Genomic DNA, 42,081 nt, shown 5'->3' with positions numbered 1-42,081 from the left:
GCAAGGCGGACCCAGACCTCATCTGTCAACACAAACCGCTCTTCGTTCATTCAAACCTCCATTTTGGAAGCTTGAATCAGATTTCAGCCAGCTTGGGAATCCTGAATGTCCACAGACCCTAGCCCGGCATGCAGGATCAGCGCGCTATAGAGAATGACACCGCCCAGCACACTGCGGGTGATGATCTGGCGGGCGCTCTGCATGGCCTCCACCGCCGCAGGAGAGAACAGCGCCAGGCCCAGGTTGATGAAATGGAAGAACACATAGGTGAACAGGATCAGCCCGGTCACCATCCGGGTGCGGATTATCCAGTTGCCCTGCCACAGCACATGCGTCACCGGCTGCTCTCCTCCGTGTTGCCTGCGGTGACTGTGACGGGATGCCGCGATCCGGGTCAAGGCTCTGCAAAAGGAAAGCCGCGCGCCCTTTGGGGGCGTGCGGCTGTTTTCGGCATTGGGCCCGGCCTGCGGCGGTATGACCGCAGGACCTCGGCGTTGGTTATTCCTGTTCGGCCAGGAACCGTTCGGCATCCAGGGCTGCCATGCACCCCATCCCGGCAGAGGTCACGGCCTGACGGTATTTATGGTCGGTCAGATCGCCGGCTGCGAAAACACCGGGGACCGAGGTTTCGGTGGAGCCGGGCTTGACCTTCACATAGCCGCCATTGTGCAGTTCCAGCACATCCTTGACCAGTTCGGTTGCCGGGGCGTGGCCGATGGCGACAAAGACGCCCTTACAGGGGATTTCCGAGATTTCGCCGGTCTGCACGTTCTTGACCTTGACGCCTTCAACGCCGAGCGGCGCATCGGTGCCGACGACCTCTTCCAGCTGATGAAACCACAGCGGTTCGATCTTGGGGTTCTTCAAGAGCCGGTCCTGCAGGATCTTTTCGGCGCGCAGCTCATCACGGCGGTGGATCAGGGTAACTTTGGAGGCAAAGTTGGTCAGGAACAGCGCCTCTTCAACGGCGGTGTTCCCGCCGCCGATCACCACGATTTCCTGACCGCGGTAGAAGAAGCCGTCGCAAGTGGCGCAGGCAGAGACGCCAAAGCCCTTGAATTTGTCCTCGGTCGGCAGGCCCAGCCATTTCGCGCGGGCGCCGGTCGCCAGGATCACGGCGTCTGCGGTGTAGGTGGTGCCGCTATCGCCCTTGGCGGTAAAGGGGCGCTGGCTGAGATCCAGATCGGTGATGATGTCGCCGATGATCTCGCAGCCCATCGCCTTGGCGTGGTCCTGCATGCGCACCATCAGATCAGGGCCCTGAACCTCTGTGTCGCCGGGCCAGTTTTCCACTTCGGTGGTGGTGGTCAGCTGGCCGCCCGGTTCGATGCCCTGTACCAGAATGGGTTCCAGCATGGCGCGGGAGGCATAGACCCCCGCAGTATATCCGGCCGGACCCGACCCGATGATCAGTACCTTGGTGTGACGCGTATCGCTCATCTCATATCCCCAAATCCGCAGGTTGGCGGGCAATCCGCCGTCAGCCACAGGATATAGCGACAGACCAGAGGCGCTTAAACCCCCGGCATCACCTTCGTGACGCAGCTGTTATCCGAGGCAGCTTGATCTTGCGGAGGGCAAAGATTATTGCGGCGCAGTGAAATAATATTGCGCGCTTTCGCGGCGCTGATATAAGAAACGCAAACTGACGGGAGCTTCCACAATGGTCACTACACGCCTTGATCCGATCGATCGCAAGATTTTGTCGGAACTGCAGGCCGATGGGCGCATGACCAACGTAGAACTGGCCAAACGCGTCGGAATTTCCGCGCCGCCCTGCCTGCGCCGGGTGCGTGCATTGGAGGAAGCAGGCCTGATCCGGGGCTATCATGCCGAGGTCAACAGCCGGGAGCTTGGCTTTGAGGTTCAGGTCTTTGCCATGGTGGGGCTGGAAAGCCAGGCCGAGGCAGAGCTGAGCGCATTCGAGGAGAAATGCCGCGGCTGGCCGCTGGTGCGCGAGTGTCACATGCTGAATGGCGAGGTGGATTTCATCCTCAAATGCGTCTCACCCGATCTCAGCACCTTTCAGAGTTTCCTGACCGGAGAGTTGCTGACCACGCCGAACGTGGCAAGCGTCAAGACATCGTTGGTGATCCGCGGTGCCAAGGACGAGCCGGGCGTGCCGTTCGACGTTCTCGAAGATCGTCTGGCGCTGGAACCCTGACCGGACCTGTGCCAGGTCGCCGACAGGGGATGCTGACAGGTTGTTCAGATAGCGGCGTCTGCGCGCTCAAAGGCCAGCGGGCCGAAATCCGCAATCGCATCTGCGTGGCTGAAGAGATTTAGGAACAGCGTCTTGATCGGATAGCTGACCAGTTTCAACGCATTCGGCCCGGGATGATAGGTTTCAAATTCCAGCCCCCCCACCTGAATGACCGCGTGCTGCGGCAGGCAGAGATGGAACATATCAACCACGGTCGGCGGTGAGGTTTCAAAGATATTCATGCCGTCCTGGAAATCCTGAACCGGAGTCAGCAACTTCTTGTCACTTGCATCCCGGCGCATATGCGGCGGCGTGCACAGCAGCCGCGCGGCGGGACCGGCCACGACGCAGGACATGGGTTTTTGCATTCCAAAACTGTCAGCCATGAAGCTGGTCAGCGGATGGGTCTGTCCCTTGGAATCAGCGCGCGCTGGAACCAGGCTGGTGGAACCTTTCCAGATCAACGGCTGATATTCCCCGGTTTGCGTTGCGATCATGTCACCGGGCCAGAGGTCCTCAATGGCGACGGGGCCCATATCGGTCTGCACCAGCGTTCCGCGGGTAAAGGCACAAAAGGCGTTTTCGAACAGTGGCAGGGCCGGCGCGATGTGACGGGTTTCCGCGACGGTTCCGTTGGACAAAAGGGCGCTGACCTCGAACCGGCGCAACTGCGGTTTGGTGACCATGCGCAGCGCGGCGGGATCCTGAAGCAGGGCAGTGGCTTCGGCTGCGGACGCAGCGGCCTGGTGCAGCGAGTGAGGCGTGTTCATAGCGTCAGGGCCTTTCTCAATTCGACTTCGGAACCACAGCCCCGCGGCTGCGGGGCATTCGGACTGTTTGATCAGGCACCGTCGTTTTTTGCACCTGCGCCGGACCGGAGTGCCGGACTGGGCGGGAAGGTGACCGCAAGAGTTTAAGCAAACCTCTACACGGAAGAACCCCGCTCCGCGCATCCTGCCCAGGCCGGTCTTTCTGTGCATTTTCTGAACACAGGGAAGACGTCCAGAGGCTGCAATCCGCCGGGAAGTAAAGGCAAGTTTTCCGCGGTAACTCAGGCGCTTTTCAGTGCCTTCGGGTCACTGCGGGTGCTGCGGCGGCGCTCTATTGACGCACGTCGCGCCACGCCGCGGTGCCAGGGCAATTTGCTTTTCTCGCTTTTAGCAGTTGCAACAATGGAAGCGATAAAACGGGTTCGTGCTGTCATTATTGCTCCTGCAGGGTCCATTCTGAACGATGTCTGTCTGAGCGCAGGTATCGGTAATCAATGCGACGTTATTGTGGCGCGGGCATGGAAAAGCCCCGGCAAAGCGGGGCCGGGGCGGTCACAATCGGGCTGCCGGGGATCTCCAGGAATTTTCAAAAGGGATCGGGGGCGCGTGTGTTTTCTTTTTCCTACAGGCGGATACAGGCAATCAGCCTGCCATAATCAGCCTGTTTTTCGTGGGTGGCACGCCGATAGGAATAAAATCGCTTTGGATCGCTATAGGTGCAGTGGCCGGTCCATTCCGCCTCCGCAACCCCGGCGCTGCGCAGTTTATGCAGGCCAAGACCGGGCAGGTCGAACAGCAAGCGGTCGCCTTCGCCATTGGCAAAGAAGCGCGCGTTCTCCGGGTCCTCGGCCATGAAGTCGTCGAAGAACTCGGGGCCAACCTCATAGGCGCGCTGCGAAATGGTCGGGCCGATGACGGCAAGGATATTGCTGCGGGTTGCGCCCAGATCCACCATCGCCTCGACCGTCGCAGAGAGCACCCCGTCCAGCGCCCCGCGCCAGCCGGCATGGGCGGCGCCGATCACTCCGGCCTCGGGGTCAGCAAACAACACCGGCTGGCAGTCTGCCGTTAGGATCGACAGGGCGACACCCGGTGTGCGGGTGACCATGGCATCGGCTCTGTCCGGGCTGTTGCCAACCTCTTCGATTACCGCGACGTCGGGGGAATGCACCTGATTGACCCGGGCGAGCTTCTCCGGGGCGACCTCCATTGCGGCGGCGACGCGGGCGCGGTTCAGTTCGACCGCTTCACGCTGGTCTGAAGATCCAAGCCCGCAGTTCAGTCCCTCGAAAATGCCGGAGGATGCTCCGCCCCGGCGGGTAAAGAACCCGTGCCGCACGGGGCCAAGAAGATCCGATGTCAGTATTTCCAGCGTCATGACTGAAGCCCCGGTGGTGGTGTCGCGTTGCCGGGGTAGAGACCCAGCACCTTGAACAGGTTTCCCATTTCCTCGGGGTGCGTCAACCGCCGATGTGCGGCGATCAAATTGTCGAGTGCATCGCCCTCTAGCGGTGCGGCAAGGGCGCGGGCGCGGTCGGTGATGCCCAGCCGCTCCAGAAACACGCCCTGCGGGGTCAGCCGCGTGGCCGTGCAGCCGTGCGCCTGTGCCGCCTGTGTCAGAACCTCAAAATCCACATGGGTGGTCAGGTCTGCGCTGCCGGGTGCCTCCAGCGGATCACAGGGCGCATGATCGCGCAGCGCTTGCAGCGTGTCGCCAAGCGAGCGCCAATCGCCATAGTCCACGATCAGCGCCGCGCCGCCATACGCTGCGATACGTGCCGCGATTGCAGCGGTGATAGAGGCCGCGCCTTCGCAGAGTTCGACAAGGTCGCCCTCGCGGGTGTCCTCAAGCCGGTGGCTGAGCGCGGGCTGTTCGGTCACCGGGCCAAGGCCAAAGGCCAGCGTGCCGTTCTGCATGCCGATGCGTTTTTCGCGCCAGCCGGTACCATCGCGCAGGAACTGGCGCACGGGCAGGGCGTCAAAGAACTCATTGGCAACCAGAAATAGCGGCTGCTGTGGCAGGCTGTCGATGGTGTCGTGCCAGATCGGTTCAAACCCTGTCAGCGCCTTGGCCTGCGCCTCGCGCAGGGTGGGGGAGGCCTCCACCAGATGCAGCTCCAGCGCGGCGTGGAAACCGGGCACCGCGCGGGTGGCGCGCAACAGATCCGCCATCAGGGTGCCGCGGCCAGGGCCAAGCTCGGCCAGGGTGAACGGCGCAGGCGCGCCCTGATCCAGCCAGCTTTGCGCCAGACACAGGCCCAGCAGCTCACCGAACATCTGGCTGATTTCCGGCGCCGTGGTGAAATCCCCGGCAGCGCCCAGCGGATCGCGGGTGGTATAATAGCCAAAGCGGGGGTTCAGCAGGCATTCGGCCATGTAATCGGCCAGGCTCATCGGCCCGTCGACATCGATGCGGGCAATCAGATGATCCAGCAGGCTCATGCCGTGATCCTCTGGCGGCGCAGGGCGGCGATGGCAAAGACCAGCCCCAGCGCGATCATCGGCAGCGACAGAAGCTGCCCCATGGTCAGCCCGTAGCCGCCGACATGCCAGGCAAGGCCGAGCGGATTGCCAGGGGTCACGAACTGCGCGTCGGGCTGACGGGCGAATTCCACCAGGAACCGCGCCATGCCATAGCCCGCCAGAAACAGCCCCAGCACCAATCCGGGCCGGTGAAAGGCCCTACGCCGCCAGACCATCCAGAGCAGCAATGTCGCCAGCAGCGCGCCTTCCAGTAGCGCCTCATAAAGCTGCGACGGGTGCCGCGCGCAAATCTCGCCCAGGGCCTGCCCACAGTCCTGCGCGGCCTGTCCTGGAAAGGCGACGCCCCAGGGCAGATCCGTTGGCCGCCCCCAGAGTTCCGCATTGATGAAATTGGCCAGCCGTCCCAGCATCAGCCCGGGCGGCACGCTGACGGCCACCAGATCGGCCATCTGCAGACGGGGTACGCCGTGGCGCAGCGCAAAGATCCAGGCCGCCAGCACCACGCCGATCAGCCCGCCGTGAAAGGCCATGCCGCCTTCCCAGATCCTCAGGATCGCGGCCGGGTTGGAGAGGTAGTATCCCGGCTGGTAGAACAAAACGAACCCCAGCCGCCCGCCAAGGATCACGCCAATGATGATCCAAGTCAGCAGATCCTCGACCTGCTGCGGACGCATCGGTGGCTGGCTCGCGGGCCAGAGTGCGGGCTGTCGCAGAGCCGCCACTGCCAACCGCCAGGCGATCAGGATCCCGACGATATAGGCCAGCGCGTACCAGCGCAGCGCGAACTCAAAAGATCCGATGGTGATCGAGAAGATTTCGGGCGACAGGTCGGGGAATTGGATCATTGCGTGCATGTGCGACTGAATGCCTTTGCTCTGGAAGGGAAGTCAACGGCTTGCCCGCGGCCCTTTGGTTGCCCATATAGGGCATAAGCCTGATACGGAGAAGACGATGCAGAGCCGCAACAAGATCCTCGACGATATTTCCCAGCTGATGACCAATGCCATGGGTGTGGCCCACGGCGCCCGCGAAGAAGCTGAAACCGCGATGAAGAGCATGATCGACCGCTGGCTGGCCGACCGTGATTTCGTGACACGCGAAGAATTTGACGCGGTGCGCGCCATGGCGCAGAAGGCCCGCGAAGAAAACGAAGCGCTGAAAGCCCGCCTCGATGCGCTTGAGGCCTCTGCCAAAAACTGATGACTGAAGATTAAAGACCGGACCCATCCAGAATACGCATGCGCCTGCGCGGGCGAAAAACCCGCTTGGGTCCGGTGCAGGCGGCACGTCCCGGCAGTGACGGCCGCATAGCGCGGCGCCTTGATTGGGCCGCCTGATTTGCGCCCGGGACCTTATCCACAGCTTTGCCGATATTTTGGGTGGCTTTCCGCTTCATCCACAACTTATTGCAGATATCCCCAAATAAAGGGTTGCCAGCGCCTATCCGGGTGTCCACCATATCTAGTATGGGAGCGGGGATGCCTCCCCGGTCCTTTGAGCGCAAAGCTAGCTCTAGCGGACCCGAAGAGGTGCGTATGCTAGATACCAGAGAGGTGGCATCATGGCCCTATCCGAGCATCATCTGGAAGACGACATCCACCCCATAGACATCGTTGAGAACGTTGCCTCCCATCATGACTGGGATTTTGACCGGATTGGCGATGATCAGATCGCCATGGCCGTCGAGGGGCAATGGCGCACCTATTCGGTAACCCTGGCCTGGTCGGGATACGAGGAAACCCTGCGGCTGGTGTGTAGTTTCGAAATGGATCCGCCTGAGGACAAGCTGCCGCTGCTCTATGACCTTCTCAACCGGATGAACGATCAGTGCTGGGCAGGGGCCTTTACCTATTGGGCCGAGCACAAGCTGATGCTTTATCGCTATGGCCTGATCCTGTCGGGCGGCCAATCGGCCAGCGCCGAGCAGATCGATGCGATGATCCAGGCGGCTGTGTCGAATTGCGAGCGTTACTACCCGGCCATTCAGCTGACCACCTGGGCCGGGCGAACGCCTCAGGAATCTCTTCAGGTCGCCATTGCAGAGGCTTATGGCCGCGCGTAAACCTGTGCCCTGAAACTGATGTAACAGCACTGGGGCAGGGACAATGGACATGACGGATATCGCGGATCGCGGGCTGGTCCTTTTGGGATGCGGCAAGATGGGCTCGGCGATGTTGGCCGGATGGTTGGACGGCGGGTTGCCCGCGTCGTCGGTCTGGGTTCTGGATCCCTATCCTTCGGACTGGCTGAAACAGACCGGCGTGACCATCAACGGCGGCCTGCCGCAGAACCCAGCCATCGTATTGATCGCGGTAAAGCCGCAGATGATGGGCGATGCACTGCCGGGGCTTCAGGCGCTGGGCAATGGCGATACCCTGTTCATCTCGGTTGCCGCCGGCATCTCATGTGCCAGCTACGAGGCGATGCTGGGGGAGAAAACCCCCATCGTGCGCGCCATGCCCAACACACCCGCCGCCATCGGGCGCGGCATCACTGCCCTGATCGGCAACGGGCGCAGCAGCGGCGCCGATATGGATCTGGCCGAAACCCTCTTGTCCGCGATCGGCCAGACGGTGCGGCTGCAGTCCGAGGATCAGATGGATGCGGTCACCGGCGTCAGCGGCTCCGGGCCTGCCTATGTGTTCCACCTGATCGAAACACTGGCCGCCGCAGGTGAGGCGCAGGGGCTGCCCGCCGATCTGGCGACGAAATTGGCCAAGGCCACCGTGGCGGGCGCAGGGGCGCTGGCCGAGGCGGCCGCGGAAGATCCCGCCCAGTTGCGGGTGAACGTGACCAGCCCCAATGGCACCACCCAGGCCGCGCTTGAGGTGCTGATGGACAAGGACAGCGGTTTCCCGCCCCTGCTGAGCCGGGCGGTTGCCGCTGCTGCAAACCGATCCAAGGAGCTGTCCGGTGGCTGAGATTTCTTTTGATGATTTCCTGAAGGTCGATATCCGCGTCGGCACCGTGGTGCGGGCAGAACCCTATCCCGAAGCCCGCAAACCGGCGATCAAGATGTGGATCGATTTCGGCGATGAGATCGGTGAGAAGAAAACCTCGGCCCAGGTGACCGCGCATTACACGCCGGAAACGCTGGTGGGAAAACAGGTTGTGGCGGTGGTCAATTTCCCGCCGCGCCAGATCGGCAAGTTCATGTCAGAGGTTCTGGTGCTTGGCCTGCCGGATGAGGCCGGGGAGATCCGGCTGATCGGGCCGGATGGTCCGGTGCCGCTGGGCGGAAGGATGCACTGAGCGATGAAACTTTGGATTACCCGGCCGATGACAGCGGCTGTCGAGGCCCGTGCGCGGGAAGAGTTCGATGTGGATATCCGCCCCGATACGGGCGTGCTGAGCCGCGCGGAAATGCAGCGTGCCTTGCGGGATTATGACGTGGTCATGCCGACGCTGGGCGACCGGTTCGATGCCGAGATCTTTGCCGCAGTGCCTGCGCCGCGGTGTCGGCTGCTGGCGAATTTCGGCGTTGGCTACAACCATATTGACGTAGAGGCCGCCCGGGCCGCTGGTGTTGCTGTGACAAACACGCCGGGCGCGGTCACCGATGCGACTGCCGATATCGCGATGACCTTGCTGCTGATGTCGGCCCGCCGCGCAGGCGAGGGGGAGCGGCTCGTGCGCGATGGCAGCTGGGAAGGCTGGCATCCGACCCAGATGCTGGGTCAGCATGTTACGGGCAAAACCGTCGGCATCGTCGGCCTTGGCCGCATCGGGGCCGCCATCGGGCAGCGCTGCCATTTCGGATTTGGCATGAAGGTCCTCTACACCGCCCGCAGCGACAAGGATCCGGGTTTCCCTGTCTCCCGTTGCGCCAACCTGTCAGAGATGGCCGCGCAGGTCGATTTCCTGGTGGTTGCCGTGCCCGGTGGCGCCGACACCCGGCATATGGTGGATGAAGCGGTGCTTGCGGCGATGCAGCCTCATGCGCATTTGATCAATATCGCCCGCGGCGAGATCGTGAAGGAAGCGGCCCTGATCACCGCCTTGCAAGAGCATCGCATCGCCGGGGCAGGCCTAGATGTCTATGAATTCGAACCCGAGGTGCCTGAGGCGCTGCGCGCGCTTGATCGCGTCACCCTGCTGCCGCATCTGGGCACGGCCACCGAAGAGGTGCGCAGCAACATGGGACATATGGTGCTGGACAATGTCGCGGCCTTCATCGCCGGGCAGAAACTGCCCAACCCCGTCTGAGCCACTCGGGGACGGTCAGGATTTTGAGCCGTCCCCAACTGCTTCCCGCCAGTGACGGCGGCAGAGCGAGACATAAGTTTCATTGCCGCCGATCTGCACCTGATCACCCGTGGTGATCGCACGGCCCTGATCGTCCTGCCGGATCACCATGGTGGCCTTCTTGCCGCAATGGCAGATGGTTCGCACCTCGCGCATTTCATCGGCCAGCGCCAAGAGGGTGGCGGATCCGGGAAACAGGTTGCCCTGAAAATCTACCCGCAGCCCGTAGCACAGAACCGGCACCCCCAGATCATCGACCACACGGGCCAGTTGCCAGACCTGATCTGGCGACAGGAATTGTGCTTCGTCCACAAAAATACTGGCAACGCTGCCTCGTGACAGGCGTAATTTGATTTTTGCGAACAAGTCCTCGCCCGCACTGAACACATCGGCCTCGGCGCTGATGCCAATCCGCGAAGCAATCCGGCCCTTGCCTGCCCGATCATCGACACGTGCGGTCAGAAGGTAGGTGTCCATGTTGTTTTCGCGGTAGTTGTGCGAGGCCTGAAGCAGCACGGCGGATTTACCGGCATTCATGGTGGAGTAGTTGAAATAGAGCTTTGCCATGCGTGCGGTTTACCCTTTGGCAATGGCTGAGTGAACCGCAAAATAATCCCGGATCGTGGGGATGCAGAGGGCGGTGCAGATCACAGGATTCGAACCCTGGTGTCCAAAATACGCCCCCCCACAGCAGCCCGTCCAGTCCGGGTCGAAATAGACCCTAGGGATGGATACAGGCACGCGCCACTGGGGAGGACGCCTAAAGAAGGATATGTCGTACACCCGAAACGGATGCTTGACCTCTCCCACTCATATTGAAGCGCAACCTCACTCACAAAGTTTGCTTCAACCCCAAACAAAGATGCACAATAGCATCTGGGCCACTCGTTAAATCCCTGAAAACCCAAGGGATGGCGCTAGTATTGCAATTCGTTTAAAAGGACTTCATGGGAAATTAACAAGTTCATTCCCCGCCCCGGGGCGGCTTATGAGGCAAGATTTACATGGCAGAGATCGGCAGGTACCTGAAAAAGCATACCGAAGCGCTGGTTAAGGACGTTGGCATAGAGGCCGCCTGTCAGATTACAGGCAAGTCCAAGGCGACATTGGGTCGTTACTATTCAGACAATGCCGAACATACGGAACGGTTCATGCCGGTGGATTCCGTGGCCAAGCTGGAGGGGGCTGCTTCTTTTCCGCATGTGACCTCGGCGCTCGCGGATCTGAAGAATATCACGCTGTCCTATAATCACTCCGACGATTCGGGCGTGGAAAGTGTCGGGCGCACAGGCGGGGTGAATGCCGACGTGATCGCGCTGAGCCAGCGGTTTGCAACCCTGATGAGCGAATATCAGGAAGCCATCGCTGATGGCATCATCACCGTCAATGAGGCCAAGCGCTTGCTGCGGGAAACGGTCCTGTTGCAGCAGGTCCTGTTGGATATGAAATTGCATCTCGAAGAAGAGAGCAACTGACGCTCTCGGACGTTTCATTGCGGGGCAGTAGTCCCGCTGGTAGGCCCCGACGGACTGCGGGGCCTTTTCCGTTTTCAGCCCATATGGCGGCGCAGGATCGCCGAGCCGACCGAATAGCCGGCGCCGAAGGAACAGATCAGGCCAATCTCTTGGTCGGCCATGTCATCGGAATTCTGCGCAAAGGCGATGATTGAGCCAGCCGATGATGTATTGGCATAGTCCTGCAGGATATTGGGCTGCTCGCCGGGCTCCGGGGTGCGGCCCAGAACCTTTTTGCCAATGAAATCATTCATCGCCTTGTTCGCCTGATGCAGCCACAGGCGCTTCAGATCGTCATTGGCAATGCCACTGTCAGCCAGATGAGTGCTGATGTGCTCGCTGACCATGGGCAGCACTTCCTTGAACACCTTGCGGCCATTCTGCATGAACTGCATGTCGCGGCGGTCCGCGACCCCGTCGGGGCGCGAGCGGCGCAAGAAGCCGTTGTTGTTTCGGATATTGTTGGAAAATTCGGTGGCACAGCGGGTCGATAGGATTTCGAAATGCGGTCCCTTGGCGTCTTCGATCCGTTCGACCAGGGCTGCGGTCGCCACATCGCCAAAGATGAAGTGGCAGTCACGGTCGCGCCACTCCAGATGGCCCGAGCAGATTTCGGGGTTGACCACCAGCGCCGAGCGGATGCTGCCCGAGCGGATCATATCCGCGGCCACCTGCAAGCCAAACGTGGCCGAGGAACAGGCGACGTTCATGTCGAAGGCAAATCCGTCGATGCCGAGGAGTTTCTGGATCTCGATTGCCACCGCGGGGTAGGGGCGTTCCATATTGGAGGCCGCACAGATCACGGCGTCTACGTCGCCCGCGGTCTTGCCTGCCTGTGCCAGAGCCTTGGTCGCCGCATCGACGGCCATTTCCGCCATGATGCCCGGTTCGTCATCGCTGCGCTGGCGCAGCAGCGGGTGCATGACCTCGGGGTCGAGAATTCCCGTCTTGTCCATCACATAGCGCTGTTCGATGCCAGAGGCCTTGACGATGAACTCTTCCGAGGAGTGCTGCATCGGGGCCATTTCGCCCGCTGCGATGGCCTCGGCGTTCATTTCGTTCATGCGGTCGGCGTAGGCGTTGAACGCCACGACCAGCTCGGCATTGGTGATGATCTGAGACGGGGTGAAGACCCCGGTGCCGGTTATGGCGGCTGTGTGCATGGTAACGGATCCCGAGTTCGCAAAGTGCCGTATATCTGGGCATTTTGCGTGCGGAAGGTCAAGGTCAGCCGCAAGCTGCCGCAGGGGCAAGCAGGAACAGTGGGGCAGTGTTCGGGGAATGTGAACTTCTTCACATGAAAAGTTCATTCGCTGAAGTAACCTGCTGCGAATCCCGCACCACGGCGATCCGCTGGTGCACACCCTCTTTGCAACCGGGCCTGGCCTCATGACCGATGACACCTTGCAGCTATCGCCGGAAATCCGGTCTCTTATGGGCGTTTACGCGCTCTACTGGATGCTGGACGATGCGGTTGAGCGTATGGATCAGGCGCCACGGATCGGGCGGTTGGAAAGCCGGATCCTGATCCGGCTGGACCGGCCCCGGCGCATGGGGGCGCTGGCACAACTGTTGCTGACCGGCCCCCCGTCCGTCACCGCGGCAGCGGATCGGCTTGAGGAGATGGGTCTTGTGCAGCGGCTGCCCGATCCGGACGACCGGCGGGCGCTGTTGCTGCATCTGACCGACCAGGGCCGCACCGTGCGGAGCCAGCTGGACGAGGAGGCCCGCCGACTGTTCCGCCAGGTCTCTGGCCTTTCAACGGACGAGATCGCGCAGTTCGCGGCGCTATGTGAAAAAATACATGATACGAGTACAGGAAACGGCGCCCCGCTGGGATGCCCGGATCCGAAAGGAGACAGAGAATGAAAATCTTCCACCGAGTGTCACGGCTGATCCTGCCCGCGCTCGCCCTCTCGGCCCTGGTGCAGGCAGGGCCGCTGGCGGCGCAAGAGACGGCCAAACCGGTCAAGCTGCTGAAAACGCAGGCGGGCAGCGTGTTGGTTGAGCGCCAGTTCTTTGGTCAGGTGGCGGCGAAACAATCCGTCGACCTTGCCTTTCAGGTGGGCGGTCAGGTGCTGGAGTTTCCGGTGGCGCAGGGCACCGTGGTGCCCGAAGGGCAGCTTGTTGCGCAACTGGATCTGGAACCTTTTGAGCTGAAACTGGAACAGGCCCGGCTGCAAAAGGCGCAGGCGGACCGCACGGTGGCACGGATGGAGAAACTGACCGGGACGGTCAGCCAGGTGTCCATCGATGATGCGGAAACCCAGGCTGGTCTGGCCGGGGTCGCCCTGCGGGATGCGGAATACGCCTTGCAGCATGCGACGCTGACGGCGCCCTTCGATGCGCTGGTCTCCAGCCGCGAGGTCGAGAAATTCACCACGGTCAGCGCCGGCACGCCCATCGTCCGGCTGCACGATATGTCTGAACTGCACATCAAGGTGGATGTGCCTGAAATCCTGTTTCAGCAGGCAAATGCAGATGAAAAGGTGGATATCACGGCCTCCTTCCCGGGCTGGGACGCCACCTATCCGGTTGAAATTCTTGAATTCGATGCCGAGGCCAGCAGCGTTGGGCAGACCTACCGGGTGACCTTCCGTCTGGCGCCTCCTAAGGATCGGCAGATCCTGCCCGGGGCCTCGGTTTCAGTGCGGGTGCTGGTCAATACCGGCGCTGCGGCGATCCGCCTGCCGGCAACGGCCATCGTGGTGTCCCCGGAAGGGCAGACTGGTGTGATGGTCTTTAGCCCCACCGGGGCCGACAATGGCACGGTCGCCTGGCGGCCTGTCACTGTGACGCCGACGCAGGATGGCGATTTCACCGTCACCGAAGGTCTGACTGGCGGTGAAGAGGTGGTTCTGGCGGGCGGCACCGCCCTGTCGGACGGGCAGGCGGTACGCCGCTTTGCCGGTTTTGCGAACTGAGGGCGGGCAGATGGATATTGCACGCGGCTCAATCGAAAAACCGCTTTATACATGGCTGATCATGTTGATTGCCCTGTTCGGGGGCATCTGGGGTTTCCTGTCGTTGGGACGGCTTGAGGATCCGGCCTTTACCATCAAACAGGCTGTCATCGTGACCCAGTATCAGGGCGCCACGGCAGAGCAGGTGGCGCTGGAGGTCTCTGAACCGCTGGAGTCTGCGATCCAGAAAATGGCCGAGGTCGATATCATCACCTCGATCAACCAGCCGGGCCAATCCCTGATCGAAGTTGAAATCAAATCGACCTATGACGGCAGCGAGCTTCCCGCCGTCTGGACCAAACTGCGCGCGAAGATCCGCGATGCGGCCCTGTCCCTGCCCGAAGGCACCAGTCAGCCCTTCGTGAACGATGCCTTCGGCGATGTGTTCGGCCTGTTCTATGCCGTCACCGCAGACGGGTTCAGCGATGCGGAAAAGCATGAACTGGCAACTTTCCTACGGCGGGAGCTGTTAACGGTTGATGGGGTTGCCGATGTGGATGTCTCCGGCCTGCCGGACGAAGCGATCTATGTCGAACCCGACCTGCCGATTTCGGTCAACTTGAATGTACCACTGACGGCGATCGCCAATGCCATCGCCACCTCCAACTCGGTTCGCCCGGCGGGCAAACTGGATGCGGGCGATGCCGACACCCGGCTGCTGGCGCCGCAAGGATCGGACAGTGTTTCGGAAATCGCCGGTCTTTCTGTTGGGGTACAGGGCGAGGTGATCAACGTGATCGACATGGCCAAGGTCCACCGCGGCCGGGTTGCTGATCCCGATCTGATCGTGCGCTACAATGGGGCAGAGGCCTTTACTCTTGGGGTGGCCGGTATCGCGTCGGAAAACATCGTGGATGTGGGCAAGAACGTCGATGCCAAGCTGGCGCAGCTGGACAGTGACATCCCCTATGGCGTGTCGCTGCAGCCGATCTATCAGCAGCACGTGGTGGTCGAGCAGGCCTCGAATGACTTCCTGGTGAACCTGGCGATGTCCGTCGCCATCGTGGTTGTGGTTCTGGCGCTGTTCATGGGCATGCGCGCGGCCATTGTCGTTGGCGTGACCTTGCTGCTGACCGTGGTCGGAACGCTCTTGTTCATGAACCTTTTCAGTATCGAGATGGAGCGGATTTCCCTGGGCGCGTTGATCATTGCTATGGGGATGCTGGTGGACAATGCCATCGTGGTTGCCGAGGGCATGCAGATCTCGATGCTGCGAGGCAAGAACTCTCGCGAGGCCGCGCATGAGGCCGCCAGCAAGACGCAGATCCCACTTCTGGGCGCGACTGTCATCGGGATCATGGCCTTTGCCGGTATCGGCCTCAGTCCGGATTCCACCGGTGAATTCCTCTTCTCGCTGTTTGCCGTGATCGGCATTTCGCTGCTCTTGAGCTGGCTTCTGGCGCTGACGGTGACGCCGTTGCTGGGGCATTATTTCTTCAAACGCGGCATTGGTGGCGGCGGCGACGAATACGGCGGGCTGATTTTCCGCGCCTATGGCGCCAGCCTGCGCCTGGCGCTCAAACTGCGCTGGCTGGTGGTGGTAGGGCTGATTGCCCTGACGACCGTGTGCTACATAGGCTTTGGACAGGTCAAACAGGCGTTCTTTCCCGATTCCAACACGCCTCTGTTCTTCGTGCATCTGAAACTGCCGCAGGGCACCTCGATTCACACCACTTCGGCGCAGCTGCAACGGGTCGAAGACTGGCTGTCTGAGCGTCCCGATGTGGAATCAACCGCGGCCTTTGTGGGGCAGGGGGCGACCCGTTTCATGCTGACCTATTCGGCGGAAAAGGCGAACCCCAGCTATGGCCACCTGATCATCCGCGCGAGCAGCCTGCAGGCAATCCCGGCGCTTCAGGCCGATCTTGAGGCCTTTGGGCGCAGCAATTTCCCCGAGGCGGAATTCCGCACCAAACGTCTGGTCTTTGGCCCAGGCGGCGGTGATCCCGTTCAGGTTCGTTTCTCGGGTCCCGATCCGGCGGTTCTGCGCCAGCTGGGGGAGGAAGCCATGGTGCGGCTGAAAGACGGCTCTGAAAGTATCCTGAGCGTGCGGCACAATTGGCGCGAACAGGAACTGGTGCTGGAACCGATCTATGCCACAGACCGGGCACAGACGGCGGGGATCACCCGCGAGGATATCGCGGGCACCTTGCAGTTCTCCACCGACGGGGTGACGGCGGGCATGTTCCGTGAACGCGACCGGCAGATCCCGATCATCCTGCGCAGATCGCCGGAGGATCAGTTCAACATCATGGATCAGCTGGTCTTCTCCACCTCGTCGAACCGTTTCATGCCTCTGGAGCAGATGATCGACGGGGTCGAGATCAAGGTGCAGAACACCCTGATGCATCGCCGCGACCGGGTGTTTACCCTGACCGTGGGGGCGGATATCGCGCCGGATGTCACTGCTGCAACAGTGTTCAAGGAGGTGCAGAACAGCATCGAGGAGATCGCCCTGCCGCCGGGCTACCGGATGGAATGGGGCGGGGAGCACGAAAGCTCGGCCGACGCCAACAAGAGCCTTGGCGCGCAGCTTCCGGTGTCCCTGCTGATCATGGTGCTGATCTCGGTCCTGCTGTTCAATGCGATCCGTCAGCCGGTGATCATCTGGTTGCTGGTGCCGATGTCGGTCAACGGCGTGGTCATCGGGCTTCTGGGCACCGGTCTGCCCTTTACCTTTACCGCGCTTCTTGGGCTCCTCAGCCTGTCGGGCATGCTGATCAAGAACGGCATCGTCCTGGTCGAGGAAATCGATCTGGTGCGGGCCGAAGGGCGGCCACTGCGCGAGGCGATCGTCGAGGCGTCGGTGTCGCGTTTGCGTCCGGTGATGCTGGCCGCGATCACCACGATCCTTGGCATGGCGCCCCTGCTGAGCGATGCCTTCTTCGTGTCGATGGCGATCACGATCATGGGCGGTCTGGCCTTTGCCACGGTGCTGACGCTGGTGGCGGCGCCGGTGTTCTACCTGATCTTCTTTGCACGCGATGAAAAACGGGAAGCCTCCGCAGCCTGACCTGACGGTCTGGTAGCAAACTCAAAAGGCCCCGGATAGTTCCGGGGCCTTTTTGCATCTGCGCGGAGCGCACCGGTTGCGCAGCGTCAGATCAGCGGCACGAAGGGCACATCGCAGGCACTGAGTGTCATCAGGGTCAGAAGAGTGATCATCACGCGCATTTTGGCGCTCCTTTGGTTTTGCTGCTCGATCACGGCAGCTGACCCCAAAGCGCCGCACAGGTCAAACCTTTCTCCGTGCCGCAGAGAGCCGACGGTGCTGCGGCATGATGTCTTTAAAATGCTCCGCTAACCCCTTGTTCAATACTTTTGTTAAGAATGATATTCTGAACAGAAGCGTGCGAAGGTCCAGCAATCGGCGAGGGAGTTCTTCATGACACGAGCATATTTGCGTGCGGTTACCGTTTCATCCTTTTTCCTGTGGGCAGGCGGCGTTCATGCAACCTCGACCGGGCACGGTGAAGAGATGCACGTGGTCCCCGATGCGGTGATCGCTGAGCAACGTCAGGCCCTGTCGGAAAACACGCTGTTTGCCGGGTTCGGGCCGCAGGCGCCGCGCGATATCGACAGCATGGGCGGCAGCAACAAGGTCAGTTTCGAAGCCGCACCACCCTATAACGAAATGAACCTCTGCAACATCCATTTCCACGAAAGCGCCGAACACCGGGGCGGGGAATTCACCACCTATGCTGGCAACGGCGATGGTCACGGCTATGGCAGCGGCTACAAATATTCCGGTGAGCTGAGCGTGACGGAACTTGCGCCGTACCATGAAGAGGTCGGAGCCACCGAACACGGCAGTCTGGTGCCCGGCGACACGATTGAGGTGCATTTCGTGCACACCACCGCGCGGGTCGATCCCGGCCCGACGCTTGGCTCCTGCCTCAGCGAGGCCATCAAGAACCCGCAGCTGCGGGTGGAGGCGCAGGTCTTTGTGCTGGTCAATGACGAGACCGCGCTCGATTTCACCAAAGTCACGCGCTTACAAAAGAAAAACGGCCTGACCCAGGCGGTAAACATGCCAACCGATACCGGGCGGCCGGTCGTCTATGCGGGTTCAACCACCGGACCTGGCTATAACGAGAAGGGATCGCCCTTTCAGGTCACCTGGGCGGTGCGCCCCAAGGTGGCCAAGGTCAGCATCCAGTCGGTCGCCAGATGGCTGGACTACAACACCTTTGACGAAGACCACGCCCATGGCGTGCGCAATCTGGTGATCAATCCCGACCTCCTGTCGGTGATTGGACGCTGACACGCGCTGCCCCGCTACTGAGGCGTAAGGTTTAGGAGCAGGCGGGCTGGGTAGACGCCCTCCGGTTCAGACGCTGGTTCCCAGTGCCCGGCGAAAGGCCAGCAGGCTGCCGGACAGGAACACCGCGCCCAGGCAAGCCATCGTCAGCAGTTCGGGCCAGACAATCGACAGATCCGCCCCGCGGAACACCACAGCCTCGGCAAAGGCCATGTAGTGGCGCGAGGGCAGCAGCCAGGTAAAGGGCTGAACGATATCAGGCTGGCTTTCGATCGGGGTCATGCCGCCGGACAGCATCATCATTGGCATGATCGTCATCATGATCAGCAGGGCGAATTGCGCCATGGTCCGGGCGATGGTGCCAAGGAAAATCCCGATGGCTGCCGCTGCAAACAGGTAAACCGCTGTGCCCGCAAAAAGCAGTGCATGCGTGCCGACCATTGGCACCTGCAGCAGGCCCTCGAACACCACCAGCATCGATAGGGCAAAGACGCTGATGATGATCAGCCCATTGGCCCAGATCTTGGCCAGGGCGATCTGAAAAGCGGTGAGGGGCATCACCAGAAGATGTTCGATGGTACCGTGTTCGCGCTCGCGGATCAGGGCCGCGCCGGTCAGCATGATCGCGACCATGGTCAGGTAGTTCAGGATGCCATTCAAGGCGTTGAACCAGACCTGGCTGCCATTGGGGTTATAGGCCCGCCGCAGCACCAGATCGACCGGCGCACCGGCGGACGGATCGCGGCCCGCCAGATAGCGGCTGACCTCGGTCTGGATGATCGCCTGAATGTATCCATCGCCCAGCCCAGCCTGCATCACTGCGGTTGCATCGATATGCAGCTGGATTTCGGGTTGGCTGCCTTTGCGCAGCTGTGCCTCGAAATCGGGGGGGACGACCAGCGCAAAGAGGAACCGCGCCTGATCCAGCCCGGGGCCGATCTCATCCGCATCTATGGGGATCGGGGTCTGGAAATAGGGCGGGTAAAAGGCGTTGGCGATTTGGCGGGACAACTGCGAATTGTCCTCGTCCGCAATGGCGATAGAGGCGTTATTGACGTTCTCCGGTAGGCTGGTGGCATCCATATAGACCATGAAGGTGAACACGAAGAGGATCAGCCCCGCCATCACCGGATCCATCAGCACCGTGCGCAGCTCCTTGGTGCCCAGCCAGAAGATATGGTGAAGCGCCTTCATGTTATTTCTCCTGTTTGCGCAGCAACAGCACTGCAATGGCCAGGAAGACCGGAAAAAACAGGCTCAGTTTCACAATGTCATGGCTCAGCGCCGCCCAGCCCAGCCCCTTTGTATAGGCGCCGACACTCAGATGCATGAAATAGGAGGCAGGCCAGGCCGAGCCGATCATCTGCGCCTCGGGTGATAGGGTCGAAATCGGCTGGATCATGCCGGAATACTGCATGGTCGGCATCAGCGAGAGCAGCGCCGCCGCAAAAACCGCGGCGACCTGCGTTTTGACCAGCGAGGACACGACAAGGCCATAGGCGGTGACCGCAAAGCCATAGCACAAGGCCCCGAGCGTCATCGCGGACAAGGAGCCTTTCAGCGGCACATCCAGTACAAATATGACCATCAGCGTCAGCACCAGGTAATTGCACATGGCAATAGCGACATAGGGCAATTGCTTGCCCACCAGGAACTCGATGCGATTGGTGGGGGTGACATAGAAATTGGTGATGGTTCCGATTTCCTTTTCCCGCGCCACGCTGACGGCCATCAGGATGACCGGAAACAGCATCAGCAGCATGGCCGGTATCGACGGACCCATCGACCGGATGCTGGCAAAGGTCGGATTGTAGCGGTAGCGGTTTTCGATGGTGAAACTGGACTGTTCTTGCGGATTGATACCGGCCTCCAGCATCAGATCGCGCAGATAAATGGCGTGCCCACCGGTGATATAGCCCTCGACGGTTCCGGCCCGCATCGTATTGGCCCCATCCAGCCAGGCCGAAACTTCGGGCGTGTTGCCCCGCGCAAGATCACGGCCGAAATTCGGTGGGATCTCGACGGCGACGCTGACTTCGCCTGCCGCCATCTGGCGGATCAGATCCTCCCGGTTCAACAGATCCGGCTGTTCCAGAAAATACCGTGACCCGGTGAAACTGCTTAAGTAGCTACGGCTGGCCGGAGACTGGTCCTGATCCAGCGCGGCAAAGGTCAGATCCTCCACATCCATCGAGACACCGTAGGACAGCACCACCAAAAGGATCACCGATCCGAGAAAGGCAAAGGCCAGCCTGATCGGATCGCGGATTACCTCGACCGTTTCGCGCAGGCTGTAGGCCAGCAATCTGGACAGACTGAACCGGCCAAGCCTGGCCGGGGGATCATGGGCGTCTGGCACAGCACCGTCCTGCAGGGCCACGCTGTCGGCGCTCTCGCCTTCTCCGGTTGCGTCTTCGATATAGGCCACAAAGGCGTCCTCAAGCGAGGTTGCGCCCGTGGCCTCAACCAGATTGTCCGGCGTGTCATGGACCAGCACTTCGCCCGCATGCATGAGCGAGATGCGATCACATCGCAGCGCCTCATTCATGAAATGGGTCGAGATGAAGATCGTCACCTTGTCGCGGCGGGACAACTCGATGAGGAACTCCCAGAACCTGTCCCGCGCCTCGGGATCGACGCCCGATGTCGGCTCGTCCAGGATCAGGATTTCCGGCTCGTGCAGCACCGCCACCGCCAGCGACAGACGTTGCCGGATACCAAGCGGCAGCCCGCCAGAGCGTGTATCCATCACATGCGATAGCTCGAACCGGTCGGCCAGCGCCGCGATGCGCGCCGTGGCCTGCTGGCTGGGGATCTGGAACAGCCGCGCGTGCAGGGCGAGGTTCTGCGCCACCGTAAGTTCGCCATAGAGCGAGAAAGCCTGGCTCATGAAGCCGACGCGTTTGCGGGTCGCAAGATCCTTGGCGTTCACCGGCTTGCCAAAAAGATAGGCCTCACCTTCGGACATCGGCAACAGGCCGGTCAGCATCTTCATGGTGGTGGTCTTGCCGCAGCCGTTGGAGCCGAGGAAGCCGAAGATTTCGCCAGGGCGGATTTCGAAACTTACGTTGCTCACGGCGGTGAAATCGCCGAACCTCCGGGTCAGGCCGCGGGCCACAATGGCGGGGCGCTCGCCATCGGTTTGCAGCGGCGGAATGACCAGCTCCGGCAACTCGCGGCCCTCCCCGCCGGGCCGCAGGCGCACAAAGGCGGCCTCAAGACTGTCGGTGCCGGTTCTGGCGCGCAGTTCTTCTGCCGTGCCGGTGGCCAGAACCTGGCCTGCATCCATCGCCACCAGCCAGTCGAATTCTTCGGCCTCCTCCATATAGGCGGTCGAAACCAGAAGGCTCATGCCGGGATGTTCCTGCCGGATCTTGGCAATCAGGTCCCAGAACTGGCGCCGCGACAGGGGGTCGACCCCGGTGGTGGGCTCATCCAGGATCAGCAGGTCTGGATCATGCAGCAGCGCACAACACAGGCCCAGTTTCTGTTTCATCCCCCCCGAGAGTTTTCCGGCGGGGCGATCCAGAAAGGGAAAAAGCCCGGTTGCCCGGGTCAGCCGCGCGATCCGGCGGTTGCGTTCAGCGCGGCTTTGTCCAAACAGCTTGCCAAAGAAATCGAGGTTCTCCTGAACGCTCAGGTCCTGATACAGGTTCTTGCCCAGCCCCTGCGGCATATAGGCAAGGCGCGGACCGATCCACTGCCGGTGGCCCGCCTTACGCATGTCGCCGCCCAGCACCTGCAGCATGCCGGTCTGCATGACCCGCGCACCGGCGATCAGGTCCAGCAGCGTCGATTTTCCAACCCCGTCCGGCCCGATCAGGCCAACCACCTTGCCAGCCGGGATGTCGAGCGTCACATCCGCAAGCGCGACCACGTCCTTGTAGCGCTGCATCAGATTGGCAGCGCGGACGACGGGCTGGCTTTGATCCTCCATGGCCGGGCCCTTACTCTTGCGCGGTCAGTTCGGGGGGGATGTTGTTCAGAAACTCCGGCCAATCCGGCAGGGTCTCGCTGGCCAGACGCACATAGGCCACGCCGCGGATCCCGGTCTTCACAAGGTCAATGTTCGCCTCGACAAGCGGTTGCGGCACCCGGACCCGCACCCGGAACATCAGGTCCTGCCGCTCGCTGGCGGTTTCGACCTGTTTCGGCGTGAATTGCGACACAGGCGAGACAAAGCTGACCTTTGCCGGGATCACCACATCGGCGATATCAAGCCGGATGCGGGCCTCGCTGCCGATGGACAGAAGATGCGCCTCGGTGGCGGGCAGGAAAAACTCCAGATAGACCTCGGTGAGATCGACCATGGTCAGGACGCGTCCGCCTGCGCCGATGACCTCTCCGGGCTCGGTCAGTCGGTAGAGTACCCGTCCAAGGGTCGGTGCCGTCAGGCGGGCATCGTCGAGGTAGGTCTGCACTTCCTCAATGGCGAAACGCGCCGCATCCACCGCGCGCTGCTGCGACAGAAGCGATGCCTTGGCCACGGTGAGGTTGGCCTCGGCAACCTTGTGATCGCTGAGACGTACGTCGAGGGTTTCGGCAGTTGCGACCCCGCGGGACACCAGCTCGCGGGTGCGTTCCAGCTCCTGATCGGCCAGCAGCAACCGCGCCTCGGCCTGCGCAATGGCGGCCTCGGCGGCTGCGACTTGGCTTTCCACCGATGCGTATTCCGCCTGTGCCCGCGACAGTTGCGCCTCCAACTCGCGGGTTTCAATGGTGGCGACCAGTTGGCCGGTCTCGACCAGATCACCCTCTTTCACCTCAACCGTGGCGACCCGCCCGGCGATCCGGCTGGAAATATCGACCTGAACCGCCTCGATGCGACCGTTGCCCGAGGTAATGCCATAGGGCAGCTCACCATTGCCGTTGGCGGTGTAGTAATAAAGCCCGGCGCCGGCCGCCAGGACCGCGATACCGGCTATGATCCATCTGCTAGAAAACATCTTTCATCCCCGGCTGTGCTGCATGTCCACAGGCGTCGGCGCCAGCCTGTGCGTCCGACAGAAATGTGCGGACATGGTCCGCGATAACGCGCTCTTCATTGGTGGCGATGACATAGGCGCCGACCGTGCTGTCCCCACCGTGAATGCGGGTGTCGTTGCGGGCGTTGGCCTCTGTATCAAGGGTGGCCCCCAGCCAGCCGCAGCCCTCAACGACCCGGGCACGGATCTCGGCTGCGTTTTCGCCCATGCCACCGGTAAAGACCAAGGCATCGATACCCTGCGCCGCGGCCGCCAGCGCGCCGATCTGTTTGCAGGCGCGATAGACAAAAAGATCCACCGCCTCCTTTGCGGCGGGGCTATCGCTCTCCAGCAAATCGCGCATGTCATCGCTGAGGCCCGAGACACCGAGCAGCCCCGATTGCCCACCAAGCAGAGCCTCGACCTCCTCTAGGCTCATGCCCTTTTCGCGCATCAGGTAGAGCGGCACACCGGGGTCCAGCTCGCCGCAGCGTTTGCCCATCACCAGCCCGTCCAGCGCTGTGAACCCCATGGTGGTGGCGATGCTTTTGCGGTTCTTCATGGCGCAGATGCTGGCGCCATGACCCAGATGCAGCACCAGAACCCGGCCATCGGCACGCTTCCCAAGGTGGGTGGGCAGCTGCGAAGCGATGAATTCGTAGGAAAGTCCGTGAAACCCATAGCGCAGCACCCCCGCATCTGTGAGCGCGCGGGGCAGGGCAAAGATCTGCCCGATCCTCGGCGTGGTGCGGTGAAAGGCGGTGTCGAAACACGCGATCTGCGGGATGCCGGGCCAGGCCCGTTGCAAGGCGTCGATTCCGGCAAGGTTATGCGGCTGATGCGCCGGAACCAATGGTGCCAGCCGCTCCAACTCACCCCGCACGTCGGCGGTGACCCTTGTGGCATCCGCAAAACGCTGACCGCCATGGACCACCCGGTGCCCGGCGGCGATGACCTTCAACCCCGCGCTTTGCTCCTGCAGGTGGCGGACCAGCCAATCCAGCACCTGCTCGTGATCGGCTTCGGCAGGCAGGGGGAGCGGCTCTGAGATGTCATCGACATGATGGACCGGGCCAAGGCCAATGCGATCGATATGGCCCTTGGTCATGGCAGGGCCGTTGACTGCGGCAGCGTAGAGCGCGTATTTGACCGAGGAGGAGCCGACGTTGAGGGTGAGGATTGCTTCGCTCATGGTGCGATCCTTGCCTGTTGATGGCGCACAAACAGCTGCGCCAGAGCTGCCGAGGCGACCCGAGCCAGTGCGCCATCCGCCCGGCTGGTCAGCATGATAGGCACCCGCGCGCCCAGAACCAGACCCGCGGCTTCGGCGCCGGCGAGGTACTGCAATTGCTTGGAAATCATATTGCCGGCCTCCAGATCAGGGGCGAGCAGGATATCCGCGTCCCCGGCGACATCCGAGGTAATCCCCTTGGCCTGCGCCGCCGCGCGGGAAATCGCATTGTCAAAGGCCAGCGGCCCGTCAAGGATCCCGCCGGTGATCTGGCCGCGCTCTGCCATCTTGCACAGGCCCGCCGCCTCGACCGTCGAGGGGATCTTGGGGGTGATGGTTTCAACCGCCGACAGGATGGCAACCTTTGGTGCGGCAACACCAAGCGCCTGCGCCAGATCGATGGCGTTCTGTAGGATATCCGCCTTGGTCAGCAGGTCGGGAAAGATATTGATGGCCGCGTCGGTAATCATCAGCGGCTTGGGGTAGCTTGGCACATCCAGAACAAAAACATGGCTCATCCTGCGTTCGGTGCGCAGGCCGGTGGCCTTGTTGACCACTGCCGACATCACCTCATCGGTGTGAAGGGCGCCTTTCATCAGGGCCTCGGCCTTGCCCGTGCGCACCAGTGAGACCGCCATGTCAGCTGCGGCGTGGCTGTGCGGGGCATCCACGATCTCGATCCCCGCCAGATCCAGATCAGCCTCGGAGGCGGCCGCCTTTATGCGCGGGGCCGGACCGATCAGAACCGGCGTGATCAGCGCCTTGTCCCGTGCCTCTAACGCGCCCTCCAGCGAGGCGACATCGCAGGGGTGCACCACAGCGGTCACGATCGGATCAAGGGGCTGCGTGGCGGCAATCAGCGCATCAAACCCTGCGCCGGGCTTGCTCAGCTGGCCCGAGGGGCGACCGGAGCGTGGCACGCGCAGGGGCTTGTCCGGTGCGATCACCTCTGCCGCGCCTTCGACAAGGGCGGCATCGGCGCTATCGGTGCAGAGGCAATCGAGCATCACATGCCGGGTTTCGGGATCGGTTTCGCGCACCGTGATGCGCGTGGTGATCATCTCGCCAAGGCGGGCCGGGGCAAGGAAGCGCAGCGATTGAGTCAGGCAGACCGTGCCGGGACCGGGCAATTCGGTGGACAGCAATTCGGAAATCAGCGCACTGCCCCAGGCGCCCGCCGCAATCCCATCGTCCGGCGCAGCCGCGTTACCGCCTTCAGGCAGGTCGACACAGGGGCCGATATCGTCATCACGCAGAGCGCGGGTCAGCTCGGCGCTGTCGCCGGGGGTGATCTGATCAAAGGTCTTGCTCTCGAAATACTGCATCAGTGCCTCGTGATATCAATTATCCGCTACAATCGGGCAAAGCGCGCCGTGCCGCAATATCCCCCCGCTAACCCGGTCGGGGGCGGTGGCGTCACTCCATGAGCACGTAGGTGCCTGGCGCCGGGCAAAGCGCCTCTCCCATCGCGGGGGGCGCAGTGGGGTCTCCTGACCGGGTTTCAAGCCAGGCCACCCATTCCGGCCACCAGGAACCTTCCTTGCGCTCGGCAACCTCGCGCCACTCGTCGGGGGGCAGATAGCGGTCCCGGTCGCAGCTGGTGTGAACGTGATAGTGGCGCCGGGGGTGACCGGGTTCGGAAACCACACCGGCATTATGCCCGCCTTTGGTCAGCACAAATGTGACCGGGGAACTGGTTAGCGCGTCGATTTTGAACGCCGATTTCCACGGCGCCACATGATCGGTTTCGGTGCCGACGGCAAAGATCGGCAACCGCAGATCATCAAGCGACACCGGATGGCCGCCGACCTCGTATTTTCCGGTGGCCAGTTCGTTGTTCAGAAACAGCTTGCGCAGATATTCCGAGTGCATCCGGTAAGGCATCCGTGTCGCATCGGCGTTCCAGGCCATCATGTCATTGAGCTTGGGCCGCTCCCCCATCAAGTAATCCTTCTGAAGCCGCGACCAGACCAGATCGTTCGAGCGCAGCAGTTGAAAGGCGCCGGACATCTGGCCCGCATCAAGGTATCCCTGCTGCCACATCATGTCCTCCAGAAAGGCGACCTGGCTTTCGTTGATGAACAACATCAGCTCACCTGCTTCGGTGAAATCCACCTGGGTGGCAAAGAGCGTCATGCTGGCCAGCCGGTCGTCGTCATCGCGCGCCATGGCCGCAGCGGTGAGGCTGAGCAGGGTACCGCCCAGACAATAGCCCGCCGCGTGGATCTTCTTGGCGCGGGTGATGTCCTGAATCGCATCCAGCGCCGCCATCGGTCCCTTCTTGCGGTAATCGTCCAGTCCGAGATCAGCATCTTCGGATCCTGGATTGCGCCAGGAGATCATGAATACCGTGTAGCCCTGTTCGGTCAGGTATTTCACCATCGAGTTCTCGGGCGACAGATCGAGGATGTAGTATTTCATGATCCAGGCCGGAACGATCAGCAGGGGTTCGGGCTTCACCTTGTCGGTGGTGGGGTCGTATTGGATCAGCTCGATCAGATGGTTGCGGAAAACCACTTTGCCCGGGGTCACCGCCACGTTTTCCCCCACATGGAAATCCGTTTCCGGGCGGAGAGGTTTGCCGAGCAACAGTTCCTGCATGTCGTCGCGCAGATTTTCCATGCCGCGCAACAGGTTCATGCCGTTTTCGTCTTTGGTCTTTTGCAGCACTTCGGGATTGGTCAGCGGAAAATTGGCAGGCGAGACTGCGTCAAGCATCTGGCGCGCGATGAAGGACACGGCGCGTTCATCCTCGCAGCTGACGCCGCGAACGCCGGTGGTCGCCTCCTGCCACCACTCTTGCTGCAAAAGGAACGCCTGCTGAAATGCGTTGAAGGGTTGCTTCTGCCAGGCGTCATGGCTGAAGCGCCGGTCGCGGCGTGCAGGCGGGATGCAGGGTTTGACCGCGTCAGAACCAAGAGAGGTTTCAAACAAGTAGCGACCATAGTCCGCTGCCCCTGATACGGCCTTGTTCCACAGGTTCATCTGCTTGCCCGGGGACACAGCAAGATGGATCGACCAATCGCCGACAACCCGCATGATCGCCGCCGGAGAAAGACCCCCGGTCAGCTTTGCCAGTTTGGAGCGCGCTTCCTTGTCGAGCAAGTCGCCAATCTCGGCGGCGGGATCGTGCTCCGATTGCTGTGAAACCTCTGCGGGCATGGCCTCGGGCAGGGGAGCGGGGCGGTTCGGGACGTCTGTTCCCTGGCCATCGACCGCCTTGTTTTCTGTGTTCATCGCAGACACCTCAGCCGCTGACTCCAAAGAACGCGCCGGATCGCTCCGGTCATTGCTGGCACAGGGTACGCTGCGATGCAGCAAAGGCTATGATCTGAATCAACACGGCCGCCTTGATTGCGCGGGATTTTCGGGCCGTGCTTAGCGGGGTGGCAGGATCGCCCGGCAAATCAGCCCTGCACAAACAGGCGGGAGGGAACTTGTGGCACCGATGTCCGGGATGGAACGAAAAAGCCCCGGGAAAACCCGGGGCTTTGACAATTCTCTATCTGATCGTGGGATTATCCCTGCAGGCTTTTGACCTGTACGTCCCCTTCGGCCTGCGCCTTGATCGCCAGCGCGGCGGCATGGGCACCGGCGGCGGTGGTGAAGTAGGGAATCTTGTCATACAGCGCGACCGAGCGCATTTCCTTGCTGTCCTCGACCGCCTGAGCGCCTTCGGTCGTGTTCATCAACAGCTGCACATGGCCGTCTTTCAGCAGGTCTACCACGTGCGGGCGTCCCTCGTAGACCTTGTTCACCGCCTCGCAGGCCACACCGTGCCCGTCCAGCCATGCCTTGGTGCCGCCGGTGGCGACCAGGGTGAAGCCTTGTTCGATCAGGGTGCGCGCGGCCTCCAGCATTGTGGCGCCCTTGTCGGCATCCTTGATCGAGATGAAGGCACGGCCTTCCGACGGCAGCACCATCCCGGCACCCATCTGCGCCTTGAGGAAGGCGCCGGCAAAGGAGCGGTCCCAGCCCATGACTTCGCCGGTGGAGCGCATTTCAGGCCCAAGCAGCGTGTCGACACCCGGGAAACGGGCAAAGGGCAGAACGGCCTCTTTGACCGAGAACCAGGGCATGTCGGGATCGGCCAGAGTCATCGGATCGGCCATCGGCACATCGACATCATAGCCTGCATCGGGTTCATAAGGCGCCCGCTGTGGGAAGGCCGAGAGCTTCTCGCCCGCCATGACGCGCGCCGCGATCGAGGCGATGGCGCTGTCGGTGGCCTTGGCGACGAAGGGTACCGTGCGGCTGGCACGCGGGTTCACTTCGATCAGGAAGATCTCACCGTCCTTGATGGCAAACTGGATGTTCATCAGGCCGACCACGTTCAGAGCCTTCGCCAGTGCGTAGGTCTGGGTCTTTATCGCTTCGATGATGTCCTTGGACAGGGAGTAGGGCGGTAGGGAGCAGGCACTGTCACCTGAGTGAACGCCAGCCTCTTCGATGTGCTGCATGATGCCGGCCACATGCACGTCGGTGCCGTCGCAGATCGCATCCACGTCAAGTTCCACCGCACCGGCCAGATAGCTGTCGAGCAGCACCGGGCTGTCGCCGGATACCACCACCGCCTCGGCGATGTAGCGTTTCAGCTGATCCATGTCGCGCACGATCTCCATCGCGCGCCCGCCCAGCACGTAAGACGGACGGATCACCAGCGGGAAGCCAATTTCCTCTGCGATCTCAAGCGCCTGTGCGTCGGTGGAGGCAATGCCGTTATGCGGCTGTTTCAGGCCCAGCTTGTTGACCAGATCCTGGAACCGTTCGCGGTCCTCGGCCAGGTCGATGGCGTCGGGCGTGGTGCCGAGGATCGGAATGCCTTCGTCCTGCAGCGCATTGGCCAGTTTCAGCGGGGTCTGGCCACCGAACTGCACAATGACACCATGCAGGGTGCCGTTCTCTTGCTCGGCGCGCAGGATTTCCATCACGTGCTCGAACGTGAGCGGTTCGAAATACAGCCGGTCCGAGGTGTCATAGTCGGTGGACACGGTTTCCGGGTTGCAGTTGATCATGATGGTTTCATAACCAACATCGGTCAGCGCAAAACAGGCGTGACAGCAGCAGTAGTCGAACTCGATACCCTGACCGATCCGGTTCGGACCGCCGCCAAGGATGACCACCTTCTTGCGATCCGACGGGCGGGATTCGCATTCGATCTCGCCCATCATCGGCGCTTCGTAGGTGGAGTACATATAGGGGGTCTGCGCCTCGAATTCGGCGGCGCAGGTGTCGATCCGCTTGAAGACGGCGGTGACGCCCAGATTATGACGGGCGCGGCGCACATTGTCCTCGTCCCGGCCAGTCAGCGCGCCAAGGCGGGCATCGGTAAAGCCGAGCATCTTCAGCGCCCGCAACTGGTCCTCGCGCATCGGCAGGCCGTTTTTACGCACCTCGCGCTCGGCGTCGACGATCTCGCGGATGCGGGACAGGAACCAGGGGTCGAACTTGGTGACGTTCTGGATCTCGTCATCGCTCAGCCCATGGCGCATCGCCTGGGCGATGGTGCGCAGCCGGTCCGGGGTCTGCTGGCTGATTGCCTTGATCACGGCGGCCTTGTCGTCGCCGCTGGCTTCGTCCCACTGGCCGACGGTCATGCCGGGGATGGCGACCTCGTCAAAACCGGTGAGGCCCGATTCCATCGACGCCAGCGCCTTTTGCATGCTTTCGTGGATGGTACGGCCGATGGCCATGGTTTCACCCACGGATTTCATCGCGGTGGTGAGGTAGGGCTCGGAGCCGGGGAACTTCTCGAAGGCGAATTTCGGGATCTTGGTGACGACATAGTCGATGGAGGGCTCAAAGGAGGCCGGTGTCACCTTGGTGATGTCGTTGTCCAACTCGTCCAGCGTGTAGCCCACCGCCAGTTTCGCGGCGATCTTTGCAATCGGGAAACCCGTCGCCTTGGAGGCCAGCGCGGAGGAACGGCTGACCCGCGGGTTCATTTCGATCACCACCATGCGGCCATCGTCGGGGTTCACGGCCCATTGCACGTTGGAGCCGCCGGTTTCGACGCCGATCTCGCGCAGCACCTCGATCGAGGCGGTGCGCATCATCTGGTATTCCTTGTCTGTCAGAGTCAGCGCCGGGGCCACTGTGATCGAATCACCGGTGTGCACGCCCATGGGGTCGATGTTCTCGATCGAGCAGACGATGATCGCGTTGTCCGCCTTGTCGCGAACGACCTCCATCTCGTACTCTTTCCAGCCCAGAAGGCTCTCGTCGACGAGGATCTGATTGACCGGCGAAGCATCCATGCCCGAGCGGCAGTAGTGGATGTAATCTTCGCGGTTGTAGGCGACGCCGCCGCCGGTGCCGCCCAGGGTAAAGGCGGGGCGGATGATGGCGGGCAGGCCGACCTCATCGAGCGCCTCAAGCGCCAGCTGTACGCCTGCTTCCAGATCGGCCGAGCCGTTGTCGCGGGTGGGGGCGGTGATGATCGTGGCGCGCGGGTTTTCCAGACCAAGGCGATCCATCGCTTCGCGGAACAGCTTGCGGTCTTCTGCCATTTCAATGGCTTCGCGCTTGGCGCCGATCATTTCGACGCCGTATTTCTCAAGCACGCCCATCTCTTCGAGCGCCAGCGAGGTGTTGAGACCCGTCTGTCCGCCCATGGTCGGAAGCAGCGCATCGGGGCGTTCTTTTTCGATGATCTTGGCCACCACTTCGGGCGTGATCGGCTCAATATAGGTCGCATCGGCGAGACCCGGATCGGTCATGATGGTGGCCGGGTTGGAGTTCACCAGGATGACCCGGTAGCCCTCTTCACGCAGCGCCTTGCAGGCCTGTGCGCCGGAATAATCGAATTCGCAGGCCTGGCCGATGATGATCGGTCCCGCACCAATGATCATGATCGACTGGATGTCGGTTCTTTTTGGCATGGCCTAGCTTCCTTTGATTGTGGGTGCGGAATATGGGTCGAGTCACCGGGCGCCCCCATGCGCCCAAATTGTCCTGCGTTATAGGGACCGCGCCGAAAGGTTCAAGGGGGATCGGAAACGGATCGGAAAATGCCGCATCCACCCCCTTTGTGCGCATTGCGAACGCATATATGAGGAGGCGAGAGCTTTAGGAGACAGATCCCGTGCGGATTCGCTTTGATCAGGGGCCCATGGGGGCCGGGACGTGTTTCGATCAGCCGCTGCGCGTGGTCCGTGCGGACGAGGCAGACCAGGTGCCCGCGGCGCTGGCGGCGCTCGATGCGGTGCGGCGGGCCGGGCATTGGCTGGCGGGCTATGCCACGTATGAACTGGGCTATGCGCTGGAGCCAAAGCTGGCGAACCGGATGCCGGATGGGCGGCGGCTGCCGTTGATCTGTTTCGGGGTCTATGAGGAGCCGCAGCAACTGGACATTGAGGGCAGCGCCCGTCCGCGGGCGCAAAGCGAAGCGCCCACCCGGGGGGGCGGACGGGCGCTGCCCGGCGTGCTGCCGGGCGGAGCTGGGCTTGGGGATATCACGCCACGCTGGAGCTATGTTCGCTACGCCGAGGCCTTCGCCGAGGTGAACCGCAACATCGGCAAGGGCGACATCTATCAGGCCAACCTGACCTTTCCCATCGATGCAGAGGCCCATGACAGCGCAGAGGCGCTTTATGCCGCGCTGCAGGCAAGGCAGACAGTGGGCCACGGCGTGCTGGTCGAACAGGACGGGCTGCCGGACCTTCTGTCGCGCTCGCCCGAGCTGTTCTTCCGCACCGACGCCCCGGGCCTCATAGAAACGCGCCCGATGAAAGGTACCCAGCCGCGCAGCGACGATCCGGTGGAGGACGCGCGCTGCCGCGATTTCCTGCGTCAGGACGAAAAGAACCGGGCCGAGAACCTGATGATCGTCGATCTTCTGCGCAATGACATCAGCCGCGTGGCGGAGACCGGATCGGTGCATGTGCCGGAACTGTTCGCGGTCGAGAGCTACGCCACCGTGCATCAGATGGTGTCGTTGGTACGGGCGCGGCTGCGCCCGGATGCCGGGCTGGCAGAGATCTTCGCGGCGTTGTTCCCCTGCGGGTCGATCACCGGCGCCCCCAAGATCCGCGCGATGGAGATCCTTGCGGATCTGGAACCCTGGCCGCGTGACATCTACTGCGGCACTATCGGCTGGGCCGCCCCGGATGGCGCCTCGTCGTTCAATGTTGCAATCCGTACGGTGATGCTGGAGGACGGCCGGGCAACACTGAACGTGGGCGGCGGAGTGGTCTGGGACAGCACCGCCACATCAGAATATGAGGAAGCGCTATGGAAAGCCCGGTTCGCCCAGATGACGCAACCTGCGACACCACCAGTGACACCATCAAGGGTGATCCCGCTTTCCGCCTGATCGAAACGCTGGGCTGGTATCCGGGCGAGGGTGGGCGGCACCAGCCTCGTCATCTGGCCCGTATGAGGCGCAGCGCGGCGGCGTTTGGCATTCCCTTCGATCCCGGGCATTCCGAGGCGATGTTGGCAGAAATCGTCAGTGATACACCGCTGCGTTGCCGCCTGACGCTCGACGTGGAGGGGCGATTTGACATGACCACTGCGCCACTGGGGAAACCTGCAGCAGAGTGGCGGCTGGGCATCGCAGACATCCGACTTGATGCCGACGACCCGTGGCTACGGCACAAGACCACCCGCCGCGCGTTTTATGACAGCGCCCGGGCAGCTCTGTCGGCAGGCATCGACGAGCTGGTTTTCCTCAATCAGCGCGCTGAGGTTTGCGAAGGCACTATTACCAATATCTTTGTGACGCTTGCAGGTGGGCAGGTGGTGACGCCGCCGCTCGGCTGCGGCCTTCTGCCGGGCATCCTGCGGCAGGAAATGTTGGAGCGCGGTCTATGCGCCGAGGCGGTGCTGAGCCTTGAGGACCTGAAGGGGGCGCAATCCATTCTTATGGGCAATTCCCTGCGCGGGTTGATCCCGGCCAAGCTGGTCTGAAACTGATCTGAAAAGGGCGGGGGCGCTCCCGCGGACCAGAGCCCCTGGCGAGTGCCAGCGGCCCTTTGCCCTTGGGCCCGGCGGCGCGCCGAGCGGCGCGCCACGCCCAACTCGTCTGGCCGGATCGCGCAGCGATGGGGCGCAGAGGGGGCGGGAGCCTTTGCGCCGACGTGGCGAGAGGGCAAAAACGGGCATCTGACGGGGCGAATGCGCCCTGTTTGCTTGACAAGAGAGCCGCAACCTAGTGTACCAGCCCGGACGAATTCCGCGCCGCTTTGGCGCATATCCCGATTGATGGTCCGCCCGGACAGATGCCCCGAGAGACGACCCGCGACACGAAAGGTCAGCCAATGCACGCATACCGCAGCCATACCTGCGCCGAACTGAACAAATCCAACGTGGGCGATACCGTGCGCCTGTCTGGCTGGGTCCACCGGGTCCGCGACCACGGCGGCCTGCTGTTCATCGACCTGCGCGACCACTATGGCATCACCCAGGTCATGGCTGACCCCGATAGCCCGGTCTTTGCGGAGATCGAAAAAGTGCGTTCGGAATGGTGTATCCGCATCGATGGCAATGTGCTGGCGCGCGACGAAAGCCTGGTGAACCCGAAGATCCCTACCGGCGAGATCGAAGTCTTCATCCGCGATATCGAGGTTCTCGGCAAAGCCGAGGAACTGCCGCTTATGGTCTTTGGCGAGCAGGAATACCCCGAGGAAACTCGCCTGCGCTATCGCTACCTCGACCTGCGCCGCGAGAAGATGCAGAACAACATGGTTCTGCGCTCGAACATGATCCAGTCGATCCGCAAGCGCATGTGGGACAAGGGGTTCAACGAATACCAGACCCCGATCATCACCGCGTCGTCGCCCGAAGGCGCGCGCGACTTCCTGGTGCCCTCCCGTCTGCACCCCGGCAAGTTCTACGCCCTGCCGCAGGCGCCGCAGCAGTTCAAGCAGCTGATGATGGTCTCGGGTTTTGACAAATATTTCCAGATCGCGCCCTGTTTCCGGGACGAGGATCCGCGGGCTGATCGCTCGCCCACCGATTTCTACCAGCTCGATATGGAAATGTCCTTTGTCACCCAGCAGGATGTCTTTGACACCATCCAGCCGGTGATGCAGGGCGTGTTCGAGGAATTCGGCGGTGGTCGCAAGGTCGACAGCGAATGGCCGCAGATTTCCTACAAGGATGCCGCCAAGTGGTATGGCACCGACAAGCCGGACCTGCGCAACCCGATCAAGATGCAGGATTGCTCGGAACATTTCCGCGGCTCCGGCTTTGCCATCTTCGCCAAACTGCTGGAGCAGGAAGGCACCGAAGTGCGCGCCATCCCGGCGCCCACAGGCGGTAGCCGCAAGTTCTGCGACCGCATGAACAAATTCGCCCAGCAGGAAGGTCTGCCGGGCATGGGCTATATCTTCTGGCGCAAGCAGTCGGCGGATTCCATCGCGCAGGAGCAGGGCATTTCCGTCAAGGAAGTCAACGCCAAGATCAAGGCGGGCGAGATCGTTCTGGGCAATGAGGCCGCCGGTCCGCTGGCCAAGAACATCGGCCCCGAGCGCACCGAGGCGATCCGCCAGCAGCTGGGTCTCGACGTGGGCGATGCGGCCTTCTTCCTGGGCGGCAAGCCCAAATCCTTTGAAAGCGTTGCAGGCCGCGCCCGCACTGTCATCGGCGAAGAACTGGGTCTCATCGACAAGGACCGTTTCGCCTTTGCCTGGATCGTTGACTTTCCGATCTACGAGGCAGACGAGGAAACTGGCAAGATCGACTTCGAGCACAACCCCTTCTCCATGCCGCAAGGCGGGATGGAAGCACTGGAGGGCGACCCGCTCAAGGTGCTCGGCTATCAGTATGACCTCGCCTGCAACGGTTACGAGCTGGTCTCGGGCGCGATCCGGAACCATAAGCCGGAAATCATGTTCAAGGCCTTCGAAATTGCCGGCTATGGCAAGGAGGAGGTCGAGAAGCGCTTTGGCGGCATGGTCAACGCCTTCCAATATGGTGCCCCGCCGCACGGTGGCTGCGCTGCTGGTATCGACCGCATGGTGATGCTGCTGGCGGATGAGGCCAACATTCGCGAGGTCATCATGTTCCCGATGAACCAGCGCGCTGAAGATCTGATGATGTCGGCCCCGTCCGAGCCGATGTCGGAGCAGCTGATGGAACTGGGACTGCGCGTCATTCCGCAGGATCAGTAAGGCCTAAGGGCCTTGACCAAGACAATTCAAAAAGCTCGGAGCATGGTCTCCGGGCTTTTTTGTTCCTGCTGCGACGGAACCGGCAAATCCTCGCGTATCAAAAAGTGATGGGTGTGGGTGCCATGGAGGTTCTGGCCTACTGTGGAGATCAAGACCTGTTGATCCCGAAATGAAAATGGGGCCGGAGCAATGACAGATGCGGTTTGATCCTGAACTGGCCGAGATCCGGTTTGGCTGCGGGTTGTCACCCCGGCTGGCACCGCCGCAATCGCCCGAGGCGATGTTGCAGCGCCTGACCGGCGCCGATGAGATGGCGCGCGCCTATCCGGTGCAGGATTTTGATGCGGCCTTTGCCGATTCAGTGACGTTTCAGGCGCTCGCAAGAGAACGGCGCAAGCTGCGCGGTCAGCCGGAGTATGAGGCGGCGGACGCGCGCTACCGCACCTTTCGGCAGCAGAAACGAACGGACCGTTTGCAAAATTTTGCCCAGCGGCTGCTGCGTTACGCCGATACGTCTGACGGCCTGCGGGAGCGGCTGACCCTGTTCTGGTCGGATCATTTCACCGCCAAGGGGCGGCGGGGTGCCTTTCGGCATCTGGCAACCCCCTATGCCGAGACCGCGATCCGCCCTCATGTTCCGGGCCGGTTCGAAGATCTGCTGATCGCAGTGGTGACCAGCCCGCTGATGCTGCATTATCTGGATCAGAACAGTTCGGTCGGGCCGAACAGTCCTGTCGCGCAGCGGCGCAAACGTAGTGCCGGTCTCAATGAAAACCTTGCCCGTGAGGTGCTGGAATTGCACACGCTGGGGGTGGATGGCCCCTATAGTCAGAAGGATGTGCGGCAATTGGCAGAGCTCTTTACCGGCCTCAGTTTCAATCGCAAAGAAGGGTTTAACTTCCGCCCAGGCCTGGCAGAGCCCGACAGCGAGCAGGTACTTGGCCGCTCCTATGGCGCAGAGAAAGGGCGGTTGGAGCCGGTGCTGCAGGCGATGCGTGATCTCGCGCGTCATCCGGCCACGGCCCGGCACATTGCCCGCAAACTGGCGGTGCATTTCACCTCGGACCAGCCGGACGCGGATCTGGTTGAGCATGTGGCAGAGCGGTTCCGTCAGTCTGGTGGTTACCTGCCGGATGTCTACGCCGCCTTGCTGGAGCATCCCGCCGCCTGGGCGCCGGAGCTGCGCAATGTAAAGCCGCCCTTTGATTTCGTGGCGTCGGCCTGCCGGGCGCTGCCGGTGGACGCAGACCGGGTGACGGGGTTCAAGCGCGGGCAGCTCAATCGGATTTTTGCGGCGCCGCTGACGCTGATGGGACAGAAATGGGAAGATCCTGCCGGGCCGGATGGCTGGAGCGAGGATGATGCCGCCTGGATCACGCCGCAGGGCCTGTCGGCCCGCCTGCGCTGGGCTTTTGCGGCGCCGCAGCGGCTAGTGGCCGATCTTCCCGATCCACGCGGATTTGCCGGAACGACCCTGGGCAGTTTTGCCGATGGCAAGGTCCTGTTTGCCGTCTCGGCAGCCGAAACCCGGGCCGAAGGGGTCGCTCTGGTGCTGAGCGCCCCGGCCTTTCAGCGCCGTTAGCAGGAGGATTGATCATGAGACATTCCCGGAGAAGCTTCCTTGCACGCGGCGCTGCGCTTGGCTGTTCGCTGGCCGCCAGCCCGCTGCTGACGCCGGTCAGCTTTGCCTCGGCCCCCTGGGACCGGCGGCTGGTGGTGATCATCCTGCGCGGCGGCATGGACGCGCTGGACGTGGTGCAGCCCTATGGCGATCCGGCCTATGCCGCTCTGCGGCAGAAACTGCGCGGCGGCCCGGACCATGGAGGTTTGGACTTGGATGGGTTCTTTGCCCTGCATCCGGCCCTGTCGCCGCTGATGCCGCTGTGGCGGTCCGAGGAGTTGGCCTTTGTTCACGCGGTGTCGACACCTTACCGGGACAAGCGAAGCCATTTCGATGGTCAGGACCTGCTGGAGGCGGGCACGCCTGGGCTGGAACAGGCGCGCGACGGCTGGTTGAACCGCTTGTTGCAGCAGCAAAGCGGGATCGAGGCGCGCACCGCTTTTGCCCTGGGGCAGGGAGAGATGAAGCTTCTGAATGGTGCGGCGCCTGTGGCGGACTGGTCTCCGGATGCCGCTCTGATGATGAGCCCGCAGGCCGAACGTCTGGTCGGGCTGCTGATGGAGGATGATGCGCTGTTTCACGGCGCCTTGTCCGAGGCGCTGGAGCTTTCCCGCGAGGCGCCGGGGCTGCCGCTGTCTGGCGAGGACGACATGCAGGGCGGGCAGATGGGCATGGCGGGTGGTATGACCATGCCGGTACCGACCCGGGGCGAGGCACATCTGAAGATCGCGGCCTACGCAGCGCAGCAATTGCGCGCCGATACTCGCATTGCGGCCTTTTCGATCAATGGGTGGGATACCCACAACCGGCAGGACAGGGCGTTGAAATCGGCGCTGGGCCGGTTGTCCGACACCGTGCTGGAGTTAAAGGCCGGTGTCGGCGCCGATGTCTGGGACAAGACGGCGGTGGTCGCGATGACGGAATTTGGTCGCACAGCGCGGGAGAACGGCACCGGTGGCACCGATCACGGAACCGGTGGCGCGATGCTGCTGGCGGGAGGGGCGATCCGCGGCGGCCGGATCTACGGGCGCTGGCCGGGGTTGGAGGAAGCCGCGCTCTATGACCGGCGTGACCTGATGCCGACGGCGGACGTGCGTGCACCCGCGGCCTGGATCCTGCGCGGCCTGACCGGGGTAGGGGTGGCCGATTTGGAGCAAACCGTGTTTCCGGGGCTGCGGATGGAGGAAGATCTTGGCCTGCTGCGGTGACCCTGAAGGGTGCGCCGCGCTGGTCGGGTCAAAAGGATAGAACCGCTTCAGGCGGCGATAGCGGCCCCGGGGTCCGGGGCCTGTTTCGCCGTGCAGAGGTCAATGCTCGTGGCGGTAGATAACCATCGGTTCCCGCGTGTTGCGATCGCGGTTCTGGCGGATTTCGCGGGCAGCTTGGCGCGCTTGCAGATAGAGCACGATGGCCAGCGTGGCCGAGCCGATCAGAATGACTTCGAGCATATCAGATCGCGATTTTCCGTTCGAGACGTTCCTGCACCATTCCCGCCAGCATTGCTGTATCCGGGCCGATGGGGCGGCCAGCCATGCGGGCCTGGGCAAGGCTTGCCGCGGCATTGGCGAGCGGCTTGTCGCCTGCACTGCGTGCGACACCGCCAATGAACTGCGTCAGATAGTCCAGCGTGTTGCCTTCATGGTCTTCGTTCAGAACATCTGCCGCATGGGCCATATCGTCCTGAAAGGCGAGGAAATCCGGCTCGATGGTTTCATCCGACAGGTCCTGCAGGCTGGCGGGCTGCCGGTCGGCGGGCAGGCGCGACAGAATCGCATGCTGGAATGCCGCAAGTGAGGTGATCGGCTTGGCGAGGAAGCCGTCGGCGCCAGCCTTGAGCGTCTCTTCTTCAAGGCTTTCGTCGCCGGAAATGCCAAGGATGACGGAAACCCGCGGTGATCCCTGATTGATCTCGGCGATCAGTTCAGTTCCGGAGCCATCCGGTAGCCCCACATCGGCAATCACGACGGAAGGGCGGTATTCCTTCAGGTGTCGGCGGGCGGATTTCAGGCAATCGGCGCGCCGGATACGGGCACCGCTGCGCAAACAGAGCAGGCGCAGCGCTTCGCAGGCAAAGCGACTGTCCTCGACCACCAGAATGGTCAAACCAAGAAGAGGGCGCCGTTTCGTCGGGAGACGGTGGGCGGCTGCAAACAGTTCCGAATCGTCCATTACTCATACTCCTTGCGGGATACTGACTGACGCTATGGATTTGAGGCTAATTAGAGGTTAACGCGATGCAGGAGATGCCAAGGCTGCGGGTTTTCCCCATGATTGTCTGCGGTTGCCCGGTGTTCTCTGCAGCCGCCCGGTAGCGCGCGCCGTGCGCATTGGCGCACTTGCCCCCATTGGCTGGTCTCAGCATAAGGAAGTCGAACAGGATTTGAGAGGAGAATACACATCATGATCGGTCGTTTGAACCATGTCGCGATTGCCGTGCCCGACCTTGAGGCGGCCTCGGCTCAGTACCGTGATGCGTTGGGCGCCAAGGTCGGCGCACCGCAGGATGAGCCCGATCATGGTGTCACAGTTGTCTTCATAGAGCTGCCCAACACCAAGATTGAGCTGCTTTACCCGCTGGGGGATGACTCGCCCATCAATGGCTTCCTGGAAAAGAACCCCGCTGGTGGCATTCACCACGTCTGCTACGAGGTTGAGGACATTCTGGCTGCGCGGGATCACCTGAAGGCGCAGGGCGCGCGGGTTCTGGGCTCTGGCGAGCCGAAGATCGGTGCCCATGGCAAGCCAGTTCTTTTCCTGCACCCCAAAGATTTCAACGGTTGCCTGGTGGAACTGGAGCAGGTTTGAGGCTACCTGAGGCCAGCGCCGGACGTCGGCGCGCGGATATACAATAAAGGTGCGCTATGGGAATTACATCGGGACTGGTGCTTTATGCGGTGATCTGGTTCATGACCTTCCTGATCGTCATTCCGATCCGGCTTGAGACACAAGGTGACAAGGGGGAGATCGTGCCCGGCACCCATGCCGGCGCGCCCGAAAACCATTATCTGAAGCAGAAGGCGGTGATCACCACCATCGCGGCCTTCGTGATCTGGGCCATCGTGGCAGGAATAATCCTGTCCGGAGTGATCAGCGTGAATGATTTCGATTGGTTCGACCGGCTGCCCGATCCAAAATAGCGCCTCTTGAGAAAACGCGGCCCGGGGGGATGCCCCCGGACCGTTGATCTGTTCGCCGTCAGACCCTGCGCCACAGGCTGTGGAATATATGGGTGAAGGTGGCCGCGCCCAGGATCGGGATCACCAGGTTCACCAGCGGCACTGACAGCGGCATCGCCATCAACGTGCCTGCGATCCAAATGGTTCCCATGTGCTTGCGCCGCATCTTGCGGGCCTCGGGCATTCCGATGCGTCTGGCGGCGGCCAGGGTGAAGTATTCCCGGCCCAGAAAGAACCCGTTCAGCCCCCAGAAAATGAACATCGCGATGGGCGGGAACATCAGATAAAGCACCAGCGCCAGCAGGTTCGCGGCGATCAGCACGCCAAGGAAATTGACCGTGTCGCGCAGCGCCTCCACGATCGTTGGATCAGAGACAGGGGGGAGCTGAGGGAAATGCTTGTCCTCAACCGCCTGTGCCACCTGATCCAGAAACATCGAAGTGATGGCCGAGGCGACCGGGACCATCAGAAATACCGACAGTCCCATCATCAGAAGGATCGACCCGAAGGACAGGATATCGTCCAGCCACGTCACCTCCCCGAACAGGGGCAGGGTGACCTGTGGGCCGACCAGCCACTGCACCAGAAAGAAGAACAGCACATATGTGGCGATCAGCAGCGCAAAGGTCAGACCGACACCCAAAAACAGAACCCTGCGAAAGCGCGGATCGCCGGTCTGGGCCAGAGTCTTGAAAAAAGCGTCAAAGATCATGTGCTGATCCAGCTGGTGATGCGCTCCAGATCCGGGCGCGGGCGTTCCGGCGGCTTGGTACCTTCGGTGGCAATATGGATGAAGCCGGCGATGCGTTCGTGCGGCGCCAGCGACAGGGCCTCTTCGCAGAACTGGCGGTCGTGGCTGACCCAGCCAGAGAGCCAATTCGCCCCCCATCCGGCCGCCAGCGCCGCATTGAGCAGCGCAAGGCAGACAGCGCCCGCGGAATAGGTTTGTTCGATGGCCGGGATCTTGGGGCTGTCGGTCTGCACCTCGATCACCGCGACGGCCAGTTGGCCAAGCTCGAACTGGCTGCGCCCCTTGGCGATATCCTCGGGCGATTTTCCCAGCCGCTCACCTGCGGCTGTGGTTAGCTCTGCAAGCCGTCCCATGGCGGGTTTTTCGATGACGATGAAGCGCCAGGGCTCCAGCTTGCCGTGATCGGGCGTGCGGGCGGCGGCGGTCAGCAGAACCTGCAACTCGTCCCGGCTGGGGACCGGTGCGACCAACGTCTTCGCGGGGCGGGAGCGGCGGTTCAGAAGGAAATCAAGGGCGGCAGCATTCTGTTCTGGCATATGTGAAACCTTTTTACATCAAGGTTTTATATGCTGGCTGGCGCGTGTTTTTCAAGGGGCGGTTCGGTGATTATCGCGGCGCGCGGTGCGGCAACAATTATTCCCAGACCATGCGCTGGCCGCTGAGAGCCCGATTTGAAACTAATTGAGTGAGTTCAGGAGGTTGTGTTTCTGTTCGGGTACGACACTGAACGGAGACCACGATGGCCTGGACCGAACTCACCCGCAGCCAGCATGCCCGTGAGGGC

Annotated in this window: 38 protein-coding genes; 18 read left to right on the top strand and 20 right to left on the bottom strand. The window is 62.0% G+C overall.

What is annotated here, in order from left to right; all coding sequences use genetic code 11:
* Nucleotides 1-83: 83 nt before the first annotated feature.
* A complete protein-coding gene (locus AAFO90_RS15740; protein WP_347509974.1) occupies nt 84-338 on the bottom strand; it encodes a hypothetical protein in 255 nt (84 codons plus the stop codon).
* A 160-nt stretch (nt 339-498) separates the two neighbouring features.
* Nucleotides 499-1,440, bottom strand: coding sequence for a thioredoxin-disulfide reductase (trxB, locus tag AAFO90_RS15735; RefSeq protein WP_065272904.1), 942 nt, complete (start codon nt 1,438-1,440; stop codon nt 499-501).
* Nucleotides 1,441-1,663: 223 nt separating this feature from the next.
* Here trxB and AAFO90_RS15730 point away from each other — a divergent pair, with 223 nt between their 5' ends.
* Complete coding sequence (locus AAFO90_RS15730) at nt 1,664-2,164, top strand: Lrp/AsnC family transcriptional regulator (protein ID WP_065272905.1); 501 nt, start codon at nt 1,664-1,666, stop codon at nt 2,162-2,164.
* Between the two features lie 44 nt (nt 2,165-2,208).
* Here the strand turns inward: AAFO90_RS15730 and AAFO90_RS15725 are convergent, their stop codons facing one another.
* The 5 genes from AAFO90_RS15725 to lgt all read right to left on the bottom strand — a co-directional run bounded on the left by AAFO90_RS15725 (nt 2,209) and on the right by lgt (nt 6,311).
* Nucleotides 2,209-2,973 carry a Hint domain-containing protein gene (locus tag AAFO90_RS15725; RefSeq protein WP_065272906.1) on the bottom strand — a complete coding sequence of 255 codons (765 nt, stop codon included), beginning with the start codon at nt 2,971-2,973 and terminating at the stop codon, nt 2,209-2,211.
* Nucleotides 2,974-3,254: 281 nt separating this feature from the next.
* On the bottom strand, nt 3,255-3,407 hold the full coding sequence (locus AAFO90_RS15720) for a hypothetical protein (protein ID WP_274830135.1): 153 nt from the start codon (nt 3,405-3,407) through the stop codon (nt 3,255-3,257).
* A gap of 188 nt (nt 3,408-3,595) precedes the next feature.
* On the bottom strand, nt 3,596-4,351 hold the full coding sequence (gene pgeF / locus AAFO90_RS15715) for a peptidoglycan editing factor PgeF (protein ID WP_274835054.1): 756 nt from the start codon (nt 4,349-4,351) through the stop codon (nt 3,596-3,598).
* Nucleotides 4,348-5,415: an SAM-dependent methyltransferase gene (locus AAFO90_RS15710; protein WP_347509973.1), complete on the bottom strand. Its 1,068-nt coding sequence runs from the start codon at nt 5,413-5,415 to the stop codon at nt 4,348-4,350. The genes pgeF and AAFO90_RS15710 overlap by 4 nt, the downstream gene beginning before the upstream one ends.
* The gene (lgt, locus tag AAFO90_RS15705; protein ID WP_347509972.1) at nt 5,412-6,311 is read right to left on the bottom strand and encodes a prolipoprotein diacylglyceryl transferase; all 900 of its coding nucleotides are present in this window, start codon (nt 6,309-6,311) and stop codon (nt 5,412-5,414) included. Before lgt ends, AAFO90_RS15710 begins: the two co-directional genes overlap by 4 nt.
* Nucleotides 6,312-6,408: 97 nt before the next feature.
* Here lgt and AAFO90_RS15700 point away from each other — a divergent pair, with 97 nt between their 5' ends.
* From AAFO90_RS15700 to AAFO90_RS15680, 5 genes are all read left to right on the top strand, one after another.
* A complete protein-coding gene (locus AAFO90_RS15700) occupies nt 6,409-6,657 on the top strand; it encodes an accessory factor UbiK family protein (RefSeq protein ID WP_065272910.1) in 249 nt (82 codons plus the stop codon).
* 361 nt (nt 6,658-7,018) lie between these two features.
* Nucleotides 7,019-7,519, top strand: a complete 501-nt coding sequence (locus AAFO90_RS15695) for a YbjN domain-containing protein (RefSeq protein WP_065272911.1) — start codon at nt 7,019-7,021, stop codon at nt 7,517-7,519.
* A gap of 43 nt (nt 7,520-7,562) precedes the next feature.
* Complete coding sequence (gene proC, locus AAFO90_RS15690) at nt 7,563-8,378, top strand: pyrroline-5-carboxylate reductase (protein ID WP_347509971.1); 816 nt, start codon at nt 7,563-7,565, stop codon at nt 8,376-8,378.
* On the top strand, nt 8,371-8,709 hold the full coding sequence (locus tag AAFO90_RS15685; protein ID WP_347509970.1) for a tRNA-binding protein: 339 nt from the start codon (nt 8,371-8,373) through the stop codon (nt 8,707-8,709). The genes proC and AAFO90_RS15685 overlap by 8 nt, the downstream gene beginning before the upstream one ends.
* 3 nt (nt 8,710-8,712) lie before the next feature.
* Complete coding sequence (locus AAFO90_RS15680; RefSeq protein ID WP_347509969.1) at nt 8,713-9,663, top strand: D-glycerate dehydrogenase; 951 nt, start codon at nt 8,713-8,715, stop codon at nt 9,661-9,663.
* 15 nt (nt 9,664-9,678) lie between these two features.
* Here AAFO90_RS15680 and AAFO90_RS15675 read toward each other — a convergent pair whose 3' ends face one another.
* A complete protein-coding gene (locus AAFO90_RS15675; RefSeq protein WP_347509968.1) occupies nt 9,679-10,269 on the bottom strand; it encodes a thymidine kinase in 591 nt (196 codons plus the stop codon).
* Nucleotides 10,270-10,706: 437 nt separating this feature from the next.
* Between AAFO90_RS15675 and AAFO90_RS15670 the strand changes: the two genes are divergently transcribed.
* The gene (locus AAFO90_RS15670; protein ID WP_065272916.1) at nt 10,707-11,177 is read left to right on the top strand and encodes a hypothetical protein; all 471 of its coding nucleotides are present in this window, start codon (nt 10,707-10,709) and stop codon (nt 11,175-11,177) included.
* Between the two features lie 74 nt (nt 11,178-11,251).
* On the opposite strand, the gene AAFO90_RS15665 is transcribed toward AAFO90_RS15670, so the two are convergent.
* Nucleotides 11,252-12,379 (bottom strand): beta-ketoacyl-ACP synthase III, encoded by a 1,128-nt coding sequence (locus tag AAFO90_RS15665; RefSeq protein ID WP_347509967.1) that lies wholly within the window; start codon nt 12,377-12,379, stop codon nt 11,252-11,254.
* Between the two features lie 226 nt (nt 12,380-12,605).
* Here AAFO90_RS15665 and AAFO90_RS15660 point away from each other — a divergent pair, with 226 nt between their 5' ends.
* The 4 genes from AAFO90_RS15660 (at nt 12,606) to AAFO90_RS15645 (ending at nt 18,443) form a co-directional block, all read left to right on the top strand.
* Complete coding sequence (locus AAFO90_RS15660; RefSeq protein WP_274835048.1) at nt 12,606-13,085, top strand: MarR family transcriptional regulator; 480 nt, start codon at nt 12,606-12,608, stop codon at nt 13,083-13,085.
* Nucleotides 13,082-14,140: an efflux RND transporter periplasmic adaptor subunit gene (locus AAFO90_RS15655; protein ID WP_274832922.1), complete on the top strand. Its 1,059-nt coding sequence runs from the start codon at nt 13,082-13,084 to the stop codon at nt 14,138-14,140. Before AAFO90_RS15660 ends, AAFO90_RS15655 begins: the two co-directional genes overlap by 4 nt.
* A 10-nt stretch (nt 14,141-14,150) precedes the next feature.
* A complete protein-coding gene (locus AAFO90_RS15650; RefSeq protein ID WP_347509966.1) occupies nt 14,151-17,192 on the top strand; it encodes an efflux RND transporter permease subunit in 3,042 nt (1,013 codons plus the stop codon).
* A 372-nt stretch (nt 17,193-17,564) separates the two neighbouring features.
* Nucleotides 17,565-18,443 carry a delta-class carbonic anhydrase gene (locus tag AAFO90_RS15645; RefSeq protein WP_274837783.1) on the top strand — a complete coding sequence of 293 codons (879 nt, stop codon included), beginning with the start codon at nt 17,565-17,567 and terminating at the stop codon, nt 18,441-18,443.
* 66 nt (nt 18,444-18,509) lie between these two features.
* Here AAFO90_RS15645 and AAFO90_RS15640 read toward each other — a convergent pair whose 3' ends face one another.
* The 7 genes from AAFO90_RS15640 to carB form a co-directional block, all read right to left on the bottom strand.
* On the bottom strand, nt 18,510-19,634 hold the full coding sequence (locus AAFO90_RS15640; RefSeq protein ID WP_347509965.1) for an ABC transporter permease: 1,125 nt from the start codon (nt 19,632-19,634) through the stop codon (nt 18,510-18,512).
* A gap of 1 nt (nt 19,635) precedes the next feature.
* Complete coding sequence (gene rbbA / locus AAFO90_RS15635; protein WP_347509964.1) at nt 19,636-22,377, bottom strand: ribosome-associated ATPase/putative transporter RbbA; 2,742 nt, start codon at nt 22,375-22,377, stop codon at nt 19,636-19,638.
* Between the two features lie 10 nt (nt 22,378-22,387).
* Complete coding sequence (locus AAFO90_RS15630; RefSeq protein ID WP_274830122.1) at nt 22,388-23,386, bottom strand: HlyD family efflux transporter periplasmic adaptor subunit; 999 nt, start codon at nt 23,384-23,386, stop codon at nt 22,388-22,390.
* On the bottom strand, nt 23,376-24,596 hold the full coding sequence (locus tag AAFO90_RS15625; protein ID WP_347509963.1) for an acetate/propionate family kinase: 1,221 nt from the start codon (nt 24,594-24,596) through the stop codon (nt 23,376-23,378). The genes AAFO90_RS15630 and AAFO90_RS15625 overlap by 11 nt, the downstream gene beginning before the upstream one ends.
* Nucleotides 24,593-25,960 (bottom strand): bifunctional enoyl-CoA hydratase/phosphate acetyltransferase, encoded by a 1,368-nt coding sequence (locus tag AAFO90_RS15620; protein ID WP_347509962.1) that lies wholly within the window; start codon nt 25,958-25,960, stop codon nt 24,593-24,595. Before AAFO90_RS15620 ends, AAFO90_RS15625 begins: the two co-directional genes overlap by 4 nt.
* Nucleotides 25,961-26,051: 91 nt before the next feature.
* Nucleotides 26,052-27,872: an alpha/beta fold hydrolase gene (locus AAFO90_RS15615; RefSeq protein WP_347509961.1), complete on the bottom strand. Its 1,821-nt coding sequence runs from the start codon at nt 27,870-27,872 to the stop codon at nt 26,052-26,054.
* Between the two features lie 281 nt (nt 27,873-28,153).
* Entirely contained in the window at nt 28,154-31,516 is a 3,363-nt protein-coding gene (carB, locus tag AAFO90_RS15610) for a carbamoyl-phosphate synthase large subunit (RefSeq protein WP_347509960.1), read from the bottom strand.
* A 203-nt stretch (nt 31,517-31,719) separates the two neighbouring features.
* Between carB and AAFO90_RS15605 the strand changes: the two genes are divergently transcribed.
* The 5 genes from AAFO90_RS15605 to AAFO90_RS15585 all read left to right on the top strand — a co-directional run bounded on the left by AAFO90_RS15605 (nt 31,720) and on the right by AAFO90_RS15585 (nt 38,578).
* A complete protein-coding gene (locus tag AAFO90_RS15605; RefSeq protein WP_347509959.1) occupies nt 31,720-32,949 on the top strand; it encodes an aminodeoxychorismate synthase component I in 1,230 nt (409 codons plus the stop codon).
* Nucleotides 32,868-33,545 carry an aminotransferase class IV family protein gene (locus AAFO90_RS15600; protein ID WP_347509958.1) on the top strand — a complete coding sequence of 226 codons (678 nt, stop codon included), beginning with the start codon at nt 32,868-32,870 and terminating at the stop codon, nt 33,543-33,545. Before AAFO90_RS15605 ends, AAFO90_RS15600 begins: the two co-directional genes overlap by 82 nt.
* Before the next feature lie 350 nt (nt 33,546-33,895).
* Nucleotides 33,896-35,749, top strand: coding sequence for an aspartate--tRNA ligase (gene aspS / locus AAFO90_RS15595; RefSeq protein ID WP_065273765.1), 1,854 nt, complete (start codon nt 33,896-33,898; stop codon nt 35,747-35,749).
* 196 nt (nt 35,750-35,945) lie between these two features.
* Nucleotides 35,946-37,331, top strand: coding sequence for a DUF1800 domain-containing protein (locus AAFO90_RS15590; protein ID WP_347509957.1), 1,386 nt, complete (start codon nt 35,946-35,948; stop codon nt 37,329-37,331).
* Between the two features lie 14 nt (nt 37,332-37,345).
* The gene (locus AAFO90_RS15585; RefSeq protein WP_347509956.1) at nt 37,346-38,578 is read left to right on the top strand and encodes a DUF1501 domain-containing protein; all 1,233 of its coding nucleotides are present in this window, start codon (nt 37,346-37,348) and stop codon (nt 38,576-38,578) included.
* 99 nt (nt 38,579-38,677) lie between these two features.
* Here AAFO90_RS15585 and AAFO90_RS15580 read toward each other — a convergent pair whose 3' ends face one another.
* Both AAFO90_RS15580 and AAFO90_RS15575 read right to left on the bottom strand, forming a co-directional pair.
* Nucleotides 38,678-38,818 (bottom strand): hypothetical protein, encoded by a 141-nt coding sequence (locus AAFO90_RS15580; RefSeq protein WP_156767926.1) that lies wholly within the window; start codon nt 38,816-38,818, stop codon nt 38,678-38,680.
* Nucleotide 38,819: 1 nt separating this feature from the next.
* Nucleotides 38,820-39,539 (bottom strand): response regulator, encoded by a 720-nt coding sequence (locus AAFO90_RS15575; RefSeq protein WP_065272932.1) that lies wholly within the window; start codon nt 39,537-39,539, stop codon nt 38,820-38,822.
* Between the two features lie 231 nt (nt 39,540-39,770).
* Here AAFO90_RS15575 and mce point away from each other — a divergent pair, with 231 nt between their 5' ends.
* Both mce and AAFO90_RS15565 read left to right on the top strand, forming a co-directional pair.
* Nucleotides 39,771-40,175 (top strand): methylmalonyl-CoA epimerase, encoded by a 405-nt coding sequence (gene mce / locus AAFO90_RS15570; RefSeq protein ID WP_065272933.1) that lies wholly within the window; start codon nt 39,771-39,773, stop codon nt 40,173-40,175.
* A gap of 56 nt (nt 40,176-40,231) precedes the next feature.
* On the top strand, nt 40,232-40,507 hold the full coding sequence (locus AAFO90_RS15565; protein WP_065272934.1) for a DUF1467 family protein: 276 nt from the start codon (nt 40,232-40,234) through the stop codon (nt 40,505-40,507).
* Nucleotides 40,508-40,565: 58 nt separating this feature from the next.
* Here the strand turns inward: AAFO90_RS15565 and AAFO90_RS15560 are convergent, their stop codons facing one another.
* Entirely contained in the window at nt 40,566-41,258 is a 693-nt protein-coding gene (locus tag AAFO90_RS15560) for an EI24 domain-containing protein (RefSeq protein WP_347509955.1), read from the bottom strand.
* Nucleotides 41,255-41,833, bottom strand: coding sequence for a nitroreductase family protein (locus AAFO90_RS15555; protein ID WP_065272936.1), 579 nt, complete (start codon nt 41,831-41,833; stop codon nt 41,255-41,257). Before AAFO90_RS15555 ends, AAFO90_RS15560 begins: the two co-directional genes overlap by 4 nt.
* Between the last annotated feature and the right edge of the window lie 248 nt (nt 41,834-42,081).

The sequence above is a fragment of the Phaeobacter sp. CAU 1743 genome (assembly GCF_039839315.1).
Classification (GTDB): Bacteria; Pseudomonadota; Alphaproteobacteria; order Rhodobacterales; family Rhodobacteraceae; genus Phycobacter; species Phycobacter gallaeciensis_A.
This window is presented reverse-complemented; position numbering and strand designations above follow the sequence as displayed.

Bases quoted from the DNA above. Each gene is read 5' to 3' on its own strand.
- AAFO90_RS15725 (WP_065272906.1), bottom strand. From the start codon at position 2,973: ATGAACACGCCTCACTCGCTGCACCAGGCCGCTGCGTCCGCAGCCGAA.
- AAFO90_RS15720 (WP_274830135.1), bottom strand. From the start codon at position 3,407: ATGACAGCACGAACCCGTTTTATCGCTTCCATTGTTGCAACTGCTAAA.
- AAFO90_RS15565 (WP_065272934.1), top strand. From the start codon at position 40,232: ATGGGAATTACATCGGGACTGGTGCTTTATGCGGTGATCTGGTTCATG.
- AAFO90_RS15695 (WP_065272911.1), top strand. From the start codon at position 7,019: ATGGCCCTATCCGAGCATCATCTGGAAGACGACATCCACCCCATAGAC.
- AAFO90_RS15625 (WP_347509963.1), bottom strand. From the start codon at position 24,596: ATGAGCGAAGCAATCCTCACCCTCAACGTCGGCTCCTCCTCGGTCAAA.
- AAFO90_RS15710 (WP_347509973.1), bottom strand. From the start codon at position 5,415: ATGAGCCTGCTGGATCATCTGATTGCCCGCATCGATGTCGACGGGCCG.
- AAFO90_RS15665 (WP_347509967.1), bottom strand. From the start codon at position 12,379: ATGCACACAGCCGCCATAACCGGCACCGGGGTCTTCACCCCGTCTCAG.
- AAFO90_RS15630 (WP_274830122.1), bottom strand. From the start codon at position 23,386: ATGTTTTCTAGCAGATGGATCATAGCCGGTATCGCGGTCCTGGCGGCC.
- lgt (WP_347509972.1), bottom strand. From the start codon at position 6,311: ATGCACGCAATGATCCAATTCCCCGACCTGTCGCCCGAAATCTTCTCG.
- AAFO90_RS15620 (WP_347509962.1), bottom strand. From the start codon at position 25,960: ATGCAGTATTTCGAGAGCAAGACCTTTGATCAGATCACCCCCGGCGAC.
- AAFO90_RS15730 (WP_065272905.1), top strand. From the start codon at position 1,664: ATGGTCACTACACGCCTTGATCCGATCGATCGCAAGATTTTGTCGGAA.
- AAFO90_RS15600 (WP_347509958.1), top strand. From the start codon at position 32,868: ATGGAAAGCCCGGTTCGCCCAGATGACGCAACCTGCGACACCACCAGT.
- AAFO90_RS15655 (WP_274832922.1), top strand. From the start codon at position 13,082: ATGAAAATCTTCCACCGAGTGTCACGGCTGATCCTGCCCGCGCTCGCC.
- carB (WP_347509960.1), bottom strand. From the start codon at position 31,516: ATGCCAAAAAGAACCGACATCCAGTCGATCATGATCATTGGTGCGGGA.
- AAFO90_RS15700 (WP_065272910.1), top strand. From the start codon at position 6,409: ATGCAGAGCCGCAACAAGATCCTCGACGATATTTCCCAGCTGATGACC.
- AAFO90_RS15680 (WP_347509969.1), top strand. From the start codon at position 8,713: ATGAAACTTTGGATTACCCGGCCGATGACAGCGGCTGTCGAGGCCCGT.
- AAFO90_RS15560 (WP_347509955.1), bottom strand. From the start codon at position 41,258: ATGATCTTTGACGCTTTTTTCAAGACTCTGGCCCAGACCGGCGATCCG.
- AAFO90_RS15615 (WP_347509961.1), bottom strand. From the start codon at position 27,872: ATGAACACAGAAAACAAGGCGGTCGATGGCCAGGGAACAGACGTCCCG.
- AAFO90_RS15650 (WP_347509966.1), top strand. From the start codon at position 14,151: ATGGATATTGCACGCGGCTCAATCGAAAAACCGCTTTATACATGGCTG.
- AAFO90_RS15660 (WP_274835048.1), top strand. From the start codon at position 12,606: ATGACCGATGACACCTTGCAGCTATCGCCGGAAATCCGGTCTCTTATG.
- AAFO90_RS15555 (WP_065272936.1), bottom strand. From the start codon at position 41,833: ATGCCAGAACAGAATGCTGCCGCCCTTGATTTCCTTCTGAACCGCCGC.
- AAFO90_RS15580 (WP_156767926.1), bottom strand. From the start codon at position 38,818: ATGCTCGAAGTCATTCTGATCGGCTCGGCCACGCTGGCCATCGTGCTC.
- trxB (WP_065272904.1), bottom strand. From the start codon at position 1,440: ATGAGCGATACGCGTCACACCAAGGTACTGATCATCGGGTCGGGTCCG.
- AAFO90_RS15675 (WP_347509968.1), bottom strand. From the start codon at position 10,269: ATGGCAAAGCTCTATTTCAACTACTCCACCATGAATGCCGGTAAATCC.
- rbbA (WP_347509964.1), bottom strand. From the start codon at position 22,377: ATGGAGGATCAAAGCCAGCCCGTCGTCCGCGCTGCCAATCTGATGCAG.
- AAFO90_RS15640 (WP_347509965.1), bottom strand. From the start codon at position 19,634: ATGAAGGCGCTTCACCATATCTTCTGGCTGGGCACCAAGGAGCTGCGC.
- aspS (WP_065273765.1), top strand. From the start codon at position 33,896: ATGCACGCATACCGCAGCCATACCTGCGCCGAACTGAACAAATCCAAC.
- AAFO90_RS15670 (WP_065272916.1), top strand. From the start codon at position 10,707: ATGGCAGAGATCGGCAGGTACCTGAAAAAGCATACCGAAGCGCTGGTT.
- AAFO90_RS15590 (WP_347509957.1), top strand. From the start codon at position 35,946: ATGCGGTTTGATCCTGAACTGGCCGAGATCCGGTTTGGCTGCGGGTTG.
- AAFO90_RS15575 (WP_065272932.1), bottom strand. From the start codon at position 39,539: ATGGACGATTCGGAACTGTTTGCAGCCGCCCACCGTCTCCCGACGAAA.
- mce (WP_065272933.1), top strand. From the start codon at position 39,771: ATGATCGGTCGTTTGAACCATGTCGCGATTGCCGTGCCCGACCTTGAG.
- pgeF (WP_274835054.1), bottom strand. From the start codon at position 4,351: ATGACGCTGGAAATACTGACATCGGATCTTCTTGGCCCCGTGCGGCAC.
- AAFO90_RS15645 (WP_274837783.1), top strand. From the start codon at position 17,565: ATGACACGAGCATATTTGCGTGCGGTTACCGTTTCATCCTTTTTCCTG.
- AAFO90_RS15585 (WP_347509956.1), top strand. From the start codon at position 37,346: ATGAGACATTCCCGGAGAAGCTTCCTTGCACGCGGCGCTGCGCTTGGC.
- proC (WP_347509971.1), top strand. From the start codon at position 7,563: ATGGACATGACGGATATCGCGGATCGCGGGCTGGTCCTTTTGGGATGC.